Source organism: Nitrosomonas sp. (assembly GCF_043753625.1).
Classification (GTDB): Bacteria; Pseudomonadota; Gammaproteobacteria; order Burkholderiales; family Nitrosomonadaceae; genus Nitrosomonas.
This window is the reverse complement of record NZ_JAYUWI010000059.1, coordinates 1-41,860: the sequence shown is the minus strand read 5'-3', so window position 1 is coordinate 41,860 and position 41,860 is coordinate 1. Positions and strand designations below refer to the sequence as shown.

Annotated in this window: 40 protein-coding genes, 1 other RNA gene and 1 pseudogene; 15 read left to right on the top strand and 27 right to left on the bottom strand. The window is 44.1% G+C overall.

The features are described from left to right. Positions 1–94 precede the first annotated feature (94 nt). A complete protein-coding gene (locus tag ACH10T_RS06050; protein ID WP_394808419.1) occupies positions 95–325 on the top strand; it encodes a hypothetical protein in 231 nt (76 codons plus the stop codon). 102 nt (positions 326–427) lie between these two features. Here ACH10T_RS06050 and pstB read toward each other — a convergent pair whose 3' ends face one another. From pstB to ACH10T_RS05980, 14 genes are all read right to left on the bottom strand, one after another. Next, a complete protein-coding gene (gene pstB / locus ACH10T_RS06045; protein WP_394808420.1) occupies positions 428–1,207 on the bottom strand; it encodes a phosphate ABC transporter ATP-binding protein PstB in 780 nt (259 codons plus the stop codon). Positions 1,208–1,372: 165 nt separating this feature from the next. Then, positions 1,373–2,218 (bottom strand): phosphate ABC transporter permease PstA, encoded by an 846-nt coding sequence (gene pstA, locus ACH10T_RS06040; protein WP_394808418.1) that lies wholly within the window; start codon positions 2,216–2,218, stop codon positions 1,373–1,375. A 9-nt stretch (positions 2,219–2,227) separates the two neighbouring features. After that, a complete protein-coding gene (pstC, locus tag ACH10T_RS06035; protein ID WP_394808417.1) occupies positions 2,228–3,190 on the bottom strand; it encodes a phosphate ABC transporter permease subunit PstC in 963 nt (320 codons plus the stop codon). A 119-nt stretch (positions 3,191–3,309) separates the two neighbouring features. Beyond that, positions 3,310–4,362 (bottom strand): phosphate ABC transporter substrate-binding protein PstS, encoded by a 1,053-nt coding sequence (gene pstS / locus ACH10T_RS06030; protein WP_394808416.1) that lies wholly within the window; start codon positions 4,360–4,362, stop codon positions 3,310–3,312. 257 nt (positions 4,363–4,619) lie between these two features. Further along, positions 4,620–4,898: a hypothetical protein gene (locus ACH10T_RS06025; RefSeq protein WP_394808415.1), complete on the bottom strand. Its 279-nt coding sequence runs from the start codon at positions 4,896–4,898 to the stop codon at positions 4,620–4,622. 486 nt (positions 4,899–5,384) lie between these two features. Further along, positions 5,385–7,001, bottom strand: coding sequence for a hypothetical protein (locus ACH10T_RS06020; protein ID WP_394808414.1), 1,617 nt, complete (start codon positions 6,999–7,001; stop codon positions 5,385–5,387). 153 nt (positions 7,002–7,154) lie between these two features. Continuing rightward, entirely contained in the window at positions 7,155–7,433 is a 279-nt protein-coding gene (locus ACH10T_RS06015; protein WP_394808413.1) for a hypothetical protein, read from the bottom strand. A 248-nt stretch (positions 7,434–7,681) separates the two neighbouring features. Continuing rightward, positions 7,682–10,858, bottom strand: a complete 3,177-nt coding sequence (locus ACH10T_RS06010; protein ID WP_394808412.1) for a TonB-dependent receptor domain-containing protein — start codon at positions 10,856–10,858, stop codon at positions 7,682–7,684. 328 nt (positions 10,859–11,186) lie between these two features. Further along, a complete protein-coding gene (locus ACH10T_RS06005) occupies positions 11,187–12,362 on the bottom strand; it encodes a tetratricopeptide repeat protein (protein WP_394808411.1) in 1,176 nt (391 codons plus the stop codon). Between the two features lie 35 nt (positions 12,363–12,397). Further along, positions 12,398–13,033, bottom strand: coding sequence for an energy transducer TonB (locus tag ACH10T_RS06000; protein ID WP_292993539.1), 636 nt, complete (start codon positions 13,031–13,033; stop codon positions 12,398–12,400). Positions 13,034–13,038: 5 nt separating this feature from the next. Next, positions 13,039–13,443, bottom strand: a complete 405-nt coding sequence (locus tag ACH10T_RS05995) for a biopolymer transporter ExbD (protein ID WP_292993538.1) — start codon at positions 13,441–13,443, stop codon at positions 13,039–13,041. Between the two features lie 6 nt (positions 13,444–13,449). Next, complete coding sequence (locus ACH10T_RS05990) at positions 13,450–14,067, bottom strand: MotA/TolQ/ExbB proton channel family protein (protein ID WP_394808410.1); 618 nt, start codon at positions 14,065–14,067, stop codon at positions 13,450–13,452. An 8-nt stretch (positions 14,068–14,075) separates the two neighbouring features. Next, on the bottom strand, positions 14,076–15,563 hold the full coding sequence (locus ACH10T_RS05985; protein ID WP_394808409.1) for a MotA/TolQ/ExbB proton channel family protein: 1,488 nt from the start codon (positions 15,561–15,563) through the stop codon (positions 14,076–14,078). Beyond that, complete coding sequence (locus tag ACH10T_RS05980) at positions 15,560–16,330, bottom strand: DUF3450 domain-containing protein (RefSeq protein WP_394808408.1); 771 nt, start codon at positions 16,328–16,330, stop codon at positions 15,560–15,562. The genes ACH10T_RS05985 and ACH10T_RS05980 overlap by 4 nt, the downstream gene beginning before the upstream one ends. Positions 16,331–16,865: 535 nt before the next feature. Here ACH10T_RS05980 and ACH10T_RS05975 point away from each other — a divergent pair. From ACH10T_RS05975 to ACH10T_RS05965, 3 genes and pseudogenes are all read left to right on the top strand, one after another. Further along, the gene (locus ACH10T_RS05975) at positions 16,866–17,312 is read left to right on the top strand and encodes a phosphate-starvation-inducible PsiE family protein (RefSeq protein ID WP_394808407.1); all 447 of its coding nucleotides are present in this window, start codon (positions 16,866–16,868) and stop codon (positions 17,310–17,312) included. Positions 17,313–17,537: 225 nt separating this feature from the next. Beyond that, positions 17,538–18,266: a phosphate regulon transcriptional regulator PhoB gene (gene phoB / locus ACH10T_RS05970; protein ID WP_394808406.1), complete on the top strand. Its 729-nt coding sequence runs from the start codon at positions 17,538–17,540 to the stop codon at positions 18,264–18,266. A gap of 539 nt (positions 18,267–18,805) precedes the next feature. After that, positions 18,806–19,203: pseudogene (locus ACH10T_RS05965) on the top strand (IS5/IS1182 family transposase); the annotation flags it as partial. Between the two features lie 205 nt (positions 19,204–19,408). On the opposite strand, the gene ACH10T_RS05960 reads toward ACH10T_RS05965, so the two are convergent. From ACH10T_RS05960 to ACH10T_RS05910, 11 genes are all read right to left on the bottom strand, one after another. After that, on the bottom strand, positions 19,409–20,599 hold the full coding sequence (locus ACH10T_RS05960) for a fatty acid desaturase (protein WP_394808405.1): 1,191 nt from the start codon (positions 20,597–20,599) through the stop codon (positions 19,409–19,411). Between the two features lie 291 nt (positions 20,600–20,890). Continuing rightward, positions 20,891–21,448, bottom strand: coding sequence for a pseudouridine synthase (locus ACH10T_RS05955; protein ID WP_394808404.1), 558 nt, complete (start codon positions 21,446–21,448; stop codon positions 20,891–20,893). A gap of 39 nt (positions 21,449–21,487) precedes the next feature. Further along, positions 21,488–21,940 carry a SixA phosphatase family protein gene (locus tag ACH10T_RS05950; RefSeq protein ID WP_394808403.1) on the bottom strand — a complete coding sequence of 151 codons (453 nt, stop codon included), beginning with the start codon at positions 21,938–21,940 and terminating at the stop codon, positions 21,488–21,490. Between the two features lie 32 nt (positions 21,941–21,972). Continuing rightward, positions 21,973–22,269, bottom strand: coding sequence for a DUF167 domain-containing protein (locus tag ACH10T_RS05945; protein ID WP_394808402.1), 297 nt, complete (start codon positions 22,267–22,269; stop codon positions 21,973–21,975). 15 nt (positions 22,270–22,284) lie between these two features. Next, complete coding sequence (locus ACH10T_RS05940) at positions 22,285–22,860, bottom strand: YggT family protein (RefSeq protein WP_394808401.1); 576 nt, start codon at positions 22,858–22,860, stop codon at positions 22,285–22,287. Positions 22,861–22,921: 61 nt separating this feature from the next. Continuing rightward, positions 22,922–23,734, bottom strand: a complete 813-nt coding sequence (proC, locus tag ACH10T_RS05935) for a pyrroline-5-carboxylate reductase (RefSeq protein ID WP_394808400.1) — start codon at positions 23,732–23,734, stop codon at positions 22,922–22,924. A 111-nt stretch (positions 23,735–23,845) separates the two neighbouring features. After that, a complete protein-coding gene (mutM, locus tag ACH10T_RS05930) occupies positions 23,846–24,676 on the bottom strand; it encodes a bifunctional DNA-formamidopyrimidine glycosylase/DNA-(apurinic or apyrimidinic site) lyase (RefSeq protein ID WP_394808399.1) in 831 nt (276 codons plus the stop codon). Beyond that, positions 24,676–25,548 carry a DUF4340 domain-containing protein gene (locus ACH10T_RS05925; RefSeq protein ID WP_394808398.1) on the bottom strand — a complete coding sequence of 291 codons (873 nt, stop codon included), beginning with the start codon at positions 25,546–25,548 and terminating at the stop codon, positions 24,676–24,678. The genes mutM and ACH10T_RS05925 overlap by 1 nt, the downstream gene beginning before the upstream one ends. A gap of 3 nt (positions 25,549–25,551) precedes the next feature. Next, entirely contained in the window at positions 25,552–26,910 is a 1,359-nt protein-coding gene (locus ACH10T_RS05920) for a GldG family protein (protein ID WP_394808397.1), read from the bottom strand. A 17-nt stretch (positions 26,911–26,927) separates the two neighbouring features. Then, on the bottom strand, positions 26,928–27,671 hold the full coding sequence (locus ACH10T_RS05915; RefSeq protein ID WP_394808396.1) for an ABC transporter permease subunit: 744 nt from the start codon (positions 27,669–27,671) through the stop codon (positions 26,928–26,930). A gap of 19 nt (positions 27,672–27,690) precedes the next feature. Continuing rightward, positions 27,691–28,422, bottom strand: coding sequence for an ABC transporter ATP-binding protein (locus ACH10T_RS05910; protein WP_394808395.1), 732 nt, complete (start codon positions 28,420–28,422; stop codon positions 27,691–27,693). 468 nt (positions 28,423–28,890) lie between these two features. On the opposite strand from ACH10T_RS05910, the gene ACH10T_RS05905 reads away from it, so the two are divergent. From ACH10T_RS05905 to ACH10T_RS05880, 6 genes are all read left to right on the top strand, one after another. After that, on the top strand, positions 28,891–29,574 hold the full coding sequence (locus ACH10T_RS05905; protein WP_394808394.1) for an OmpA family protein: 684 nt from the start codon (positions 28,891–28,893) through the stop codon (positions 29,572–29,574). A gap of 78 nt (positions 29,575–29,652) precedes the next feature. Then, complete coding sequence (locus ACH10T_RS05900; protein ID WP_394808393.1) at positions 29,653–30,984, top strand: TRZ/ATZ family hydrolase; 1,332 nt, start codon at positions 29,653–29,655, stop codon at positions 30,982–30,984. A 19-nt stretch (positions 30,985–31,003) separates the two neighbouring features. Further along, the gene (gene ubiG, locus ACH10T_RS05895) at positions 31,004–31,711 is read left to right on the top strand and encodes a bifunctional 2-polyprenyl-6-hydroxyphenol methylase/3-demethylubiquinol 3-O-methyltransferase UbiG (protein ID WP_394808392.1); all 708 of its coding nucleotides are present in this window, start codon (positions 31,004–31,006) and stop codon (positions 31,709–31,711) included. 48 nt (positions 31,712–31,759) lie between these two features. Further along, on the top strand, positions 31,760–32,407 hold the full coding sequence (locus tag ACH10T_RS05890; protein WP_394808391.1) for an HAD family hydrolase: 648 nt from the start codon (positions 31,760–31,762) through the stop codon (positions 32,405–32,407). Positions 32,408–32,645: 238 nt separating this feature from the next. Beyond that, positions 32,646–33,007, top strand: a transfer-messenger RNA (tmRNA) gene (ssrA, locus tag ACH10T_RS05885). Between the two features lie 167 nt (positions 33,008–33,174). Continuing rightward, on the top strand, positions 33,175–34,767 hold the full coding sequence (locus ACH10T_RS05880; RefSeq protein WP_394808390.1) for an integrase domain-containing protein: 1,593 nt from the start codon (positions 33,175–33,177) through the stop codon (positions 34,765–34,767). 475 nt (positions 34,768–35,242) lie between these two features. Here the strand turns inward: ACH10T_RS05880 and cls are convergent, their stop codons facing one another. Continuing rightward, positions 35,243–36,664, bottom strand: coding sequence for a cardiolipin synthase (gene cls, locus ACH10T_RS05875; RefSeq protein ID WP_394808389.1), 1,422 nt, complete (start codon positions 36,662–36,664; stop codon positions 35,243–35,245). A 437-nt stretch (positions 36,665–37,101) separates the two neighbouring features. On the opposite strand from cls, the gene ACH10T_RS05870 reads away from it, so the two are divergent. From ACH10T_RS05870 to ACH10T_RS05850, 5 genes are all read left to right on the top strand, one after another. After that, entirely contained in the window at positions 37,102–37,539 is a 438-nt protein-coding gene (locus tag ACH10T_RS05870) for a hypothetical protein (protein ID WP_394808388.1), read from the top strand. Between the two features lie 69 nt (positions 37,540–37,608). Beyond that, entirely contained in the window at positions 37,609–38,874 is a 1,266-nt protein-coding gene (locus ACH10T_RS05865) for an esterase/lipase family protein (RefSeq protein WP_394808387.1), read from the top strand. Positions 38,875–39,031: 157 nt separating this feature from the next. Then, complete coding sequence (locus ACH10T_RS05860) at positions 39,032–39,259, top strand: GIY-YIG nuclease family protein (RefSeq protein ID WP_394808386.1); 228 nt, start codon at positions 39,032–39,034, stop codon at positions 39,257–39,259. Between the two features lie 212 nt (positions 39,260–39,471). Beyond that, positions 39,472–39,975, top strand: coding sequence for a hypothetical protein (locus tag ACH10T_RS05855; protein ID WP_394808385.1), 504 nt, complete (start codon positions 39,472–39,474; stop codon positions 39,973–39,975). A gap of 14 nt (positions 39,976–39,989) precedes the next feature. Then, entirely contained in the window at positions 39,990–40,535 is a 546-nt protein-coding gene (locus ACH10T_RS05850) for a YMGG-like glycine zipper-containing protein (protein WP_292929471.1), read from the top strand. Between the two features lie 241 nt (positions 40,536–40,776). On the opposite strand, the gene ACH10T_RS05845 is transcribed toward ACH10T_RS05850, so the two are convergent. Continuing rightward, the gene (locus ACH10T_RS05845; RefSeq protein WP_394808384.1) at positions 40,777–41,697 is read right to left on the bottom strand and encodes a cation diffusion facilitator family transporter; all 921 of its coding nucleotides are present in this window, start codon (positions 41,695–41,697) and stop codon (positions 40,777–40,779) included. Positions 41,698–41,860 lie beyond the last annotated feature (163 nt).

The following is a 41,860-nucleotide window of genomic DNA, read 5'->3' as shown; positions in this document are numbered from 1 at the left end:
CGAAAAACTCCCCACCTGGCCTAACAGCCGAATCGATGAATTACTGCCGTTCGCACCGGAGGCTATTGAAGCATTGTTGAAGGAATGTGGATAGATGGCGGGGTTGGAGGGATACCGTGCAATCATGCATCGAGTGTATAGGCACAAACCGCTCTCGGCGCACCAGAAGCTGGTGAATCAATTGGCAGCAAAAAACACTATATCGTCGAGCAGCGTTTCGGTATCACCCAATGGCCATCCAAATTGGGATGCGCCACAGGCTAAGGTAGGGATAGGGATAAAATTCTGCAGAACTTTAGTGAACTTGATTGGCTACCGCGTTTGACCAGTTCCTCCAATTCCTCCAATTCCTCCAAAAACTTGATGGGACTGTCCAGAACTCAATGAATTGTATTGCATAAATAGGATAAGAAGAGCCAAAAGCATGCTAACCGAATTTGCCGGTAATATAATCTTCTGTCGCTTTCTGCCTGGGTTTCGTAAAAATTGTATCGGTATCCGCAAACTCGATCAGTTCTCCCAGGTACATGTAAGCCGTGTAGTCTGAAACGCGCGCTGCTTGTTGCATATTGTGAGTCACAATAACAATGGTGTAATCCTCTTTAAGCGTAAAGATCAAGTCTTCAATCCGCGCAGTAGAAATCGGATCAAGCGCTGAGGTCGGTTCATCCAGCAACACCACTTCGGGTTTCACCGCAATCGTGCGTGCAATACACAGACGTTGTTGCTGGCCACCGGAAAGACTGATGCCACTTTGGTTCAGCTTATCTTTAACCTCCTCCCATAAAGCAGCTTTTTGTAGCGCCCATTCCACTCGTTCTTCCAGCTCGTTGCGATTTAAGCTTTCATACAGTTTTACGCCAAACGCCACATTATCGAAAATTGACATCGGGAATGGCGTAGGTTTCTGAAAAACCATTCCAACTTTGGCGCGCAGCATATTGATATCCTGCTTCTTGTCGAGAATATTCATGCCATCCATCATGATTTCACCACGTGCTTCCTGGCTGGGATAGAGCTGATACATACGGTTGAAAGTGCGCAGTAGCGTGGATTTTCCGCATCCGGAAGGGCCGATAAAAGCCGTTATTTTTTTCTCCCAAATATTCATATTAATAGACTTCAGTGCCTGACATCCATTGTAGTAAAAGTTTAAGTCGTTGATGGAGACTTTGGGAGCGATCGATTGCGAGTGGATTATATTCATCTCAGTTTTTAATTTAGATTCATTCATCGTTGGTCGCTGATAATCATGCGACCCAATAAATTTGCTGTAAAACAGCATTTGTTGGTTTTTCATATTGATGATCCATTTATAAACGTTAAACAGAGATTATTTTCAGTGGCCCAGAGGATTTATGACGAAAGAGCCCTAATTCAATGATGCTTGTTTACGTAAAAAGAATCGTGCTGCGATATTCAACCCCAAAACGCTCAATGTGATGAGTAGCGCTCCAGTCCAGGCTAGCTCTTGCCAATTCTCATATGGACTCATGGCAAACTGGAATATAACGACGGGCAAATTGGCCATGGGTTGGTTCATGTCCGCATTCCAGAATTGGTTGTTGAGCGCAGTGAAAAGCAACGGTGCAGTTTCTCCGCTGATACGCGCAATGGCCAACAATACGCCGGTCATTATGCCAACCCTGGAAGCACGCCAAGTAACCAGCGTTACTATTTTCCATTGCGGCGCGCCCAAAGCGGCAGCCGCTTCGCGCAAACTATCTGGAATAAGCCGTAGCATATCCTCAGTAGTACGCACGACGACCGGAATGACAATCAGCGACAGTGCCAGCGCCCCGGCCCAGCCGGAAAAATGCCCCATCTTAGCAACATAGACGGTATAAACAAGAAGACCAATCACGATTGACGGTGCAGATAATAGGATGTCGTTGATGAAACGAGTGACGGGGGCAAGCCAGCCGCGCTGGCCATATTCAGCCAAATAGGTACCCGCCATGATGCCGATTGGCGTACCGATCAAGGTAGCGAGCGTGACCATCGCCAGACTGCCGGCAATGGCATTGAGCAGGCCACCTGTGCTCCCCGGCGCTGGTGTCATCTGAGTAAATATGGCCATGCTGATTCCGCCCAAACCTTTCTCAAATAAGGTAAACAATATCCAGAATAGCCAGAACAAACCGAAAACCATGGCCAGGATGGAAAAAGTAAGGTTAATGGCATTAACGATGCGCCGCCGCGTATATATTGGAATCATTGCGCGCCTCTAGGTAGCGGTGCCTTCACGTTTTCTGAGTTGTATCAGCAGGATCTTGGAAAAAGCCAGCACGACAAAAGTAATAAAAAACAAAATCAAACCCAACTCGATCAGCGCTGAGGTATATAGCTCGCCATCGGCCTCGTTGAATTCATTGGCCAGCGCGGAAGCAATACTGTTTCCCGGCATGAAAAGTGAAGCATGTAACTGGTGTGCGTTGCCGATCACAAAAGTAACCGCCATGGTTTCACCCAAGGCACGGCCAAGGCCGAGCATAATAGCGCCGACTACTCCGATCTTGGTATAGGGAAGTACCACGTACCAGATCACTTCCCAAGTAGTGGCACCAAAGGCATAAGCTGATTCCTTGAGCATGGGCGGCACAATCTCGAATACGTCGCGCATGACTGCGGCAATGAAAGGAATCACCATAATCGCCAGAATAATACCGGCAGTCAGCATACCAATACCCATAAATGAGCCTTCGAATAGAAAACTGATTCCGGGTATTTGCCCCAGTGTGTCCTGCAACCAAGGTTGAATATATTGCGCAAAAAGCGGCGCAAATACGAATAAGCCCCACATGCCGTAAATGATGCTGGGAATTCCGGCCAGAAGCTCAATCGCTGTTCCGAGCGGGCGGCGTAACCACGGCGGCGATAATTCCGTGAGAAACAACGCAATGCCAAAACTAACTGGAATACCGATCGATAGCGCAATGATTGAAGTAATCAATGTACCCACGATGGGCACCAATGCACCGAATTTCTCGGTAACCGGATTCCAATCGGCGCTAAAAAGGAAATCGAAACCAAAGGCTTTGATGGTTGGCATACTGCCAATTATCAGTGAGCCAATAAGCGCCGCCAGCAATGCAAAAACGACAAATGTAAAAAACCAAGTGACTTTATGAAATATCCAGTCAAATAGAAGCTGTCTTTTTAGCTTTGCGGCAAAGTGTATTTTTGACATCGTTTTGTTTCGCCTAGCTGAAAACGCATTGGAGCATATTTTTTGTAGCTACCCCTGGCAGTGCATCAGGAATGACACTGAGTATTTCTCGCACTGTGGTTCCTGGCTCTTTTCTTTTATCAGTGCTTGCCTGAGAGGATGGCTCTGCCATCTTTACCTTTGATATTAGCTTCCCAGGAATCCTCAATCAGCTTCACCACACTGTCTGGCAGCGGAATATAATCCAGTTCCAGTGCCATCTCATCACCGTTGGTGTACGCCCATTCAAAGAATTTCAGCACCGCTAAAGCCTGAGTAGGATTTACCTGAGATTTATGCATGAGAATGAAGGTAGCACCGGTAATCGGCCAACTGTTTTGGCCAGGTTTATTGGTAAGAATTTCGTAAAAACCGGGAGCCTTATCCCACTGCGTGTTGGCAGCCGCAGCTTTGAAACCATCTTCCGTAGGGATAACGTATACACCATCATGGTTCTGCAACTGGATATAATTCATCTTGCTTTGCTTCACGTAAGCTGCCTCGACGTAACCAATCGAATTTTTGATCTGTTTTACGAAATTTGCCACACCTTCGTTACCTTTACCACCCGTACCAACAGGCCAAGCAACAGATGCATCTGCACCGACTTTATCTTTCCATTCCGGGCTGACTTTGCTCAAATAATCAGTAAACAGGAAAGTAGTACCGGAACCATCTGCACGATGGACTACGGTGATATTATTTGCGGGCAAATCAATACCGGCATTAAGATCTGCAATCGCTAAATCATTCCAGCGCTTGATTTTACCGAGAAAAATATCAGCCAGAACTGCTCCGGTTAATCGGATCTGTCCTTGTTTAACGCCATCTATATTGATCACCGGAACCACGCCGCCCAGTACCGTCGGGAATTGGGTCAGTCCGTTTACTTCCAGCTCTTCCAGTGTTAAGGGTTTGTCAGATGCCCCGAAATCAACGGTCTTGGCTTTGATTTGTTTAATGCCGCCACCGGAACCGATGGACTGGTAATTCATGCGAACGCCGGTTTGTTTTTTATAGGCATCAGCCCATTTGGCATAAATCGGATAAGGAAAAGTTGCGCCAGCGCCGGTAATATCGGCAGCATAAGTAACAGGAGTAACGATCAATACTGCAGTAGTAGCAAGCAGCGCAAAAACAAATTGCAGCTTCATCTAAAAATCTCCTATCGAAAGAAATGGAACATGTATTGGATAGGATCTTAATCAGAAGATGTTGCAGAATTATGACAAACAGATTGCTTTGGAGAAATCCTCCCAACGACTGCCAACAGCTAGCTGGCTGGGAGGTGCTGTTTGAGATAGTGAAACACAGCAAACATAGAACTCAATTCAAAACGCCCCCGATCTCCTGGATCGTTGTGACACTCCTGGCTACAGAATGCTTGGGTTAAGCGGTTTTTCTACACTAACTAGAGGGGAGCATAGAATGACTTTCGGGGAGCCAGAGGCTTATAAGATTCTTTCGATAACGGCATGGAAAAGTTTCCTCGTGAAGATTGCCTCTGATTTTTTGGTTCGCCCCAGATAATTCTAAACAAGAGGTAAGCCTGATAGAGATAAATCCCAAGGACGATGCCTGAAATGCTATCCCAATCTATAGCTACACCATAAATTACAATGCCGCAGATAATGCTTAATATGACAAAGCAAGCACCCACTGCCACGATCATGAAGATATTGTCGCCCATGGCTCTATAACTCCTTAGAAATTGTTTTCTGCTCATTACACCCACCGCATCAATATACGCCATCGTTTTTGAAGCGACACAAGCTAATAGTTCTGAGATCGATTCTTCATGAGTTCTCCCCATAAACATTGAGAATTACATAGAAAAGCTTAAGAACGATTCGATGCAATAAACCACACTTGCCATAGTCACTTTATAGTTCCAACATTAACCGTTGATGTCATCAGAATGAATTATTGATGAATGTTTTATGTCAATAATTCTGGATTTATCTCGGAATACTATTTTTACAGGCCAGAATCTCAGAAGAACACTGAATAGAGAAGATAAATGAAGAAATTACCGGAAGTTCAGTAAAGAAAAATCGCTGGGCTGATAAAACCAAACCCAGCGATTCTTTTTATTCAACAGAAGGAGATTTAGTTGAATTGATCTAAATCTTTTCTACTTAACACATAAGAAAATATACATTTGTATTATAAAGATTTAGTTAAGTGAAAAAGTCCATTCTTCGGTCCAGTTGTCATTCGAATCCTTGAATGCACCAACGTAATCCACGACAGTAAAGAAAGAATTTGGAACAGCAACACCACCCAGTATCAACGGCGATCCAGTTGCTGGCAAATAGCCACTCAAGAGAGGGTTTTCTGCTTTATTCTCGGATTGAGACGTGAACCAATCAGCTACTGTAAATGTGGATTCTGCGCCATCTTGGTAGTTACTAGTACATTGCACAAAAGAATTTACCATGGTTAATCCGCCCGTCAAACTACCCGGTGAGCCGGCGTTCGCGAAGGTCGAAGCACCATCAATCATTAAACAAGTTGGTGAACCAGTCACGACCGTGTTAAAGATATTTGCACCAGTTCCGCGACGTAATAAAATGCCTTGGGTGGCTGTGTCCCCTGCGCGGCCAATAATTGTAATATTGGACAGAATAGGTTGAGCACGCGGATTGCTATCTTGATTCTTTTCATTATTATCGGCTTCAATACCGCGATCACCAATTGCTGCAGCCTGTTTAATTAAAACAAATTGCGCACGTCCTTGCCAGCCATTGGTCCAATCTAAAGAATCATCCTGGATGTTAGTCAACACCAGGTGCTTCATCTGTACCGTGCCGCCAAAGACTTCGATACCATCATCTAAACCTTCGTGAACTTGTACATAATCAATAACTGTTCCTGAACCAACACCATTCAGTGTCAAACCATTGAGTTCTTCATCCTGGCGTACAGCACTTCCAGCAAACCGAATTTGTGTATACTTGAGCACACCACTATTATCGGTTGGATTATTTCCGCCATAAAACTCACTAACAACGGCCTCAAAAGGAACTTCACAAACAGGCACACCCTCATTACAGCCATTTACTGGTGCATTGCCAGAAATAAGCAAGCCACCCCATTCTCCAGCTGATGCTTCACTGGGACCGGTCATGACAATCGGGTTATCCGGCGTGCCTTCCGCCATAATTTTTGAACCACGTCTGATCCATAAATAAGCTGCTTGATCTCCCTGACCACCTACACCAATGATTTTGGTACCTGGATTAATGGTCAGAGTAGCACTTTGTGTATTATCGCCACCCACATAGACAGGACCATCTAAAACCCACACAATGTCCTTTGTCAAGGTGGCATTTGTCGTAATCGTACCACTTAAGACGCAAGAATTTGATGTGGCTCCCGGTTGTGCAAAATCCGGGCATCTTTGGAATGCATTATTTGGCAATTGATCGATGGTAAAACGCAATGGATTAGACCCAGGCACTAATTTCAATTTAGCGTAATATTCATCTGCACCGACTCCAACTGAAGCAATATGAACTGCACTCGTGTCAGAATCAAAAACATTACGTTGTCCTGTTGTTGCGGATATAGGATTGGCAGAAACCAACTGCAACTCATTTCCGCTGAGTTGTAATTTAGCGCTATAGAATGCAGATGATCCACCACTTAGAACTTCAACGACTGGGAGATCGACAACCCCTGCTGACGGATCGAAGGTCGCTGTTGCTGCATATCCATTTAATGTGACGGCACTCAATAGAACTGCTGACGCAGCCATTAATTTTTCTTTTATACAATTTAATTTAAACATAATTCGCCCACCTCCAAGTTTTTTTAGGGTAGAGCCAATCTAACAGGAGAATATGACAGGCGTATTACATTCACATGTAAAACATCTGCGATGAAATAGTTTGAAATCAAGAAATTTATATCCTGAAATCACGTTCAGGTTATTACAAATCAATTAAAACCTTGTCCAATGGTCCGCAACAATTTGTCCGTTTTCGATGATGAAGCGATAGTTGTACTGATCTATTTTATAGGTCCACACCTCCCGTTTAATATAGACAATTCCACCAAAGGCTCTGGTTTGAACAAGCCCTAAATCAGTCCGTACAGTGGGATTTCCTAAATTGATAAGCAACTTATCTGAAAAATCACCTTTCGAAATGATATTGCCATTAGGAGCATGAAATCCGGTTAACAACATCACTGCAATCAAGATGAATAGTAGTTTTTTCATGATGCAATCCTTTTTGAACACGTCATTGTTCTTTATCAATCTATCTTTAGCTGCTAACAGCTACTCTAGTTTGAAGATGATTAATCTAGGCTGAACAAACGAAGGGACTGGGATTGATCTACACCAAGGTACATTGACAACATCCAAGTATCGATAGAAAGCCGGAGCGGCGTTTGCATATAACCGGGTGAATGCAGGGATGAGGATGATTGCTGCCAATAGAAACAAAGAACTGCGTTGATACAATATCAATAAGCCAAACGCACACTCAGATTAAAAAAGCGCCCGCGGCGGAATTGACGGCTAATTTCATCACCTTGCATAACGCGCACGTCATCATCCAGCAAATTTTGCATACTAGCCTGCATCGATAATCCTCTATACAAATTCTGGCTAAATACAAAATCCAGTTGATGAAAGGGTTTCTCATACTTATCCGGCGCAGTCAATTGTCCAGCAGCTACGATACGTTCACTGGAGACGTTGTATAGCAGGGTGGCTTGTGTTTTCCAACTAGGATTGTCATACCCAATCTGAAAATTTACAATATGTTCGGAGTGCCCTTGCAATTGCCGATTATTCGTCGTTTGGGCTGTAAGGTTTTGAGCATTCAATTGAACATTGGATTGAGACCACGTATAGTTCCCGCCAACATAAAAATTCTGCAACAACGGATGCACCACATCCAGTTTCTTTAGCATCTCCCACTCGAATCCATAGACCGTTGCTTTATCAGCATTCTGAAAAGTATTCAAGGCACCGGTTCCTGGCTGAGCAACCAATTCAATGGGATTAGTTAAATCTTTCCAGAAAAAACCAGCAAATATATTTTCAGTCGGCGATAAGTAATATTCCCAACGTAAATCCCAGTTAGTAATGGCCGTTTGTTTTAATAAGGGATTACCCACGGTTTCCTGGTTGGTATTAATATCAATAAAAGGAGCTGATGATAATTCCCTGAAATCCGGCCGCGATAACGTTTGACTGAATCCTGCACGCAGCTGTTGATTGTCGGTAAGAAATAATGTTGCCGTCGCCGATGGCAACATATCAACTCGATTGAGCCGCGCTGTTGATGGCTGGTTTCTCAGAAATGTATTTACTTTCTGATCATTATCCTCCCAGCGCAATCCCCCGCTAATATTAAGTCTGTCATAAGACAACAGATCGAGCTTTCCATAGTAAGCCAGTAAGTTCTGAGAAGCGGTATATTGATCGCTTTTACGTGACACATCGCGAAGTTGAAATCCATTAGAACCAATATATTGAGGCTGTAAAATACCTTCCAGCGATTGTTGTCCAAGAACATCTTGCCTTGACGCATCAGGACCAAATCTAAAGTAACTAAAGCGCTGCGCATTGGCATCCCTAGTTTTGCTCTGTGTAATAAATCCACTACTGAAAGTCAGTTTATGACTCGGTGTTAACTGCATAGGTAATTTTCCATCTACCCGCCAGCTTTGGTCTTTATCGATCAGGTCTGAATACGTAAGCAAATTACTATCCGCTCGCTGAGATAAATTATAAGCACCGGTCTGTGGGCTTACATCATAGCGATAATCCCTTGTTTTAGGCTCATCTCGATTGGCTGTCGCATCGGTATATAACCAGTTGATGGAAAAGTCTTTCAACCAATCAAATCGATGTTCACCACCAAATTGATTCATTAATAATTGATTAGAAAAGAATCTCATCCGCGTTCTGCGAATATCGGTCGTTTCCGCATCGGCAAAGCCTTGAGAAATCCTGGCTTCGTCAAATGACTGACGGAGAAACATGGTCTTGGCAAACAAACGGTGTTTATCCTTGTATTCCAGTTCCGTCGCAGCATAACCGGTCATTTGCACTTCACTCAGCGATCTTTGCACATCTAAATCCTGGATTTGCTTAATACCGGAAGTAGTTGCACTAAACTCACGATTGACTTCATTTTGGTTTCTGAATTCCCGTTTCCAGCCTGCTGCGGCTATATATCCCAACCTAAAGTCTCCAAACGAGAAGCTATCTCCCATTGATGCCTGAAAGCCGGTATCTGGTCCGCGTTTTTTCTTATTCACATCCCACACGCCTGATAAGCCTTCACCCAGTTTCTCAAGTTGCGCAGGTGTCACACCATTTGGATTAAAAACAGATGCTGGCTGCAGATTCCCATTCTTGGTCGCATCCGAAAGTGCATCAGGCAATGCGCGTGCACCATCGTCATAACTGGTAAAGTCAGCCCCCCCTCCTTTATAAGCCAAGCCATCCTGAAAAGTCGTATTATCGTTCATGCCTGTTTGCAAATTTAAATTGAAGAAGAACGCATCAGGAATGCCACGTGTGCGCAGCTCTACTGTACCGCCTGCAAACTCAGCCGGACGATCCGCTGAATAAGTCTTTTGCACCATCACACTCTCAAGAATATTAGTCGGAAAAAGATCCATAGGAACAACGCGTCGCGTTGGATCTGGGCTAGGGACTGCTGCGCCATTTACCAGCGTGGTTGAGAATCGCTCGCCCAGTCCACGGATAAAAATAAATTGTCCCCCTACCAGCGTGAGTCCGGATGCCCTTCTTAGCGCACTGGCGGCATCCCCATCACCTGCCCGGCTAAATTGTTCAGCACCTATCACAGTTGCTACTGCCGTTGACTTTCTTTGTTCTTCGATAATAGAAGCCACCGTTCCTGCGAGATGAGGCTCCAACACCACATATTCAGCCAACTCAACACCTGCGGGCGTCAATTTGAAACTTAAATCAGTATTTTGCCCATTCTCAATTTTTACATCATCCTGCGCTTGACTGCTATAAGCACTATGCAGCAACGAAACACTGTAACTGCCTGCTGGTACCGTCGCGGTGATTCGTCCCTGTTCATCGGTTCTTAACTTCTGCTTCGATCCACTCAGAAAAACTTGCACATCTTTGACTGGTTTTTGCGTTTCTGCAGAGGTCACTTGCACATGGATTGTGCCCTCACCTTGATCTCGCGGCTTTTCAGCAGCAATATCTGGCCCGATAATGCCAGACAATGAACTTTCAATATTGAGTAATGGCTTCTTTTTATTCGGATAGAAAGTGATCAGGACTTGCGTGTTCTCTGCCGGACGCAGTGGCAAATCAAAATTAAACACCTGATCTTTCGTCTTGATCGTCATGTGATAAAAGCCGGGGGGTAATTTCCCAGCCACACTGCCATTCGCATTGGTCTTGATGGAAGAATCCCCATCCGCTTTCCAACTAAACGTAGATGGAATGACCTCAAAGATCATTTTCGGATTCGATCTCTCGTATACTTCGCTACTAATGGACAATTCAGCATCTTCAATCGGCAGTCCATCCTGGAACAGGTGGATTGAGAATTCGGCTTTTTCCGTGTCTCCCCAAGCAGAAGGACTTACTAAACCTGTCGCAATAAGAACGAGCAAAAATAGCAAGGAGTGCATCAGGGTATTTCGACGACTTATGCTGTGAGAAATAAAAGAAAGATATTGATAATCCAAAACCATTCGCAAAACACAAGACCGGGAAAATTTGTAAGATTGAGTGTTCATTTGGCGTACAAAGCCCTCTCTTCACCCGCAATCGTTTGCTCGTGAAGATAAATAGAGTTAGTCAATTAGGGAAATAGGCTAGATAGGCGCTAAGGCGGTATAAACAAAAATACAACAGATGATGATGATGTTTTCCGCTCGGAGTTTTCAGCCGGCTGATTGATCACAGACCGTGATATTAAATACCCGCTGCACGATGCTTGAACTGTAAGTACCGACATTACGTACATTGCCATGGCTCGGTTTTACAAACTTCCATCAAGCGACGAAGCTCGGTTCCTTTTCTAAATAGTTCAGCATTTTTTAAATGATCTAAGTGTTTGTTCGCTTCGGGAAAGCGTCCGCTTGAAAATAAGGCATAGGCAAGCGCATAGCGCACATCTTGATCTTCCAATAACCCAGCGCGATATAAACTGGATTCCATATTGGCCGCACGCTCGAACTGCTTTAATGCAAGGAGGAGTGACAATCTTTGTTTAAATTTCACTTTCTGATCATTGATGCTCTCATTCAGCGTTAATGCCTTATGAAAACGACCCGCACGTCGATAAATCTCGGCTGCTTCGGCCTGTAGCGCTGGATTCAGTAAAGCGGCTTGTTCCAGAATAAATGCCGCCGAATTGAATTTTCCTTGATCCAGGTAGGTATGCGCGAGCAATTTTGCGATCATTTCATCATTTGGAAACTGCAATCGGGCAATTTCCAGAATACTCAATGCTTCTTGGTATTCTCTACTGAGTCTCAGGGCATTCCCTAGTGCAATATAATCGGCTGCAGCCGCTTTTGATCGTTTAAGGTATTCTCTACCGAGATTCGTGGCTTCCTGGTATAACCCCAGTTCAACAAAATAGAAAACTTTGCGCTTCAGAAAGCGAAAATCTCCTGGGAAAATTTTCTGCCCCTCATTTAAAGCATTAATGGCCGCATCGGTTTCTTTCAAGTGCCAATAGGATTCTGCTTTTAAACTGATTAAAGAAGCATCTTTATTGGCCTGGTCACCCGCTTTGACAATGGCCTGAATCGTTTGCTTATAATCTTTCAATCCAAAATAGACTTGCGCCAAATAGATAAAAATCGCTGGGTCTTTCTGTCCATTTTTGATAGCCTGCTGCAAACTGTCCTTGGCTGCCTCGAGGTCATTTAGATTCATATAAGCAAGACCTTGCAGCGTGTAAAATCTTACCAAGTCTGTTTTCTTATTTTCCAGATCAACACTTTGCAACGCCAATAAAGCGCGATCACTATGACCGTCTTTCAGCATGACCGCAGCCAGCTCAATAAAATCCGTAGGTTGTACTTTCTTTTCGGATGCCCATGCAGCGCTGCTGCAATATCCAAGGATAAAAACAACAAGGAGGTAATGAATCTGCTTGACTATCCGGATCTGATATTTCATTTTATTTCGTCGCGATTAAACATTAAGCGAGAACATCAGGAAAGATCAAAACGAATCTTTTGCTTTGCCCATACCTTGACCGTATCTCCCTTATATTTTGCCGGTTCGAAATGCCAAGCGCGGATACCTTGCACAGCAGCCGCATCAAAGATTCCAGACGGATTCGACTCTAACACTTGTACTTGATTAACTGAACCATCAATCTCGACAAGTACCGACAAGAGAACATAGCCTTTAACACCATTCTTCTTGGCTGCGGGCGGATATCTAAAAACCCCTCTGGTGATGGGTTTCGGTGGAACATCCACCAAGTCTGCCGTCATCACGGCATTACCTGTTTTACCTAACAGGCCATCATCCAAACCTCTTCCTTGCCCATCATCCAAACCCAACGATCCCAAATCAATGCCGGAAAGTGCGGTATCAAGACCTTTGAAAGGCGCAGGTGCCTGAGGTCGAGTAACTTTTTTTGGCTCTACTTTTTTAATTTCCTTTTTCGGCTCTTGTTTGATCTCTCTAGCCATACTGATTTCTGTCACTTCCTGTGCAGGCGCTCTCTCGATCTTTCCCATGTAATGATTCATCGTTATTATCAGACCGAAAACTAAAATCAGTCCCAGTAACATCGACACAGCCCCTGCCACGTGTTGATTAAAATGTTTTGTTTCCATATCGTTTACCCCGCTTCTTTCTTAGTTGCAACACCTACACTCTCTGCTCCCGACAAGCGCGCTTGATCGATTACCTCGATCAATTTCCCCGCAGGAACACCTTCATCAGTAACTACTAAAATTACTTTGCTGGAAGCAGTACTCAATAAATCTCGCAATTTACTTTGTATCAGCCACAAACGAACCGGTTCACCATCCAGATAAGTGTCGCCATGCCGATCAATAAACAAACGAATGGCCTTGCTGGATGCGGCCGTCGAACTGCTTGCCTTGGGGCGCTCCAGCTCCAATTTCATATCTTTTACGAAGGTCGTGGTAACCATGAAAAAAATCAACAAAATAAAAACGATGTCAATCAATGGTGCCATATCGATCATGGCTTCGGCCTCATTGGATTCTCTGCATCTCATAATTCGTTACTTCTCATTAAATTTTTTAACAGTGGTTTGGTGACACAATAAATCTTTGACCTGCTCAAGATCCTGCTCAATCTCGCGCTGCTTCCTAATGAGGATGCTATGCGCCAATAATCCGGGAATCGCAACCGTTAGCCCCATTTGCGTAGTAAACAAGGCTTGTGAAATCCCGCCGGCAATTCCACCCGATTGAGAGTGCAATGTCATGGTCGCCAGCGAATCAAATGTCTCGATCATTCCAATGACAGTTCCCAACAATCCAAGCAACGGAGAAATAAGAATGACAACATGAATAAGCACAGAGAATTTACCAATCTCTCTTTCATACTCATAAAAAGCCGCATCCAAGTGGCGCCGCAGATTTTTGACACCTTTCTTTTTAAACGCTAATCCCTGCTTAACCGCACGCGCTACAATATTTTTGGCTGGCTTTTCATTGTGCTCCTGATAGTATTTCAACATATCGCGCACCCCCATCCATTTGGGTTCTTTCATAACCCAGAATCGATAACCCAATCCGTACCAAAGTAACAAAATACAAAGCACCAACGGCGGCATGACTATCCCGCCTGCAACAAACAACTCCTTGGTCAATATAATGAGTTCTGTAGGATCCATTTCGTGCGCTATGAAACAGCAGCAAAATTTTCTTCAACAGCCGACACATTCGGCTCATCCAAATCAAGCCCGCCACCCAGAAAAACATTAATGATCCTAAGTGCCGAATGCTCCATGTCGCGCTTAATGTTTCTTGCCCAGGTAGACAATATAGATCCCAGCAACAAAGTCGGGATTGCAACAATCAATCCCAATTCGGTTGTGACCAGTGCGATCGATATGCCTTCAGAGAGTAATTTTGGATCGCCGGTACCAAACTCAGTAATCATGTCGAAAGTTTCAATCATCCCGGTCACCGTTCCCAATAAACCGAGGAGCGGGGCGATCGAGGCAATAACCAGAATGGCTGGCCCAAACCGGTCTAACGGGCCGGATTCTTGCAGGATAGCCTCGTATACAATGCCTTCCATGTGATCTCTGTCATCTTTCAAATGACGCAAGGTATAGTGCAGAACCCTTCCGATGGCGGATGAATCGTCTTCACAGCTTTTTTTAGCGACATCCAGCTCCCCTGTAGCCAGCTGCTGAATGATCTGATCTGTCAGCTTATTTGTGTTTGCGCCATTCGAGCGCAGCAAATATGCCCGGATCAGAATAAGAAACAGTGCAACGCCGCCAAGTATTACGATGACCCAGCCAATAGGCCCTCCTGAGTCAATAATACTCAGGATTGTTTTTTCGCGCGTTTCGTCAATTGCGTTGGTGCGCGATTCAAATAAAAACAACTTTAATAAGTCAGGTTGCTCATGCTTACTCAGTGCGACCGCATTATCAGCACTGGAATCTTTCCATACTTTGAAATTACCGCCACCTGCGGGTACTAAACCACCGCTTCCCTCATCACTGACACCGTAGGCAGCTATATTGCCTAAATGGATAATTGTCCCTTGTGTTTGTTTACCACTCTCTAAAAAGAAATTACCTGGTTTTGCCTGAATCGCTCCAAGCCCCTGAATTAAAGAAAGCGCTTGTCTAAAAAAATACCCGACTTTGACGAGGTCATTGCCTTGCATTTCTTTAATGGCTGAAGGCATTTCGATTCCATGATTCTTAAGCGTCGCTTCTGCCTGCAGGTAGGTCGTTTCCAGGGCGTCACTGCGTTCAGTGACGGAAGATTCTTTACGCTCGACTTCTGTCAGCTGTGCATTCAGTTGATCAATTTTGGCCGAACGTTCGACTGAGCTCCGCTCAAGGCCATTAATCTTACTGCTCAGCGCTTGCTCTTCACGATTGGCACTGGACTGATAGTTTTTAAGCCGGTCGATCAATTCCCTCTTCTGTGCTTCCAGAAACGCATATTCACGTTTGTAAGCAGTCTCTAAATTAACTAACTCCGGCTTAGGTGAATTCTGCTTTTTGGGTGCGGCTGCATTGGATTTCTCTTCGGGTGTCGATACGGATACATCTTCTGAAGAAACTGTGGATTTATTCTCTTTGGCATAGGCCGTATTTGCCATTGCAACCAACAGTAACGATATCAATAATGCTTTATTCATTTTCTCAACGGATTAGGTAATTCAAAATAACCTTGGCGTATTTGTTTCTTCAACGAATCAAATAAATTCTTGATACGCTCAATATCGTTCGTGTCATCAACAGTTTCATATTTCCAGCCACCCTCAGACAATCGTTTAGCCATCCCGAATCTGTTATCTCTGGTTTGGAAGAAAAGAAAAACTGTGCCTAATTTTGCGATATCAACCAGTACTTTTTCTCCATCTAGAAATATAATTTGTTGGTAGATTCCATTTTCCTTACTTAAACGAATTTCATCCTCTACTAGGGACCATGCCTGATTAACTGCCTTATTAGGATCAATCAACTGATTAACTACATTATTCTCCAGATCTCCCAGTGCCCTGACACGATCTTCCGGCTTGAATGGAAAACCTGTCTGAATATGTTGCCGATAATCTGCTAGCATCGCTAATAACACAGGTTTCAGACTCTCTCCCGATTGTTCCGCTTTTTTGGCGTTAACAGTCATTTTTTCTATCGAGTGCTGCAGTTTCTCGATACTCATTTTTTGCCTTCTTTCTTCCACACTCAAATCTGCCAATTGCGAAGTGAGCGCAGACATTCTGCTGCCATGCTTATCCTTCTCGGTATCCAGTTGTGTTTGCAATGTCTCGACTTCACCTCGGATCTTCGCCAGCGCTTTTGCCAAATTCTCCAGGCTATTCCCCTTTGCCACAGAGGTAGCAAGCAGTAGCAGCACCACTCCAGCAAATGAAATTATTTTTTTAAAAAAATGTTTATGCATAAATCCCGTTGTATTAAATAATATTGAGCGCAATAAACAACCGCCAGTCTGACAGCAATCCCTTATCAGTAATACTTGTGAATACTACAAGCTGAATATTTCAGTTTCATGACATTTAGATGTCATTTGGGTTTAACAGGCCGTTGAAAAACGTATTCGAGGCAGCCGATGCAAGGCAAAAATAGGCGAGAAAGCGCAGTTTATGCTTAATAAATGAGCATTCTGAGTCTGTTTTTAACACCGCAGCAGCAACGCAGATAGTTTTTCAATGGGGCCTTGCTGCCTTGCTAATCAAAACGCGCAAAGTACTCAGAATGGGGCTTGTAGCGTATTCACTGACTTGTTGTGTCAGTCATAAATATTCGAGACTTTCTGACGTGTGTACTGTGAATCGAAGAAAAAATGATCTGTTCCAGTTTCCTCCGCCATCTGGATTCTTGACGGAATACTGCGGCGCAAACCGGGCATGTCATAAAACTTTTATATTGTACCGTTAAGATAAAAATCCTTGCAACACGACAATCGGAGTATGAAGATGATGAATCAAACGATAGTTAAAAGAAAAGGCACATTCCTGTTAACCGACACAGACTGGCACACGCGCGCCATTCAGCTGATTGTCGGCATTCTGATGTTAGCACTCTACTTGTGGATAGGCACCGGCGTTCTGAGCTTACTGTTACATCTGCCTGATATTCTCAAGAATGGCTGGGCATACGTTGCTGAGCATATCATTATTGATATCGTGCTAATCCTGGCAGTACTCGAACTGATTCGGATACTGCAATCTTACCTGACACTGGGACGTGTTAAGGTAACCTTCATTCTAGACGTGGCATTGGTGGTGCTAATCGGAGAATTGATCGGCCTCTGGTATAAAGAATACACGTTGCTGGAAGTTGGCTTACACATTACGGTAATCGCTGTACTGACATTGCTGCGTATCGTTTCCATTCGCTTCTCGCCCGATGCTGTCGATTAATCCAATTGGGAATTCAAGCACAGAGATCAAATCATTCCGGTAGATTTAGTCTCATTACGTCTTTTCTTCAGAATCAAATTCACCGTTTTAGCTGATCAATCAAGGTAATTAATCGGCCATTCATTGCAAAAAATATTATATTCATCGCACTGTCATAAATATGTCATGCTTTATTTATATTATCTCAACATCTTTTAGCTACATTTAATATAAACGGAGTAGTTCATGGCTGTAACAATACTAATCGTTGAAGATGAACTTGCGATCCAGGAATTAATCGCACTCAATTTGAAAAGAGCGGGACATATGGTTTTATGTGCTGAGAGTGCGGAGCAAGCGAGAAAAATGGTCAATAATGTGCTGCCTGATCTCGTGTTATTGGATTGGATGCTCCCCGACATGAGTGGAATCGAATTTGCACACAAACTCCGGCGCGAAGACCGTACCAAAGCGATTCCGATTATCATGCTTACTGCCCGCATTCAGGAAAGTGACAAAATTGCCGGACTGGAAGCTGGTGCCGATGACTACATTACCAAACCTTTCTCACCCCGTGAGTTACTTGCCCGGATCAAGGCTGTGCTTCGCCGGCGTTTACCCGAAATGTCGGATGAAATTATTGAAATAGGTGGATTGAAACTTGATCCAACGACACACAGAGTACATGTGTATACCAGTGATGAGCCAGAAAAGCTGTCAGAAATTGCATTGGGACCCACGGAATTTCGTCTGTTGCATTATCTGATGGCCTATAAAGAGCGGGTACACACACGTTCACAACTGCTTGATCGCGTCTGGGGTGACCATGTCTTTATCGAGGATCGTACTGTCGATGTTCATATTCGCAGGCTGCGAAAAATTTTAGAAGCGGTCGGTAAAGAGAGTTTGGTACAAACCGTACGGGGAACGGGTTACCGGTTTTCAGTGGAATGTAACGAAGAAAGTGTAGAGTAATCAGATATTTACCAAAATCCTATCCGGCTGGTGCTAATAGAACTACCCCACGGATCCTTCCATGAAATTGACAATCCCGGGTGGATATCTGAAAAAAATTGGTAGCTCTTATGAGCATAATTCCATGTTTTTCCGAGGAACATGGATTTGCCTGTCCCGTTGATGAATTGCAATAATCATAGTAGCTTTCCCGCTTAGGTCGATCACAATGAGGGCGACTACGGTGGCGGCTATACATCTTTAATCAACAGGATTCAGCGTGCCTTTTAAACTTTTAAGGTCCAATCTTCATTCATCTGGTTAATGGACACTTTATCCTCACCGACAGGGAAGTTGCAAGAAATAGAGACTTTGTCGACACGACCCCTGAAAAATCATCATACACACTTCCGCTCACATTCAAAGAAACATTACCACCATAAAAATTTGCCCAAAGGCTGTCGTAATATGATTTGTACTTAATAACCTGTTGAACTCGATCAGCAATTGGGGCGCTATGCGCGAGCGATCCTGTCATCAGGGCGGGACAGACTTCATAAGCGCAACAGCCAAAGGACAACGACAAGTGCTATATGCATTGCACGCGCTGGAAGTCGAGTACATCGGTAAGGGTAAGACCGGCAATCCTTACAACGGTTATATTCTTCACAAACAGCTCGAACAAACACAAATGCTACTCGAAGGCACCGAATCAACGCCAAAGCAAGTCATTACCGGTTTCGGGTTTCTCGGGGTGGATACTGATAATCCGTAAGTGGAAACTATCCATCGCGGCAAGTACAACCGCAACGCTGCTGACTCAAATGCCGACAAGCAGCAGAACCTGCAATCGGAAATCTGGAATCCGATCACTGTTGGTTACCCAGCAAGTTGGGTGATGCATTGCACGCTTGTTGTATATGCGGCTGGCTACAACTTGTTCTGGCTGATGAGAGCACAATGCGCCCGGGTCTAAAGAATGTTTATTGCAACTTGCATTGCTTCAGCTGGTCAATAAATTTGCTCCGCGCGCCCTGCACCTCATCCCGTGGCAAGACCACGGGGAATCGTAAGTTAAATATAAGCTGAGATTCTCCCAATAAGAAACCCGCCAAGGCGGGTTTCTTATTGGGAGAATCTCAGGAAGTTCCATAATACTCTATTTATGCATAGCAACGTAATCGCTGAGAAAATGCCTGCAACACTTCGATACCACTTTCCTCTGCACGTCGACACCAATCCTCCAACTGCTTGACCAGTTCTTCAGTTGACGCAGTAGAACGTTGCCAGATTTCAGCTAATTCCTCGCGCATGGTATAAACTTTATCGAGTGTTTTAGCATTACTGAGCACTTGACTTAGTTTTTCGCGTTCATGCTCTTGCAAAGTTTTCGAATCAGCCAAGATCCAACGCTTCAGAGTAGAATTATCCACACCATATTGCGTCGTTGCTTCTTTCAAGTGAACCATTTCTTTTGCAAAAGTCGCTTTCAACGATTTCGTATATTTGGCAAGAACCTCATAGCGATGAGAAATAACAGCTTGCAACGTATCTGAATCGCATTGGGTTTTTTCCTTATTAATACGCAATTTAGGCGCAACTTTCTTGACCTTTGCAAGCCCCATCATCTCCAAAATACGAATATACATCCAACCAATATCAAACTCGTACCATTTATTGGATAGTCTTGCTGATGTTGCATAAGCATGGTGATTATTATGTAATTCTTCACCACCGATTAAAATACCCCAAGGAACGATATTCCTGCTGGCATCTTCCGCCTGGAAATTCCGGTATCCCCAATAATGGCCAACACCATTGATAATACCTGCAGCAAAAATAGGAGCCCACAACATTTGCACCGCCCAAATAGTAATACCAATCGGGCCAAACAGGATTACATTAATAATCAACATTAATGCAACACCTTTTGCACTGTGCTTGGTATAAATGTTACGTTCTATCCAATCATCAGGCGTACCGTACCCATATCTTTCCAGAGTCTCCTGATTCTTTGCTTCTGCTCTGTAGAGTTCCGAGCCTTCGCTTAACACTTTCTTGATACCGACAACAACAGGACTATGTGGATCATCCTTGGTTTCACATTTTGCATGGTGCTTACGATGAACCGCCGTCCACTGTTTTGTAACCATTCCGGTAGTTAACCACAACCAGAAGCGGAAAAAATGACTTGGTATCGCGTGCAATTCCAGCGCTCTATGCGCTGAATGGCGGTGAAGATAAATTGTAATACCCGCAATTGTAATATGCGTAAAAACCAAGGTAACAACGACATAGCCCCACCACGGCATATCAATCACACCAGAGATTAAAGTAAGAAAATCAGAAATCATAGAGTTACCATCCTTTTAATGGCCTACCGAGGCGCAGACCTGATAAATAAAAACAAACACCCTCCAAACCATTGCACTTCACTCAACTCACATACTAATAAATCATTAACGTTATTTTTTTATTTACTGTACATGAAGTATTTACTCTTTACCACTTCTTTACATATTTTTTATATTAACACTTTAGAGAAAAGAAATATTAATCTGTATCAATTATCTGTTTAAAATAAATGGGTTCAGTAAAACCAAACTTCATTTTCCAGATAGTATTCTGAAAAAATTGATAATCTTTCACCTTTCCAGGACGGAGTCATTCAGTATGCGCCACTCTCCGGGAGCAATCCCCTGCAGGGTATATTTTCCGATTGCATAACGAATCAATCGCAAAGTAGGAAATAAAACCGCTGCCGTCATCCGCCTTACTTGACGATTTTTACCCTCACTTAGAACCAAAGACATCCAGGCAGTTGCGATATGCTTGCGGTAACGAACAGGGGGAGTCCGCTGCCAAAGACGGCTGGGCTCATCCATCAGAAATGCTTGTGCGGGCCGTGTTTTGAAATCATTCAGAACTACACCTTGACGTAACTTATTTAATGCAATCTCATCGGGTTCACCTTCAACCTGCACCCAATATGTTTTAGGGAGTTTAAACTCTGGATTGCTAATCCTATTCTGCAATTTTCCATCATCTGTTAATAGAACCAAGCCCTCACTATCAGCATCCAGTCTACCCGCCGGATAAAAGCCCGGTAATGGAATAAAGTCTTTTAATGATCGATGACCGCTTTCCGGTGTAAATTGGCAAATCACACCATAGGGTTTATTAAACAAAATTAATCGAGGCATGGTGCCCGAATGTGACCAAAAAGCAAATCCAATCAAAACTCATAGCATGTCTGGATAGATCACGGAATGAAGTACTGGTTCAATAATATTGTCTTTTTCCTGATACCGGATCCACCACACGGAGCCTTTCTTAACACGCAACCCAGGAGGGATGACCGGAACCAGATTATGGACGACCTCACCCAATGTAGGTTGGTGGCCGACTATGACTACAGCGCCTTGTGCATTGGGCCAGTTAGCAGCGGTAAGAATACTCTTTACACCAGCACCCGGGCCTATTTCATTATTGGTTACAAAATCAGATCTCAATGCCATCGCGGTTTGTTGAGTACGCCGCGCCGGACTGGCTATCACCAGCGTATTCTCCGGCAATTCCGATTTAAGCCAATCAGACATACGTTTTGCTTGATCTAATCCTTTCGCAGTCAGCTTACGGGCTGCATCCGGAAAACCATCTTCAGCTTCAGCGTGGCGCCACAGAATCAATTCCATCGCATTTTTTTAATAGAGAAGTACATTGATAATCAACTTTGCAACTCGTTATATAATACATCCGGGCCACAACCAGGTTGCTGAATTACTATCACTTTATGCCGCGATTTATCACCTTGTTTCAGCATCACTTGGCATAGCGGCACATCGAAATGCTTAGCAAGGAACTTCAGTAGCAAGGCATTTGCTTTACCTTCTACTGGTGCGGCCGCAAGTTTTATCCTCAGCACGTCGCCATGTAATCCTGCCGCTTCAGTATTTTTTGCACCCGTCTGGATATGCAATGTCAAAACAAGATTATTTGCATCATCATACCGATACCAGCCCATAATAGCCTTAATACCCTAAAGGAGTATGTTAATGATTTCCCTATGCATGCCAGCCACTAGCATCAGCAGCACTTGAATTAAGATCAACACAAACAATGGGGATAAATCAACATTGGCTATCGGTGGAATGCGCTTACGAAAGACGGCCAGGAATGGCCGCGTAAAACTATCCAGTAATGGCGCTAACGGACTATGTGGATTAACCCAAGACAGAACAGCCTGCATAATAATCATTATCAACACAATATAGAGTGTTATTTTAATAATCTCAATGATGCCCAGTAACCCCATAACGCCTGATGCAGCACCAATATTGGCTGCAAAATCATATCCCTGCACCATATAAACACTGGTAACGATCATACATTCCATTAACCAGGCGAGGACCAGCGTGGATAAATCTATGCCAGCCCAGCCAGGAATAACACGACGCGCAGGCCGCACGATAAAATCAGTCACGGCGATAAGAAACTGGGAAATCGAGTTGTAGTAGGGAACACGTAATAATTGAAAATAAAACCGCAGTAGCAGCGCCAAGGAAAGCAAACCCAGGATAGTATCAAGAAGAAAAATTAAGATCTGGTTGGACATAAGAGTTTTCCGAAAAAACTGTAATTGAAAATTAAGAAATCACAACTGGCTCTTTCAAGATTTAAATTCTGCTGAACTCATCACTCAATTCTCGTGAACGCCTGTCCGCAGCATGAACGGCGGCTATGATCTTACACTGAATAGCATTTTTCTCCATAGTCTGTATTGCTTGTTCCGTTGTACCACCTTTTGATGTCACCCGAGCGCGCAATACAGCTACATCTTCATCACTCAAGCTAGCCAGTTTGCTAGCGCCAGAAAATGTCTGCAAACTGAGTTGTCTGGCTTGAGCCGACGTCAAGCCCAATTCTATCCCTGCTTGCTGCATAGATTCAATAAAATAAAACACATAAGCAGGACCGCTACCGGAAATAGCCGTGACAGTATGCAGCATTTCTTCATCATTCACCCAAAGTGTCGTACCTACCGCAGCAAGAATCGATTCAGCATTCTTTTTATCTAACTCACTGACACCTGGCGCAGCATAAAGGCCGGCAACACCGCTACGTACCAGAGAAGGCGTGTTGGGCATTGCACGCACTACCCGCTCATAATCACCCAACCAACGTATGATATCAGTCGCACGAATACCCGCCGCAATCGATATGATCAGCTGGCTATCCAATAATGGCGCAAGTTTTTGGGTTAATTCAAATAATTGCTGTGGTTTTACGGCCAATAAAATTACATCTCTTCCCTTGATTCCATCGGCAAGATCCGCGACGGCCGAAACGCCCAGTGTATTTTTTATTTTCTCACGGCTTTCTGCATTGATTTCCACTACATGAAGCTGCTCTGTTGCATAACCTTGCTGCAACAATCCGCTGATTAAAGCAGACGCCATATTGCCGCCGCCAATGAATGTAATATTCATATTGACCCTATCATTATATTAATTGATTCAACTGAACAGTAAATGATCTTGTAATCATCGACAAAACAGTCTGGCATTAGAAATTAAACCGCCGTTCTGAACGCGCATCTGTCAATGCTGACAACGCAGGCAATAAAAGCTGGAGCGTTGATTTTGTCTGATTTGTTTAATCTCATGATCACATTCTTTACAGTGCTGTCCGCCACGCCCATAAACCCAATATTGCTGCTGAAAATACCCAGGATTTCCATCACTATTAACAAAATCGCGCAAACTACTGCCGCCCGCTTCGATCGCCTGCTGCAAAATCTGTTTAACCGCTTGAACCAGTTTTTCATAACGCGTCATACCGATCCTGCCAGCGGCTATTTTGGGATTGATTCCGGCTAGAAACAAAGCTTCATTCGCATAAATGTTACCAATACCAACAACCACATGGCTATTCATCAGCGTCTGTTTAATACTGGCGCGACATTCCCTGGTTTTCTCAAATAATTGCTGCGCATTGAAATCCGCTGTCAATGGCTCGGGACCAAGATTCATCAGAAGCGGATGCTGCAGAATATCTCCCATATGCCATAACACTGCACCAAAACGGCGAGGGTCTCGCAATCTCAGAACGGTCTGATCACTTAAGATTAAATCAAAATGATCGTGTTTCTGGGGCGGTTCTATCGATTGCATCAATTTATGCGGCAGTATGCGCAAACTCCCTGACATACCCAGATGAAGAATCAACGTTCCGACACCGCAATCAAGCAAAAGATATTTGGCCCGGCGTGCCACTGCCTGAATCGTTAAACCCGTCAATAACTCAGGCAAATTGCCTGGTATCGGCCAGCGTAACCTAGGATTCCGGACGATTACATTTGCCACGGATTGCCCCAGCAGATGCGGCGCGATGCCCCGTCGTGTTGTTTCAACTTCTGGTAATTCCGGCATCAGTCCTCGGGCAATATCTGGTTTAATTCTATCCGATTTGGATCGAGTAATTGCTGACCCACATCAATCGGTAACTGATAACCGAATCCATCTTTAACACGTAACAACACTGTCGAGAATTCATTTTGCAGAATTCTCAGTTTGATTTCCTGCCCATCTTGCAAAGTGATTTTAATGAAGCCCTTAACAATAAAATCAGGATCTAACGCTTGCTCCAAAATCAGCTCTCCGGCATGCGCTGTTCGCCATAACTGCACCCAATGTTTTATCGTATCTTCGTCAGGTATCTCGCCAGAATGCTGCATAGTGATGCGCCAATTTTCATTCTGAAATTCTACCGTCAAATGATTCAACTCGAATTTAACCGGAATTTCATTGGATGCTAGTAACTGGGGATTAATCAGATCGCTGGTTCTGGATGGCAAAGCAAGCACATAGCGCGGAGAAATCAAATACACCTGATCACCTGTCGCCACATATTGTTGGTTGGTCATGGGTGCAAATCCGCCAAAACCAAAATACTCGTTATTCAGATACAACCGCACATTGGGTTGATCCAAACCAAAACGTCCCAGATCCACCAGCGGAAGACGTTGACTACTTGTCACTGTTAGAATTTCCAGAATTTCTGCGATCTTTCTCTCATCCGCACGAGCCTGTACCGGCTTTACCAGATACCAGTGATTATCCAATTGCTGCAGCACAATCTCTTGTTGTTGCCACACGATACGTAGGCTCTGCACCGCTTCAACCGGACTGGTTGAAAGCGGGTATTTATGAATATCCGGAGATTGCGGTCTGAAATACAGAAACACCGCCAAACCGGCAATCGTAAAAAACATGATCAGATTAAGTCGCGCGTGATGAGTCATTTTTTATATTCTTCTTTTGCGGCGCCACCAAATAACCGTCCCACTCACCAAAAACAGTACCGGCAATAAAACAAGAAAACCAATCACGATCAAAGTCAGCTCTGATTCACTTAAGATCAGATTGCTATCCAGCGTCGCGCGTGGCTGAATTACAATCAATTCTTCATCGCCTGTGAGCCAATTGATCAGATTAATACCAAAATCTAAGTTATTGCCGTTCCCGAGATAAGTATTGGCAAGAAAATGTCCACTCCCGACAACAACAATGCGCTGCTCGCGATCCTGAATATTGCGCGCCAAAGCCGCTGCAATAGTGATCGGACCAGCCACATCATCGGCTTGATCAAAATTAATCGCGTCATTCAGATCACCGGTCTCCACCCAGCCCTGTTGCGCCGCTTCAACCAGTGAAACGCTGCTCCATTCTTCACTTTCATCAATCGTTATCTGGCGCGCAAACGGAAACACCGTAATGTAATCAAAATTATTGGTGATAACGTGCTGCCCATAAATAGCACCCAAAGCAAATGTAACCGGCGCTTTAAGCTGTTCTGCCTGAGGATCAACAACAACGCCTGGAGTGAGTGTTAAGCGTAACTTCTCTGCCACGGGTAGCAATCCGCGTAACGATTCCTGATCAACCAACCATAATAGGTTGCCGCCTCGGTCTACATAATTCAGTAATTTATCTACTTCTCCCGGTAATAAGTCGGTCTGTGGAGAAGCAATCATCAACATGCTTGCATTCACGGGAACATCCTGCTCAATGGCAAGGTTCAATGACTGACTGTTAAAGCCATTTGTGCGCAAATGCTTGCCAAATTCCCCTAAATCGTAGTTGGCATTCCCATCAAGCCTGCGTTCCCCATGACCGCCCAATGCCACGATCAGTTTGTCTTCAGCGCGCGCCAAGCGCATCAAGGCGTTGGAAAACGCTTGTTCGTTAATGGCTGTGAGATGTTCGATTCGCTGATTAAATTTGATTACCATCTCACCGTTAACCTGAACATCCGCTTCCTGCGTCAATATAGGTTGCGCCACCGGATCAATAAATGTCAGAGAAAGATCTGGCTTTACACGTTGATAAAGTGCCACGAAGTCGGCAATAATCTTGTGAACATCTCCCAATTGCGCATGTTGCTCAGTGGCATAAGCCGTCACTTGAACCGGTCCTTGCAATTTTTGCAGTATCTCAACACTCGCTTCACTCAGGCTATTACGTCCATTCTGACTGACATCCCATTGCAACCGGGTTTGTGTTGCAAGATAGCCCAGCAAAATAACCAGCAACAGTAGCAAAATGACAAATACGCCATTTTGCATCAAGTAATGCCAGCGTAATTTTTTATTCAGCGTAATCATTTGCGTAACTTTTAAGCTTACCCATGCAATCGTTCTCCATCCAAGCGGCGAATCGTTAACAGCAGAAAGGTGAGGATAAACAAAATAAAATAGGCGATGCTCAAGGTATCAATCAAACCCTGATTAAACTGCTCGAAATGCTTCAGCAAAGAAAAATATTGTAACCATCCATCTGGTTCACTTGCAGCCAGATTGATCATCCACAATCCTAACAACACGCCCAAGGTGCCAATCGCGGCAAGCACCGGCTGTGCTGTCAAACTGGAAATATAAAGACCCAGCGCAGAAAAACATGCAGTCACCAGGAATAAGCCTAGCGTATTGCTAAGCAACAAGCCAAAATCCAGCGCACCACCAAGTCGTAATGAAATAGATAATGCAACTATCAGGGTAATGACAGCCAAAAAGAAAACCATTAAGCCCAGAAATTTACCGATCACAATATCGGTCATGGAAACCGGCGCTGAAATCAATAATGTCAACGTGTGATTACGGCGCTCTTCAGCCAGCAACCGCATGGATAATAATGGCGTAACCATCAATAAAATAATGGCTGCCATTGCAAACACAGGGGAAATAATAATTTCCGTAATTCCCGGGGGATTAGCAATTTGCATCAATTGAGACTGTATCTCCAGAAATGCATCCAGGCGGACCAGAAAAACCCAGGTGAGCACGAGTTGTATCAAAGCCAGCAATATCCAGGCCAAAGGAGAGATGAACAACATGCTCAATTCCTTACGGATAATGGTAACAATCATTCTTAAGATTCCTGTTTGTTCATAACTGTGTGAGTTGCGTAAATACCGCCTCCAGACTGGTGCCCTGGTGCTGCAATTCGGCCATGGTTTGATCAAATACCACGCTACCTTTATGCATTATCTGCACCCGGTCACATACACTCTCCACCTCAGACAATATATGCGTTGATAAGATAACACTACTGGACACGCCCAACTCCCGGATCAACGAGCGAATTTCGCGCATTTGATTAGGATCAAGACCTACCGTTGGTTCATCAAGAATAATGACGTCCGGGCTGTGAATGATAGCTTGCGCAATACCCACGCGCTGTTGAAATCCCTTCGACAATGTACCAATCACATACCTGCCTTGAGCTTCCAGACCACAACGTTGTTTCACATTATCCAACACAGCTTGTAACGTTTGCTTGTTGATACGATGCAATCGAGCGGCCAGCAACAAATATTCGTCGACAGTCATGTCATGATAAAGCGGTGGAATCTCGGGTAAAAAACCTAAATGCATTTTAGCTTCTTGCGGTCTATCCAACAAATCGATACCACAAATCTCAATACTGCCGGCACTTGGTGCAAGATTACCCGTCAACATACGCATCGTCGTGGTTTTACCCGCGCCATTCGGCCCAAGTAACCCCAACACTTCCCCGCGCCTTAATTCGACATTCACATTTTGCACCGCTGTATGGTGATCATATTTACGACACAGATTCTGTGCTGACAAGGTTAAAACCGCCGTTTCATCTGCCATACCTAAGAATTCCCGTCGTTAAATAGTGATATGATGAATTTTGTTTGCAAGTAAATCTATTTATAAAATTTCACAGTCTAGGGAGGCTCTGATCAAATCCCTCGACAGGCTCAAAATGAACAGTATACGTCTGATAGATCAATAATTCACCGGCTTTGACTCGATTTCGATAATAAGACAAAATGTAAACAGCCATTCTTAATCACTATGCAGTTATTTCTGTAAAAAAACTGATTTGACCATTCGGATATGCTAGCTCATTAATTCTATTTTACTTAGATTTATAGCACATATTTGTTGCAATTAAACAACATATCAATTTGAGATAATAAGCAAACAAACTGATAATTGAACACTTATAAGCTTGAAGTAGTAGAATAGCAAAGACTTTCAATTGTATTGGTAAAGCAATCTTTGCATTACCACCAGAACTCTTAGAAACATAGTTTTCATTAAAAGGACAACATCATGAAAAAAATATCAGCCAAAAATACTCTTATTGGAATGGTTCTTATACCAGCAATGTTTTCTGGTGCTGTCTTGGCACAAGCAACAAGCATTGGTCCCTACGATCAAGATCGTTCTGTAAAAAAACCGGAAGCTTATGGTGTTGATGATCGTGGCGTAGTTGCCAGAAACACAACCGGCTTATGTTGGCATACTGGCTATTGGACACCCGCTATGGCTATTCCTGAATGCGATCCAGATCTGGCTAAAAAAGTCGAGGTTGCTGCGGCACCAGCACCAGCACCAGCAGCGGCAGCTACAACTGCTCCAGAGAAGATTACATTCTCTGCAGATGCGTTATTTGATTTTGATCGCGCAACATTAAAACCAAATGGTATTCAAGCATTGAATGAGTTTGTTAGTGCCATACAAGGTATTAAGTATGACCTCATCATTGCTGTCGGCTATGCGGATCGCATTGGATCCGATGATTACAACAAAAAACTCTCTGTTCGCCGCGCTGAATCAGTCAAAGCCCATCTGGTTTCAAGAGGCATAGAACCCAGCCGCGTCTTTGTCGATGGCAAAGGCGAAGCAAATCCAGTGACGGGTAACAGCTGTGCTGGAGAGAAAAAAACAAAAGCATTGATTGGTTGTCTCGCACCTGATCGTCGCGTTGAGATCGAAGTAGCAGGTACAAAATAAGCAGTTATTCTTATTTTTCTCAAAAAGCCCTGCCATATACTGTGCAGGGCTTTTTTCTTTCTACACACAGCATAATGCATGAATGACTGGATAGAAATCGACACCGTAATTGAAGCGAAATGGATTATTCCCATTGAGCCGGCTGAAATCACACTGAATCACCACGCCATCGCAATAGACAAAGGAATCATCAGAGATATTCTGCCGACACCCGAAGCCAAACTGCGTTACAAACCCCAGCAAACAATAACACTGAACGATCATGCACTGATCCCGGGCCTGATCAACTTGCATACCCACGCAGCCATGACACTGATGCGTGGATTTGCTGATGATCTACCTCTGATGGAATGGCTTAACAAACACATCTGGCCAATCGAGAATCAACATGTTGATGCCCAATTTGTGCTGGATGGCACTCAGCTTGCCTGCGCGGAAATGATCAGAGGCGGCATTACCTGCTTTAATGACATGTACTTTTTCCCGGAGTCCTGTGCTGAGACCGCAATCCACTCAGGAATTCGCGCTGCGATTGGTATGATTGTGATTGATTTTCCAACTGCCTATGCCAGTGACGCCGATGATTATCTGGCTAAAGGACTGAAATTACGTGATCAATATCACCAACACCCGCTGCTTTCCTTCTGTTTTGCACCGCACGCGCCGTATACTGTCAGCGACAAAACATTTAGCAGCATCCTGACTTACGCAGAGCAGCTCGATATCCCCATCCACACCCACTTACACGAAACCCAGGATGAAATCCGCAGCAGTCTGGAAACCAATGGCGTACGGCCGATTGAGCGTCTGCATCAATTAGGACTGCTCAGCCCAAATTTGATTGCGGTGCACATGGTGCATCTGACAGACTATGAAATTAAACTCGTGCATCAATACGGCTGCAGCGTTGCGCATTGCCCATCATCCAACATGAAGCTTGCCAGTGGTTTTGCCCCGATTCCTGCGCTATTGAATCAGGGAGTTAATGTTGGCCTCGGTACAGACGGCGCGGGCAGCAACAATCGCCTAGATATGTTTGAAGAAATGCGACAAGCGGCACTCCTGGCAAAAGCAACCAGTGGCCGAGCCGATTCCCTGCCCGCGCATCAAGCACTCAGAATGGCCACCCTGAATGGTGCCAATGCTTTGGGGTTGGGAGAAATAACCGGTTCATTAGTCGTTGGAAAAGCGGCTGATATCACAGCAATTAATTTTTCCGACCTGAACCTCACACCTTGCTATGATCCAACTTCACATTTGGTATACACAGCAAGCCGAGAGCAAGTGAGTCATGTATGGGTAAATGGTAGAATGCTATTGCACGATAAACAATTGACTACGTTGAACCCATTTGAACTGCAATATCGTACCGTTTACTGGCAAGAACGTATTGCCTCAACATCAAGATAATCCGCATAAAGGAACATAAATGGAAAATGACGGCATTAATGCTGATCCGCTGGAACTTGAAAAATTCAGCCAACTTGCACACCGTTGGTGGGATCCGAACAGTGAATTCAAACCATTGCATGAAATCAATCCATTACGCCTTAATTACATTGATGAATTGATTGAGGGACTGGAAGGAAAAACCGTTCTGGATGTGGGATGCGGCGGCGGTATTTTATCCGAAGGCATGGTATCCAAAGGCGCTCATGTAACCGGTATTGATCTCAGCGATAAAGCGCTTAAGGTTGCCAAGCTACACTTGCTGGAAAGTGGTCACCAAGTTGATTATCGCAAGATTACAGTCGAATCCTTGGCGAAAGAGCAGCCGCAACACTATGATGTGGTCACTTGCATGGAAATGCTCGAGCATGTACCTGATCCGATGAGTGTTATTCGTTCATGCACTCAGCTAGCCAAACCCAAAGGATGGGTTTTCTTCTCAACCATTAACCGCAACCCGAAAGCCTACCTGTTTGCCATTATTGGTGCTGAATACGTATTAAAAATGCTGCCGCGCGGCACGCATGAATACGCCAAATTTATCAAACCATCCGAACTTGCGCGCATGGCACGTAATGCAGGGTTGATGGATGAGAAATTGATTGGCATGACGTACAACCCGATCACCAAAGTCTACGCGCTGGAAGATGATACCGACGTTAACTACATCATGGCCTATCGCAGCTAATTTAATAGCTCCGGCATAATGTAATTTTTACCACTTAACTTCTGACTAATGATTAAAGCAGTCCTTTTCGATTTTGATGGAACGCTGGCTGACACCGCCCCCGATCTCGGCCATGCCCTGAACCGGCAACGCATTGCACGCGGCATGCCTGCATTGCCCATTGAACAGATCCGCACCCAGGCATCAGCCGGTTCACGAGGATTGCTGGGTCTCGGCTTCAATATCAAGCCGGGTGACAGTGACTATGAATTTATGCGCGATGAATTCCTTGATTTCTATACACAGCGCCTATGCCACGACACTTGCTTGTTTCCGGGTGTTGATGAATTGCTGGATCATTTGGAAATACGCAATCTGCCTTGGGGCATTGTGACCAACAAGCCAGCGCGTTTCGCGCACCCATTGATTGAAATGCTCGGCCTTGCGCAGCGCGTTGCTTGCGTCATTTGCGGCGACGAAACCACCAACGCCAAACCACATCCGGAACCGCTACTGACCGCCAGCGACAAAATAGCCATCTCTCCTGTCCACTGCATCTATCTGGGAGACGACATACGCGACGTACAGGCCAGTTTGGCGGCAGGTATGCAACCCATCGTTGCCCGCTATGGCTATCTGGGTAACGACCAGCCGCCAGAAACCTGGGGCGCCAACTATCTAATTAATCATCCCAAAGAATTGCTGACTTATCTGTAAAGAGCACCTCTAAAAATTCAGAGTTCTAAACAAAACTAGGCGCGAGCAAAAAATGGTGACGCAGTATATAACTGATATGTAAGGAAACATTCTTTGTGAACCACAAAGTGTTGTGACGAAATTTGGATTTTTAGAGGTGCCCTAAAGAAGCACGTATTAATTCTGTTAGAATAACCAACATATAGGACTTGAACTTTCTGGTTTCAACACCATCCTATACACTACCAAAACGAATACTGGGGACGATCTGGTTTCGACGTGGGTTGCAAAGCAGCGCAGGGCATACCGAGGATCAGTCTACCTCGTAAATCCATCTGAAAAAAAATAGTCGCAAACGACGAAAACTACGCTTTAGCCGCTTAATACGGCTAGCCTCTGCACCGGTGGGCCTCAACGCCGGGTCTGGCAACAGACAGCAGAGTCACTAACGAGGATCGTGTTCTGCAGGGTCACTTTGCAGAACACTAAACGCAAGGTGACTCGCCTGTCATCAGCCTGCCAGTTGGCGGTTGCCAGGTTAAATTAAATAATATGGCTAAGTATGTAGAACTGTCTGTAGAGGACTTGCGGACGCGGGTTCGATTCCCGCCGTCTCCACCATTTTAAAGTCTTACAAGATCCAATAAGAACCCGGAAATGATCATTAACAGTGCATCTCCGGGTTTTTTATTGCCTATAGCATCCTAAATTATGCTATAAAATACTAGTATTTTAGTAGTACTAATTGTAGTACCATAAATATATCTTAAAAATTGGTACTACTAAAAATGGCTAGAACGACAAAACCATTGACTGATACAGAAATCAAAAAAGCAAAACCAAAAGATAAAATTTATACCTTATCTGATGGGCATGGCCTGCAATTAAGAATCAAGCCCAATGGCTCTAAAATGTGGTTGTTTGATTACCTTAAACCACATACAAAAAAACGCACTTGTTTAAGTTTTGGGTTATACCCTGCGTTGTCTCTTGCTGATGCACGTAGCAAACGCGATGAAGCCAAAAAATTACTTATTAAAGATGTTGATCCCAAAGAATTCAGGGATGAGAGGAAATTTCTAAATGAAGTTGCTCAAAACAATACACTTGAGCACATTGCTGCCCGCTGGCTTGAAATTAAGAAATCGATGGTAACCGTCAATCATGCTGCTGATATATGGCGTTCACTGGAGCTGCATATATTTCCAAGTTTAGGCAAAGTACCCATACACAAAATTACTGCTGTAAAAGCAATTGAGACGATTCAAAGAGTTGCTGCAAAAGGTAGCCTAGACACGGTTAAACGCCTATGCCAGCGTTTAAATGAAATCATGGTTTATGCTGTCAATTCAGGGATGATAAACGCAAATCCTTTATCGGGTATCAATCAAGCGTTTCAATCACCAAAAAAACAACACCTGCCAACGATAAAACCAGAGCAATTACCCTTATTGATGCAAGCCTTATCAATGGCCAGCATCAAATTAACTACTCGCTGCCTAATTGAGTGGCAATTACACACAATGGTTAGACCGAGTGAAGCTGCTGGAACACGATGGAGCGAAATAGATTTTGATACTAATCTATGGGTAATTCCAGATCATCGTATGAAAAAGAAAAAACAGCATGTCGTACCGCTATCACCCCAAAGTTTAGCATTGCTAGATTTAATGAAGCCTATAAGCTCCAATAGTGAATTTGTGTTTCCTTCGGACAGAAATTTTAAAGCACATACTCACCCCGCAACAGCTAATATGGCAATAAAAAGAATGGGATTTCATAAACAATTGGTTGCACATGGTTTGAGAGCATTAGCCAGCACCACTCTGAATGAACAAGGCTTTGACCATGATGTAATAGAAACCGCACTAGCCCATACAGGAAGCAATGAAGTACGAAATGCTTATAATCGTGCTGATTATATTGAACGCCGGAAACATCTTATGAATTGGTGGAGTGAGTATATAGAAAACGCAGCTATTGGAAATTTGAGCTTAACATTCTTCTTTACCGCTGGAATTGGGTGCCGATGTGCAACGAAAAATACCTCGGCCTATGTTCTTTCTAATGATACATGTTGTTCCGAGCCCGCCTTGATTGGCCATGGCAAATCGTTTAATTTAATAACTGGAATTAGAATGTTTAATCCTAATCATATTTCAAAATCATTAATTATTTTTTTAATACTTATCCTTTCCGGCTGCGGCATCTTCAATAAATCAAGAAGTAATGATTCGGCGCAGAAAACTCATTCTGATTCCCAAACTACAGAGTCCTCCGACTCTTCAAAAAGCTTAGTACCTCCGGGATTTGGAGAGACTCCACGTAACCCCGGGGGCTATAATCCAATTAATCCAGCCGGCGCAGGGGCTGGATATTGATATTCGTATATCATCCATTTTCATTTAATAACCCGCTCCGGCGGGTTTTTTATTGTTTAATGTTGAATTTATTTTCCTACATGATGGCTACACAGAGCAATAAAAAGAAAAAAGGATTACAAACATAAGTCTGTAACCCCTTGATTTATCTTGGTAGGCCGTGCGAGATTCGAACTCGCTACCAACTTGGCACTTCGATGCTGTTTAGGGTAGTGGGCGTCCATTCCATTACTTTTATTCCGAGATTCCCGCGAAATTTAGTGCGCCTCAGTGGTACATTTTTACACCGCTATTTACACAAGCCTGCTTGGAATTGGATACGGTTCATGGCCATGGCAGTTTCTCTTTGATGGGTTTGTTTGGGTCAGTATGCGCCTTATAATAGAAAAAATCGGGTTTGGCTGAACAATCTTTCTAATCAGGATATAATTTGCTGTAATGAAAAATACATCTGGCTCAACTATTCAACACCTTTCTAGAACATGTATCCCCACAATCGAGCCGTCCATTCTTTCAGTCTGAGCAGTAGCGGCCTATGCTCCCATTCTTCGAGTTCGATCGCATTCGAATTCGCAATATCCCTAAAGTAGGCTGCCTGCATTTGCTGCGCAAAGTCACGCCCCAGAATGACTGCATTGATTTCGTCATTGTCCAGCGCGCTACGCCAATCCAGATTGCTAGATCCAACGCAAGACCAGACGCCGTCTACAATTGCGGTTTTTACATGCAGTAGTGCGCCTTGCCGTTCGTAAATTTTTACGCCTCCCTTCAGCAACTCAGAATAGTATGAACGTCCCGCATGAAATGCTGCTACCGAATCGGAATAACTCGGCAGGATCAGCCTGACATCTACGCCACGACCTGCAGCATCAATCAGGGCATTGAGAAGCTGCGGATCAGGCACAAAGTAGGCATTTGTAATATACACTTGTTTTTCCGCGTTAGTGATCGCGGATATGAGCGTCAGATAGATCAGGCTGTAAGGATCATCCGGCGTACTGCCAATTGCACGAATTATTTCCTTACCCTGTGGCGCTACCATCGGAAAATAGTTTCTTTGTGCCAGCGGTTTGCCATGCTGCTTGTTCCAGGTTTGCAGAAACAATTTCTGAAATTCGGCAACTACCGGTCCTTCGATTTGAATATCGGTATCGCGCCATCCACGTGTTTGATCAATCGGTTCTTCTTTTCTCCTGATGGAGGATCCGGTCGAATAAGTGTTGCTGATATTGATGCCGCCAATAAATGCGGTATGTCCATCCACCACGAGCAGCTTGCGGTGATCACGATTATTGGGTGTCCATGACTTCTTTATTAATAATGGATTAATCGGATTGAATTCAAGTACCTGAACACCTGCTTGCGCGAGACGATCAAAGAACGTCCTTGCTGTGCCTATTGTGCCGTAGCTGTCATAAATCAGGTTGACTTGGATGCCTTGTGCTTGCCGCTCGATCAATAGATCCGCGAACTGTTGACCGACTTCATTATCTTCGATGGTGAAGGATTCCAAATTGATATGATCTTTGGCTTTGCGGATAGCGGCGAACATAGCCTGATACGTTGCTGGGCCGTCCTGCAGCAATATGACCTTATTGCCTACTACGAGTGGACTGCCGACGATTTCCTGTTCGAGTACAATCTGTTTATCCAAGATATCGATGTCGCCGGACTTTTGCTTGAGTTTCTCCACGATGGCCGCGCTTCTTTTAGCCGAAATCGTACCCCATGCGTCTTTGAAATGCGCTGCTTGCGCAATGTAATGCTCCGTCAGGAATTGCGTATCGGGCAGCGTCGCGCAACCGGTCGAGAGTAATGAACAGCATGCCGCTGCAGCAGCGAGCTTAAGCTTGGTTATCATCACATCATTCTTTATCTGAGGTATGCTGATTTTCATGGAATTTTTAGTCTCACACAATGAAGATATAAAATGGAGAACAAAAATAGTGCAACAAACTGGCAGCGAAAGTAGGAAAGATGAAGACTCTATTTGTTTCCAAATGAATTTACTTGGCAATGTTATGCGAATCTAATGGCAGCTTAACACGATGTTTCCCATATTTAACAGCGCATACATCACAATGTGTCTATGTGCGTTACTGCACAGAACCGGCTCAAAGATCATTGTAATGTACCCTCCGGGATGGTTGAATAAATAATCCGTGCTTTGGCAGTAACTATTAGGTTATGACGATAAACTGGGCAGGCGAGTCCGGATAGATGACGTTGACTGGATATCGGCTTAACGCGAGATCAAATTCTTTTACAGAGAAAATGAGATTAATTGCGATGAAAACACTTTATTAATAGCGTTCATTAGCACTCAAAACCAATATGAAAATTAGAATCAGTCAGATAATTATAGTGTTAGCCGGGATTTTCTCAGCCTTAAGTTTTGCTGAAGTAAACCCATCACTTCCACTCGTTAAATTACAAGGCCAAACGCAATTTATTTCTGGAGGCGTAGGCAAAGATGAGTCGGAAGCAATATTGCAGGCAAGAAAAACATGGGCATTGATGCTTGAATTATCACAAAATACTGGCTCCAAAGCCCAATACATCAGTGATGTCCACGTATTAATTAAGGACAAGGTAGGCAATACTGTTCTTGATACTACCACTGAAGGCCCCTACCTGTTGGTGAACCTTGCTCCAGGAAACTATTCCCTGAATGCCACCTACGAGTTAACTACTCTCCATCGCGATCTAAGTATTCAAGAAAAGCGTGGAAAAATAATTACATTAACCTGGCCTGCTGCCAAAAATAATTAACCCAGACAATAGTCCGAATCGCTTTGACGATATACAGGCCATTTTGTTTCTTTACTTTGGAAAAATACTATGGACAACCAACACCGCAAAAGCAGCTCCTTGCTAACACACGCACTCGGAGTGATAATTGTCGCGGCAATTTGCAATACAGTATCGGCTAATGATTCAACGGTGAAAGCCGATACCGCGACACCGCCTGATATTATTTGCATGATGAATTGGGCACAAACATTCTTTCCCAATCTGTTTTCACCGCCGGTATCAGGCGTGCAATTATCTTCACCCTATACCTATCGCTATTACCCCGACACCAACGCCTATGTGGGCGTTTCCTCTGCAGATAACCATGTCTATTACCAGGGACCAGACGATGCCTTGCCACGGGATATAGGTGATTTATCTGCTTTGTTGAATGAATCGGGATGTGGAGAAAAGCCTTATCCTGTCGTCTTTATTCATGGTATCGCTTCTTCTGCAGACACATGGGTATCGTATAGAGATTATCTGATTAACAGTGCTGGCTGGACATTCGGTGGGATACCTGCTTTCAATCCGGCCACAAAAACAGTTGCTATAAGCTGCCCATTAGATACTCCGAGCTGTACGGGGAATACTGGTAACTTCTATGCTGTAAATTTCTCCGACAATCAGGGATTGTTTCTTGATGTCCAGGGAGGAGAATTAGCAGTAATCATTCAAGCGGTGTTAGATGAAAACCCTGAGGCAACAAAAGTCCTTCTGATTGGACATAGCACAGGTGGTCTTGCTGCAAGAGAATATCTGCAAGGGTTAGCTCGAGTGTTCGATTCGGCAACGACAATTCCGTATCGGGAGGATGTTGCGAAACTCATTACCATTGGGACTCCGCATCAGGGTAGTTTTTGGGCCGAGACATGTCACGTTAATTTCGATATTTTCGATATTTTCGATAAAGTCGGCATTTGCGATCTTCTACCTTATCATATTGACTCAAACAGTGTTTCAATCAAGGATTTACAACCCAACAGCGCAGCTTTGAATGTACTTAATGACTTGGCTACGCACCCCCTTCCATCCAATGTACGCTATGTTTCGATAATTGGAACGGGGCAATCAACTTTGTCCAGCTTGGTTGATTTCCAAACAGGAGATGGAATCGTAACCGACACTTCCCAGAACCTTATAGCGGTAACCGGAGATCTTCCTCTTCAACAGAAATCAACTACGATTGACATTCCTTTCCGAGATTGTGGTAATAAAATAAAAGTGCCAGTTATCGGAAGCGTAGGTCAAACCCATACGTGTGAGACAACGGATATTAGCGTAGGAGCAGAAATTTTGAGAAATTTACAATAGGTAGCAATGCAATAGGCGGTGAGTTTAAAGGGCAATGTCACCAATATCCTAGTATCCATTCGTTTTTTAATGGATATGAGTAATAATTACCATCAATTTACCCATCAAAAAGAAAACAAGAAATTTTCCAAAAGGAAGTCTTGTTCAGATCTATATATTGGAATGTGCTGATTCAAGTCTTTATACCGGCATTACTACAGAATTAACCCTTCGGATCTCAGAGCATGAAATGGGTAAAGGAGCGCGATATAGCCATGGTCGCGGGCCTTTTCGACTTGTACATCAGGAACTTTACAAAAACAGAGCAGAAGCCTCAAAAAGAGAAATCATAATAAAAGCTATGACTCGGACGAGAAAGTTAGCTCTGATTCAGGGAGCCCCCTAGAATGAGAAGACCTGTCTTACTTCTGAATGATGCTTTTTATCCCCTGATCGAATAACTGAAACTAATGCGGTCTGGATCCAGTCAAACAACGCGAAATGGTTTTAATAAATACCTTAGTTACATTATGGGATGGGGATATCATTTCCAATCTGATCTGAAATCTCTTAAATGACGAGTTGGGATTAGAATCCAATTTGTCTTTCACTACATTTATGCACAATAGGCTTCATATAAAAAATATTAGATTGGTACATTTGATCATCGCCTTGCTTGCAATGATAGAAAGCCATTCTGTTTTAGCGCGGGATGGACATGGTGGTGGCGGCCATTTTGGAGGAAATTATGGTCATTCGGGTGGCTATAGTAGTCATGGGCATAGCCACTTAAATCTTGGTATAAATCTCGGCGGCTATTATGGTCCCGGATTTTATGGTTATGGGGGATATGGCGGTTATAGCCGTTATGGCTTTGGTGGCTACGGATTCGGTGGTTATGGGTATGGCTATCCCTCTTACTATCCACCTTATTATGCTTATCCGCCAACCGTGATAGTGCCTTCAACCTCTCCGGTCTATACGCAGCAGCAACAGGCTGAGCCTGTCCAGCCACAAACCAATTACTGGTACTATTGCCAAAACCCGGATGGTTATTATCCTTATGTCAAGAATTGCCCGGGTGGCTGGTTACAGGTAGCTCCGCAGCCACCTGCACAATAACGCAAAGAGAAAACATGTTTATAACAAAAAGATTACTTATATTGCTGATTGTTTGGCTACTAACTGCCTGCGCAAACCTACCAACAGGTCCAAGCGTTATGACATTACCTGGTGCCGGTAAAAGTTTTGATCAGTTTCGTCAGGATGATAGTGAATGCAGAGAATATGCTTATCAACAAATTAACGGCAAGACTCCTCAACAATCATCCCGAACTAGCGGTGTAGAAAGCGCCGCTATTGGAGCTGGGTTAGGCGCTGCTTCCGGCGCTGCCATAGCTGGTGGTGAGGGAGCTGCCATAGGTGCTGGAATAGGCCTTTTAGCGGGCGCACTGTTTGGAACAAGCAGTGGCACATCTTCAGGTTATGAAAGTCAACAGCGCTATGACAACAGCTATATCCCTTGCATGTATTCGAAAGGCCATAATGTTCCTGTTTCAGGTAACGTCAGCAGGGATCTGCCCGCAAGTAGCGGCGTCAGTCGAAGAATTTCTTCACCACCAGTAAATTCTAATCCACCACCGCCACCACCCGGTAACCCACCGCCTCCACCTCCACGGTAGAATTCTCTATAGCTGCAGTGTTTTGTAAAATATGAGATGCGTAGATTAAGCAGCAAGTTGGCGCGTAGGGTGCTGCCCCATAAATACTTAACACTGTCACATTCATATCCCGGTCATTTATCTTGGAAGAATGTGACTCGACGCGCTCTCTTTTCGTCTAGAGCTTGCAGTTATTCTTGATTATGTTCTTTGGATACGCAATTTACCCTACTCGCCGAAACTTCATCGCTACGTCGTCACTTTAAACAACGTCTGAAGGCTCTTGTTTACAGGGATGAGATACATTTCCACACTCAAACTGAACAGTAGTGTGCTGAATTCCAAACTTCTCACGCAATTCGTTATTGATTTGAACCAATAGCAGATCGTCAATGACCGCATCTGGCTTGATTAGATGCACGGTTAGGGCAATTTCCGTCGTGCTCATTGCCCAGATATGCAAGTCGTGAACTGCTTCTATTCCTGGAAGATTCGCGAGATAAGCCTCAACTTTGGCCGGATGAATATTGGCTGGCACAGCATCAAGTGCAAGGTTAAGCGATTCGCGCAGCAAGCCCCAAGTACCAATACCAATAATTACGGCGACCACAAGGCTTACGACCGAATCCAACCACAACCATCCTGTAAATTTTATGGCAATAGCTGCTAAAACAACACCCATAGAAACCGCTGCGTCAGCCACCATGTGCAAATATGCGCCGCGAATATTCATATCTTGCTTTTGGCCCGACATGAACAGCCACGCCGTAAGCCCATTGATTACAATGCCAACTGACGCTACCCAAATGACTGTGTCACTCGCCACGAACTCGGGATAGCCAAATCTGTGAATAGCTTCCCAGGCGATAGCACCGACCGCAACAAGCAAAACTAGCGCATTAATCAATGCAGCTAATATCGAAGTACGGCGTAAACCATAAGTATGCCGCTGTGTTGGCAGCTTGCGTACTAATACGCTTGCGCCCCACGCGAATAATAAACTCAACACATCGCTGAGGTTGTGGCCTGCATCCGCTAACAACGCGAGAGAATTTGCAAATAAACCAAAAATGACTTCAAGCACAACAAAACCTACATTTAGCGCAATCCCAATTGCGAATGCGCGATCAAAGTTCCTTGGAACGTGGCTATGATCATGATCGTGGGAGTGGTTATGTGCCATATATTGATTTTATTCCAACATGTGAACTTCTAAAGTTAGCGGCTTAACTATATTTAAACAGCAGTACTATAGTGGACCCTCCTTTCAGGACAGTAAATTAAGATGGTATCCTGCTAAGAAGGAGCAGGAAATGACGGGAATAAAGCGAAAGAATTTTACGGGT

What these genes read in the sequence shown, in the direction of transcription:
- pstC (WP_394808417.1), bottom strand. Translation starts at nt 3,190, where the DNA reads ATGTCAAAAATACACTTTGCCGCAAAGCTAAAAAGACAGCTTCTATTT.
- ACH10T_RS05950 (WP_394808403.1), bottom strand. Translation starts at nt 21,940, where the DNA reads ATGGAATTGATTCTGTGGCGCCACGCTGAAGCTGAAGATGGTTTTCCG.
- ACH10T_RS06005 (WP_394808411.1), bottom strand. Translation starts at nt 12,362, where the DNA reads ATGAAATATCAGATCCGGATAGTCAAGCAGATTCATTACCTCCTTGTT.
- ACH10T_RS05995 (WP_292993538.1), bottom strand. Translation starts at nt 13,443, where the DNA reads ATGAGATGCAGAGAATCCAATGAGGCCGAAGCCATGATCGATATGGCA.
- ACH10T_RS06050 (WP_394808419.1), top strand. Translation starts at nt 95, where the DNA reads ATGGCGGGGTTGGAGGGATACCGTGCAATCATGCATCGAGTGTATAGG.
- ACH10T_RS05865 (WP_394808387.1), top strand. Translation starts at nt 37,609, where the DNA reads ATGGACAACCAACACCGCAAAAGCAGCTCCTTGCTAACACACGCACTC.
- ACH10T_RS05870 (WP_394808388.1), top strand. Translation starts at nt 37,102, where the DNA reads ATGAAAATTAGAATCAGTCAGATAATTATAGTGTTAGCCGGGATTTTC.
- phoB (WP_394808406.1), top strand. Translation starts at nt 17,538, where the DNA reads ATGGCTGTAACAATACTAATCGTTGAAGATGAACTTGCGATCCAGGAA.
- pstA (WP_394808418.1), bottom strand. Translation starts at nt 2,218, where the DNA reads ATGATTCCAATATATACGCGGCGGCGCATCGTTAATGCCATTAACCTT.
- ACH10T_RS05855 (WP_394808385.1), top strand. Translation starts at nt 39,472, where the DNA reads ATGCACAATAGGCTTCATATAAAAAATATTAGATTGGTACATTTGATC.
- ACH10T_RS06020 (WP_394808414.1), bottom strand. Translation starts at nt 7,001, where the DNA reads ATGTTTAAATTAAATTGTATAAAAGAAAAATTAATGGCTGCGTCAGCA.
- pstB (WP_394808420.1), bottom strand. Translation starts at nt 1,207, where the DNA reads ATGAATATAATCCACTCGCAATCGATCGCTCCCAAAGTCTCCATCAAC.
- ACH10T_RS05890 (WP_394808391.1), top strand. Translation starts at nt 31,760, where the DNA reads ATGATTAAAGCAGTCCTTTTCGATTTTGATGGAACGCTGGCTGACACC.
- ACH10T_RS05915 (WP_394808396.1), bottom strand. Translation starts at nt 27,671, where the DNA reads ATGATTGTTACCATTATCCGTAAGGAATTGAGCATGTTGTTCATCTCT.
- ACH10T_RS05850 (WP_292929471.1), top strand. Translation starts at nt 39,990, where the DNA reads ATGTTTATAACAAAAAGATTACTTATATTGCTGATTGTTTGGCTACTA.
- mutM (WP_394808399.1), bottom strand. Translation starts at nt 24,676, where the DNA reads ATGCCGGAATTACCAGAAGTTGAAACAACACGACGGGGCATCGCGCCG.
- ACH10T_RS06025 (WP_394808415.1), bottom strand. Translation starts at nt 4,898, where the DNA reads ATGGGCGACAATATCTTCATGATCGTGGCAGTGGGTGCTTGCTTTGTC.
- ubiG (WP_394808392.1), top strand. Translation starts at nt 31,004, where the DNA reads ATGGAAAATGACGGCATTAATGCTGATCCGCTGGAACTTGAAAAATTC.
- ACH10T_RS05845 (WP_394808384.1), bottom strand. Translation starts at nt 41,697, where the DNA reads ATGGCACATAACCACTCCCACGATCATGATCATAGCCACGTTCCAAGG.
- ACH10T_RS05940 (WP_394808401.1), bottom strand. Translation starts at nt 22,860, where the DNA reads ATGTCCAACCAGATCTTAATTTTTCTTCTTGATACTATCCTGGGTTTG.
- ACH10T_RS05905 (WP_394808394.1), top strand. Translation starts at nt 28,891, where the DNA reads ATGAAAAAAATATCAGCCAAAAATACTCTTATTGGAATGGTTCTTATA.
- ACH10T_RS05945 (WP_394808402.1), bottom strand. Translation starts at nt 22,269, where the DNA reads ATGGGCTGGTATCGGTATGATGATGCAAATAATCTTGTTTTGACATTG.
- ACH10T_RS05925 (WP_394808398.1), bottom strand. Translation starts at nt 25,548, where the DNA reads ATGACTCATCACGCGCGACTTAATCTGATCATGTTTTTTACGATTGCC.
- ACH10T_RS05910 (WP_394808395.1), bottom strand. Translation starts at nt 28,422, where the DNA reads ATGGCAGATGAAACGGCGGTTTTAACCTTGTCAGCACAGAATCTGTGT.
- ACH10T_RS05975 (WP_394808407.1), top strand. Translation starts at nt 16,866, where the DNA reads ATGATGAATCAAACGATAGTTAAAAGAAAAGGCACATTCCTGTTAACC.
- cls (WP_394808389.1), bottom strand. Translation starts at nt 36,664, where the DNA reads ATGAAAATCAGCATACCTCAGATAAAGAATGATGTGATGATAACCAAG.
- pstS (WP_394808416.1), bottom strand. Translation starts at nt 4,362, where the DNA reads ATGAAGCTGCAATTTGTTTTTGCGCTGCTTGCTACTACTGCAGTATTG.
- ACH10T_RS05920 (WP_394808397.1), bottom strand. Translation starts at nt 26,910, where the DNA reads ATGATTACGCTGAATAAAAAATTACGCTGGCATTACTTGATGCAAAAT.
- ACH10T_RS06000 (WP_292993539.1), bottom strand. Translation starts at nt 13,033, where the DNA reads ATGGAAACAAAACATTTTAATCAACACGTGGCAGGGGCTGTGTCGATG.
- ACH10T_RS05955 (WP_394808404.1), bottom strand. Translation starts at nt 21,448, where the DNA reads ATGCCTCGATTAATTTTGTTTAATAAACCCTATGGTGTGATTTGCCAA.
- ACH10T_RS05960 (WP_394808405.1), bottom strand. Translation starts at nt 20,599, where the DNA reads ATGATTTCTGATTTTCTTACTTTAATCTCTGGTGTGATTGATATGCCG.
- ACH10T_RS06010 (WP_394808412.1), bottom strand. Translation starts at nt 10,858, where the DNA reads ATGCACTCCTTGCTATTTTTGCTCGTTCTTATTGCGACAGGTTTAGTA.
- ACH10T_RS05980 (WP_394808408.1), bottom strand. Translation starts at nt 16,330, where the DNA reads ATGCATAAACATTTTTTTAAAAAAATAATTTCATTTGCTGGAGTGGTG.
- ACH10T_RS05990 (WP_394808410.1), bottom strand. Translation starts at nt 14,067, where the DNA reads ATGGATCCTACAGAACTCATTATATTGACCAAGGAGTTGTTTGTTGCA.
- ACH10T_RS05900 (WP_394808393.1), top strand. Translation starts at nt 29,653, where the DNA reads ATGAATGACTGGATAGAAATCGACACCGTAATTGAAGCGAAATGGATT.
- ACH10T_RS05880 (WP_394808390.1), top strand. Translation starts at nt 33,175, where the DNA reads ATGGCTAGAACGACAAAACCATTGACTGATACAGAAATCAAAAAAGCA.
- ACH10T_RS05985 (WP_394808409.1), bottom strand. Translation starts at nt 15,563, where the DNA reads ATGAATAAAGCATTATTGATATCGTTACTGTTGGTTGCAATGGCAAAT.
- ACH10T_RS06015 (WP_394808413.1), bottom strand. Translation starts at nt 7,433, where the DNA reads ATGAAAAAACTACTATTCATCTTGATTGCAGTGATGTTGTTAACCGGA.
- proC (WP_394808400.1), bottom strand. Translation starts at nt 23,734, where the DNA reads ATGAATATTACATTCATTGGCGGCGGCAATATGGCGTCTGCTTTAATC.